The sequence below is a fragment of the Bradyrhizobium sp. USDA 3240 genome (assembly GCF_054063295.1).
Map to the genome: position 1 here is coordinate 1 of NZ_JBSSGD010000001.1, position 44,207 is coordinate 44,207.

A 44,207-nucleotide genomic window follows, 5' to 3' on the forward strand; every position below is an offset into this window, starting at 1 on the left:
GGTTCGAATCCTGCCGGGATCGCCAAAGAAAACGGGCGAAAATTCCTTTTAAATCAAAAGCATTTGCCCCCTTTATCCCCCCGCGCCGCATTCACATTTTGTGTAGAACAGATGCGGATCAATGCGGCTGTTTGAGGCCGGATGTTGCATCGAATCCCCGAAAAAATCCCCGAACTGATTTCGCACAGCGGAACTAAATCGCGTCTGGTGTGCCACAAACCGCTTGCGGTCTGTACACCATTCGTGTACAAACAATTCAGCGTTGGGATTGGCCCGACGCGAAAGGAAAATGGAGTCCTACAATGGGTTTGTTCAACCGCGATCCCCTCGCTCAGATGCAGTCCCTGCGCGATCAGGCCGAGCGCCTCGGCGTGCAGTTTCTTGAAGGTCACGCCGTCAAGGGAACGATCACCAAGCAGATGGTGCTGATCGTCGCCAAGACGCTGAACTTCCATCCCGACCAGCTGATCGAGATGATCCCGGATCGCCGTCGCGCTGGCCGTCACGCCAAGGCGATGGAGGGCCTGCGCAAGGCCAACCTGATCGGAGGTCGCGGACCGACCTTCGCAGATTTCGAGCAATACGATCGGGAACACTAAGACGACAGCGGCTCCGGGAAACCGGAGCCGCAATTTCCTTCCCCGACAGGAGCACTTGCGCCATGAGCGTTTACGATCTGATGCGGCAGCGCTGCGGCCTCTCGCAGACCGAGGCCGCCGAATTCCAAAGCGTGCGCCTCGATACCGTGAAATCCTGGTGCAGCGGCCGGCGCCCGGCGCCTGCGCGCGCCGTCGCCGAGCTGCGCGATCTCTATCGCCGCATCCTCGAGGCCGGCGCCAGCTACGCCGAGCAGCTCGAGCGCCGCGGCGCGCATGTCGGCGAGGATGGCTCGCAGCGTTACCTGGTCGGCGAGCCGCTCGACGACCAGGACGCGATCGCCCAGGGCTGGCCGAACAAGGCCGCATGCCTCGCCGCGCTCGGCGTTGCGATCGCCGCCCTGCCCGTCGACGCCGTGGCCGAGCTCGTCCCGCGTGACAAAGCCACGGGAACGCCCCGCGCCGGCAAGGCCAAGGCTGTCGGGCGATCAGATCCGAGATGATCTTCGCGGCCTGAACCTGCAGGTTGGCATGGCTCAGGAGCCGAAAATCAGTCATAGCGGCTTTAGGATGATCCGACGTCGCACCCGCCCGCGCTCGGACATGCCAAAGGGCGCGAAACTAGGGCTTGCGGATGTCCTCGAACTGTTCAAGCTGATGCGATGAACCAACCGAAATGCATCTGCTGCGACGACACAGGCTGGGTCTGTGAAACCCACCAAGACCAGCCTTGGTCCGGCCCACATGCCTGCACCTGCGGTGGCGCCGGCGCGCCCTGCCCGGCCTGCAATAGTCCCGACGATCGGCATGTCGTACCCCGCATGCCGCCAGGATTTCGGCCGGATCAGACCCGACGCGGGTAGAATGGCCGTTAGGGAGCCACGACCCTAAACCAGTCCCGCATGGTCTGCTTGATGCGCTCCTGCTCTTCGGCAGGGACCGCGCTCATGTGGCAGATCGTATTGCGCAGATGCACAAGCAGCCTCGCTTCCTGGATCAGTCCCTTATCGCGAACAAGATCGTCAAAGCCTTCCTTCCACTTCTCATCGATGATCTTGAGGAGCTGCGGCAGCGTCATAAGCGCGGACTTGTCGCGCGAGCCGAGCGACATCCAGCTTTTGACCTCTTCCTTCGCCTCCATGTCCCGAACTTCCTTTTGCACATCACCGGGCACTAGGTCGAACCAGTTTGCGACCGTGCCTTCTTTGGAAAGCACGTCGACGATCATTTCCCGCAGATATGCCTCAAAAACGAAGAAGAGCTTGTACGGCAGGGAGGCATCGACGGCTTTGCGCACGCTATCCGGCGCGAGGAGTGCCAAATCTATCTCATCCGAGAGTACCAGCGTCTCTTTCGGCACGACGCTGTCGATCCTGGCGACGGTCTTTTCGGCCGTCTGCCCGAGCATCATGAACAGCGACGCGGTGGAATCGATGCTCATTGGAACGTCTTTCGGATCGCGTTGAAGATATTGAGGTAGGTTTCCTCGCTCGCATTCGACGGCAAGACAACCTGGATGTTGTAGACGAATTCGGTGCGCAGGCCTTTGATGGTCTTGCGGTTGCCGTTCTGCTCATCGCTGGCTTCGCCTTCCTGGTCTTTTGGCGGAGGGTCTTTCTTCTCCTCTTTTTTTGGCGGCGCAGTCTTAAAGTCCCCGAGCTTTGCGATGACGGCAAACGTGCTGGCGATACGGGCGGTCATGTCCTCATCGGTGCCCGCCACCTGCGATATCAAGTTGCGCAGCTTCTCTCCGGTGTGCGTATAGGCTTCCTCATCGGCATCGAAGAGCGGGCCGTAGGCCTTGCGCACGCCTTCAGCAATGGCCGCCTGCCTCACCTTCTCAGATCCCTTGAGAAGGCTATAGCTGGACGTTGGCGTGTTGCCACTGTCTATGAATCCCAGATTGCGCAAGAAGGGAATGAGCGGCCGATCGTTCGTGGTCTTCAGGCCGATCGTGTTTTGCAAAAAGGCGTGCGTAAACGAATCTGGCACTTTGGCCGATGCAATCTTCTCAAAAAGCGCGGGAACGTTCTTATTGCTGCTCAAGTACGGCAACTGGACGGGCATGCTGCGGGCTCCTCGGGCGAATCAACGGCAGGGGAGATTAGCACCCCGCGCGCAAGTCAATCGCTTAGAGGTTGCGGTATCCCGCCTGTTCACAGCCCAGCGGTGCGAAACATCAATGTTGCGAAGAGTTGCTTTTGATAGTCTCGATCCGATCGGTCATGCGATCGAGCCGACCGCCGATGTCGCTCTTCAGCTCGCCGAAACCCGCCTCGAGCCGCCGGATGACATTCTCAAAGCTCGTCTTGCGGACGAACTCGTCGCGCGCCCATATCTCGACCTGGTAGAGTTTTGCGGCGAGCGTGCGGGCTTCCTCGGCCGCTTGCTGCGCCTCGCGCCTGGCGTCGGCGATCGCGATCTCGCCCGCGCGCTTGACTTCGGCTGCCGCGGCGGCCGCGCCCGCCGCAGCCGTTGCTGCGGCCGTCGCTGCAGCCTCCGACTTGGTGATCCGGTCGGAATACCGCGTCCAGAAACCAATGATCGTCAGCAGCAAGCCGATCGCCGCCGCGATCGCGCCCCATGTCACCGCGTCGCTCATTGCGCCTTCTTTCGCTTGAACAGGCTAAAACCGTGCGCCGGCTTTTCCGCCGGCGGTGCGCTTTCGCAGGACACGCCGTCGACGCGGCCGATGCCCTCGCGGACGTCCTGGTATTGGCAGACGGCGCGACGCAGGCAGGCATTGACCTTTGCCAGCGCCGCGCGGTCGGTTTTCCAGAGCCGCTCGATCTCGCCGGCGTCGAGCTCGCGGTCCGGCGTATCAACCGGCGCGCGCTCGCAGGCGGCGACGTCCGCCGGCAGCGCGGGAATGTTCGGCGCGTCCGGAGGCGGAGGCTGCAGCTTGTCGACGCTACCGGACGCCACGCACCCGGCGAGACATGTCGCGAGTAAAACACTTGTTAGGATTAGCCGGCGTTGCATCGATTGCCCCCTGGTTAAACTGGATCTGCGCCTCGGCCGCCGCGGCGCGCTTGGCGTCGCGTTGCTGAAGGGCATTGGCGAAAACGAGCTGGCGATCCTTCTCCTCGAGGCGCGCCTGCAATTGCGCATTGTGCGCGGCGACCTGCGCCGCCTCGCACTTGGCATCCGCCGAGCTAAAGCCGGCGTTGTAGAGATGCGCGCAGCCGGCGATCGCAGCGCCGCCGGCGACGACAGCCAGGCCGCCGGCGAACAGCGCGCCGGCGGCAAAGGGCGAGAGGCTGACGCCGGCGAGGCCCGCCAGGCGCATGACGATTGCGACGATCCAGCTCATGCGTGCTTCCCCTCGCGATAGTCAGCCAGGCGGCGCCGCTCGAGCTGGTCGGCAACAAACCAGACTAGGACGCCGACGCCGGCGACGACGACCAGGGCGGCGACGCCGATCGCGATCGCCTGGATCGCGCCAGGCGTCAGGCCGAGGGCGCCGACTGCCTCCTTTGCGGCCGAGACCTGCGTTGCGCGGTCTGTGAGCCAGGCGAGCACGCCGGCGCCGCCGAGGCCGGTCGAGCTGCCGAAGATCTTGCCGGCCCATCCCTTGGCCCGGTCGGTCAGTGCGATTGTCTGCGAGCCCTCGTCGCGAAGATCCTCGACGGTCGCGCTCGCCCGCGTCTCCGCGACCGGACGCGGCGCCTGCGGCTTGCCGAGCTCGGCGATCAGCTGGTCGTCGATCGCCGGCGTCAGCGGCAGGCCGCGCGCGTTGCGATAGGCCAGGATCATTCCCTCGGTCCGCCCCTGCGGCGATTGCTCGCCGTCGACCTGGCCGACGTCGTAATAGCCGAGCTCGCGCAGCCGCCCCTGCACATACGCGACGGCCTCCGGATCAACCGGCGCCGGCGTCGTCGCGAGCTTCGCATGCTCGTGCGGATGCGACGTCGCGAGGCCATGCTCGAATAGTGCCGCCTCGTCGTCGCGGCGGATGCGCAAGCCCTTGCTGTCAGGCCAGAGCCGTTTCATCGAGCGGATCAGGCCAGGGATCTTGGCGAGCTCGCCGCTGCCGATCGCGGCCTTGATCTGGCGCATCTCCGACCAACGCGGTCCCGGCTTGTTGAAGCCGCCGGCGTCGCGGTTGAAGGCGATCGAGAGGATGACGCCTTTGCAGTCCGGCGAGAGCTCGTCGAAGCCCGGCAGCAGCAGCCGGCAGATCGCTAGATAACGCGGAATGTCGTGGCTCGAGAAAACCTCGAGCGCGACGTCCCAAGGGATGTCGACGACGCCGCGCAGCTGGCGCGCCAACTTCTCGGCCGCCGGCCCTGTGACGCCGCAGCACTTCGCCAGCGCCTTCAACATCGCGTCCGGGATCTTGCCGGACCAATCGGCCAGGAACTGCTGCCGCGTCGCCTGGCCGACGTCATAGCCACAGCCGATCGTCACGCCGGACTGTTCGCCAGGCCAGGCCGCGCCGCTCAGATGCCTTGAATACCAGGCCGGGCTGGTGACCTCGGCGCTGACGATCAGGTCAAAGGTCGCGCGGGAGATTCCATGCAAATCGATAGCGCTCGCAGAAATGACTGCGCTGGTCATCGTGATAGGTCCTTTGTCTATGAGAGAGGGGTCAGTCGACGGATGGGTAGGTGTGGCAAAATGGCTCGCCCCCCTATTCGGAGGGGTTTACTTCAGGTTGCGGCAGCGTTACGCCGCTCGCGCGATGTCTTGAAACTCATCGCCGACGACATGGGCCAGCAGCAGAAAGTTACCGGCTGCTGCGCCCTGTCGCATGATCGCCAGTTGTTCAGCTGGTATTTTTATGCCTAATAGGCACGCCAATTCGGGCTTGAAACCCCGGAACGGCGGATACCGTAGTAGAGGCGAACCGGCTCCATGCCGGGGGGGCCCAGCAAATAAGCCGTTGGCAACACTAAGGTAGCTCCTTGGTGCATGACGGCGAATAACTGGGGTCAGCACCTCTACTGCTGAGTTTCAACCCACCCCGGCACCAGCCGTGGGCAGCGTAGAGGGCTGCTTCAATAATGTTCCCATCTGTAACCAGCGCCACGAGTCCGACCGAAAAATGCCCGGCCTGCTCGTTCTCGATGCTCCATCCGATTGGGCTGCACTATGTAGGCCCCGCCATTACGTCGGATTTTTTGGTGTTGCAGAACGCTGCCCTGCAGCCCTACTGCTGCGAGGCCTGCGGCTTGGTTTTCGAGGCGCGCGGCGTTCGTGAGTTCAGCGGCGACTTCTATGAGAAGACGTTTCGCCCTAAGCCCATGATGCGCGTCTACGGAAATACCGGATCTGTACCGCGCCCTGAGAAGGCAACTAATCTCATCGCCGAGATGCTTCCGAATCTCCCGGACAAAGGCGAAATGCTGGAGGTAGGTTCGGGCAAAGGCGCTTTCCTGGGCGGCTTCGCTAAACGTCATCCCGACTGGTCTCTGACCGGCATCGAACCCAGCATCCTGTTCAATTCAATTGCAGAAGCCGCCCCCGGCGCGACACTGCATCATGGTGGATACGAGAGCTTTGATTGCCCCCGAGACTCGAAAGACCTGATTGTCTCGCTTGGCGTGATCGAGCACGTAGATAATCCGCTCGGAATGCTGGAATGGATCAGCGCTGCCCTTAAGCCAGGCGGCCTGGCCTTTCTCGAGGCTCCGAATTTCAACAACCATCCGGGCGATCTGCTCTGCGCCGACCACCTGTCAAAGCTCACCCCCGAAGTTATGACGGAGTTCGCCGCGAACGTCGGCCTTCAAGTCATTGAGTGGAGGGACTTGGGTGTGCCGATGTACTTCGCGTTGCGAAAGGCAGGTAGCAGGAAGTCGCTTGTTTCCCAGTTCATGACGACCGGGCTTACCGCCACGAAGAACGCGACCATCACGTCGAAGATGGTTGACGCGGTAGCGCAGGCGCGGGATGCCGCACAGAGATCCGGAGAGAAGTTCGGCACTTTCGGCCTGGCCATTCCCGGCCTGTTCGCGCCCCTCTATCTGAAGATGCCCGCAACCGACATTACTGCGTACATCGACGACAACGCGGAGATGCACGGAACGAAGGTGCATGATCGGCCGATCGTTGGACCGAGCGATATCGCAAAGCTTGGCATCAAGCACGTCGCGCTGTCGATGAGCCCGCGCTACACGCAGCCAGTTGTGGAGCGCATGAACGCGATGGGCGTCAAGACTTACGTTTAAGGTCTCGAGCTGCGTGCGGCGATATTGCATCGCCGCACCTCGCCGAAACCCTTGCGCTGCTTGAGTTCGGCAACCGTGATTTCTCCCCATTCGCAGCGATAGATATTGCCATCAGCGACGTAAAGGGTGTCCATCGTCACTTCGCTAAGATCAGAAAGGACGGTTTCGCCTTCAAAGATCTCACCCATGTTTCAAGCCTCTCTGTTAGGTCGAGCGCAACGTCACATCGTTACCAGTGCCCAAGTCTTGCGACGGCCCGACATTATTGTACGCCCGGCCGTTCACATGATTCAAAGTCGAACCGGTGGCAAGTGTATATCCGTAACCCGCGTTGCCGATCGCCGCCGTTCCGTCGAAATCTAGCCGAACAGAATTCGGACCAACATAGTAGCCAGCGCCACCGCTTCCCTCCGAACGGCATCCGGTCCAGTTTACCAATTGGGTGGCTTGACTTGCTCCAATATAGTAACCAGCGCCAATGGAAGCGCGGGACAAACAACCAGAATAGAGCCCGGACGTCGCGCCGTCAGCGATGTAGCCGAAATAGCAGGCGAACGATTGGCATCCGATATATATGTTTCCAATCGGAACGCTTCCGGAATTCGCGATTGTTTGAAGGAAGCCGGCACCGCTTGTCCCGAGGCTGTTAGCGATGCCAACAGCCGAACAATTGTTGAATTCGTTTTCGATGCAATTTTCAGCAACCGTGAACCCTTGCGCAAGCGAGTTGATCACGGACGAATTGAAGACCTTGACACGTCGAATAAGATTTGACGTCCCGGTCCCGTTGCCGGGGTTGATGTTGACGCCGTAATCGGAAATCTTCGATCCATCGACGAACAGCTTTTCAAGCTTGTGATCGTAATGGCTTCCGTACAGGTAGAACGGGCGATTCAAAATCGCGAGCGCTTTGACCTCGCTAAACACGTTGTTCTGACAGAAATTCGCCGATCCACCGGGCGCGTTCCATCCATCCATAATCGCGCCGACGTAGAAATAGCCGGTCATTTGGACGCGCTCCAAAACGGAGTGCATCGAATTCGACATGACTGCTGCGGCTTGATAGATGTTGCCTTGGCAAATATCCCAATCGGCGAACGTGCCGCTGCCATTGAAGAAAATCGGATTGGTGCCGCTGCCCAACGTCACGACGTTTCCGGCGACCGTCACGACGCCTTCCATATAATTGCTGCGATTGGCGCGCGAAGTGAACCGCGCAAACGAAGCCGGGAACGGCAACACCGAAGGCAACGTGAAGGATTTCGGACCGCTGCTGTTGATCGTGTTCGATGTATTGGACGTGGCATAGATCGACGTATTGTCGAGCTGACCGCCGCTCCAAGTGCCTCTACTGCCGATGCGGATCAGCGGGCCGCTTGCATCCCAGTTCGCTTGATCTGCGGTGCGTCGAATGATTGCACCGGGATGCGCCTCAACGCTCATGTAATCCGGCAGGTTGATTTGTGCCGACCCCATGTTGTACGTGCCTGGCGGAACATACGCCCTGCTGCCGCTATTCCAGATTGCAGTCAGCGCGGCGAGCATTCGCGTTGAAGCGTTCGTTGCGCCAGTGTTGTCAATCAAACCGTCTTGAGACAACACGTTGTAGCGCCCCGATGCGATGTTCGCACCGAGATTAATTCGCGCGTCCGCTTTGTTCGGGAGATCGGAAAGATTGTTGGTCGAGGAAAGATCGCCTGCGCCCGGCTGACCGACGCGGTTGAAATTCCAGTCTCCGAACGTGCCGACGCCGTTCGCCTTGTCGACCGTCATCGTGATGGTCTGCGCAACGGGATCGTAGAGACAAACGCCCTCCATCCAGCTGGTCGGCGAGGCATTCGACGACGCGCGCAAACGGACGCCGTTCTGATACGAGAACCCCGTGACCGCCGAGAACACTTTCGTTCCCGTGCCGATCGCCAGGGCGGTCGCGCTCGTCGCCTCCGTTGCACTCTGACCGATGAGCAGCCATTTGCCGGCCGCCAGGTCCGTTGCGAAGTTACCCGACAGATGCGGGACGATGCACTGATAGATATTTTTGTTGATCTGGTGCACGACGATCGACGCCGGCGGACCGACAACGTAATTTTGGCCTGTCGCCCATGCCGCAGTATGCAGCCACGGCAGCGGCCCCGTCGCGCCTGTATCGCCCTTGCTGGCGAGCAGCACCCAATAGGTCGGATCAGGCGGCGCGTGACCGGAGCCAGGCGCCGCGTTGATCCAGACGTAGCTGGAGCCGTTCGCGGTCGCGACGTCCATCAGGCTATAGACGCGCGCGTTGTCGTAAGGCGCCGGATCTCCGAGCGGCTTCGACACGCCGACAAACGTCCACACGCCGCCGCTCTTGTACCATTCCTTGCCGGTCGCGGGCTGCCGCGCATATTGCCCCTCGTCGCCCTTGGACGGATCGGGACCGGCCTGGTCGGCGCGCACGAAGATGTAGAACCCATCGGCCTCGAGCGCGCCGGTCAGGCGGATGACCTCGGCCGAGTTTTGCGCGCCATTGAAGCGCAGCGGACTGGTCTGCAGGATCTGGTACTTGGTCCCGGCCGGCACCGCTGCAAACGGCCATTTGGCGATGACGAGATGCGTGTCATCGGTCACGCCGAGAATGTCGACGCCGGCGAAGCCGTCGACGATCAGCTTGTCGAATTGCTGAACGTTCGACGCCCAGAGCGGGCCGCCGGCGCTGGCAACGGAAACGGCGCCGGCGCCGATGGCTACGGTGCCGGTCGCATAGATCAGGTTCGGCATGGATCGGTCTCTCCGAAATCAGCTTGGTGCGAGCGCATCGATCTGCGCCAACAGGTCGAGGATCTGCGGCGGCGCGGCGTCGGCGTCAGGCCGGGCTGGCCAATTGCGCGCCATCGTCGGCGCGTCAGGCAGACTGGAAAGGTCGCGCAGCGCCTGGCGAAACGCAGCCCATGCATCGCGGTTCGCGACCGGCCGATCCGGCACCATGTATTGATCCGTCGAGGCCAGCTCGGCGGAAACCGCGAGCACGACGGCGAGCGAAAGCCGCTCGATCAGAAGCGCGCGCTTTTCGGCAGCGGGTCGCGCAACGATCGCGTCCTCAGGCTTCTGAAACGGCCCGATCAGGGCGACGTCGACCATATGCTCGAGCGGATCAATGTCGCGATCGTCTGCGGTCCGCAGGATGCCGTGATCGGGGAAATTGCTCTTGCCGTCGATCGGCTCGGCATTTCCCCACGACCGGATGTAGCCCGTCGCGTTGCAAAAGTGGATGATCGTCATCGCTTTGCCGCCATCACAAACATCGAACCGGACGCGACGCCCCAAAAGCCTGGATTGGTCATCGTCACGCTGACGGGGATCGCCATCACGCCGCCGGTAGCGGTGATCTGGACCGAACCCGAAAGCGTCGGAGTGAAGGAAACGTTCTGGCCAGAGAACGCATACTGCGAGACCACAGTGCCGTTCAGCGAAGCGGTGAACGTGCAATTGGTCGCGATACTGCCCGACTCATAGACCACAAGCGGACAATTCAAGTAGAGCGTCATCGTCTTGCCGGCCAACCCGGTCGTGTCGAGCGACAGCGTAGTCCCCACGATGACCGTCGTTGAACCGCCCACGGCGATGGCGCTGACGCCTTGCACGATCGGCGTAATGATCGCGTTGTCGCCAATGCTGAGGCTCTTGACGCTGAGCGCGCCGATGACGCCGCTGTCGGACGTGATCGAGCCAGTCGCAATCTTGACGGCCGTCACCTGGCCGGCGCCGATCATGCGGGTGAAGATGCTGCCGTCCAGATAGACATTCGCGGCGACGCCGACCGCGGGCAAACCGTTGATGGTGCCGACGGTAAACACCGGGATCGCCGCGCCGCCGTTATAGCCGGGGAGCTGGACCTGGAATTTGTCGGACTGCACGATGAAGGCGGACCAGTTCGCGCCGCCGTCGAGGCGGATGCTGCCGGTCACAACGCCGTTGACATTGATGCTGACGCCCCAGCTTGCGCCGACGATGCCGTCGAGCGTCGCAATCGCCGTCGCCTGCTCCGTCACGGAGGCATTGAGGTCGCCGAATTGCGCAGCGACCGTGACCTTGTAGTCGGCGAAGGCCGTCTGGGTGTCATAGGCAACGGTCCGGACGTCGTCGATCGACGCGTTGATGCCGTCCGCCGTCACCTGGACCAGGTTCTCGACCTGCTGCAGCTGGTCCCATGCCTGCTGGTTGCCCGCCTGCTTGGCGAGCGTGATCCGCGCCGCGACCTGGCGCATCTGGTCGGACATCGCGGTCTCGAGATCCGCGATATCCTGGGCGTGCTGCTGCTGCAGGGTCGTAACGGCGTATTTGATGCCCTCCTGCAACGACTTCAGGGCGACCGCGCCGTCCGAAATGACGATCGTCGGCGCCTCGAGGTCGACCGTCGAATAGGGACCGCGCAATGCCGAGTTGACGGCCTGGACGCGCAGCCGGAGCGCGGCGTTCTGCACGACCTGGTCGAACTGGTTCGCCGCGCCCTCATAGACCTGCGCCCAGGACGCGCCGGCGTCATAGGAGACATCGGCGATGTAGTAGAGCGCGCCGGCGGCCGGAAACCAGCTCGCCGACAGGATCGGTTCGGCCGTGCCCTGCCCAAAGCTGGCATTGAGGCCGGCAATCAGCGGCACCTTGTCGTTGCTCGGAAACTGCGGGCTCGGCAGCACCGGCGGGTTGCCGAGGTCCGTGGCATGGACGCGCTGGTCGTCGACGACCAGGCCCAGCGTGCACTGCTCGCCATTCGGCGCGCCGTTGAGCACAACGCAAAGCCGCGACTGGTTATCGCCGCTGCCGATCTCGAAGGACGGATCTTCTCCGCCGTCCTCGCGGGCCAGGACGGCCGCGAGCGTCGTCGCCTGCGCGGTTTGCGCCGCGGCCAGGCTGCCGGCGTCAAGCACGGCCTGCGACGCGTCCGCGCCCTCGGTGCACAGGGTCGGGCCGAACGATTTGCCGTTGGCCTGCCGCAAGCGAATATAGGTCGGGCCACCGTCCCAGCCAGGCGCGGGATTGAGCGTCAGCGTGCGGCCGGCGACAGCCACAACGGCGCCGCCATAGCCATAAGCCATTGGCAGCGCGGATTGCACCCGCACCACCGAGCCATAGGTGATTGCCCTGCCCTCGTATTCGACGTCGAGCTGCACCGTCTCGCGCCGGTAGATCGATTGCAGGTAGTAGAAGGCACATTCGCGGAACGCCTGGTCGCGGTTCACGATGCCGTCGACGCGCTTGGTCTCGGCGCTGGTCGCAGTGAACCCAATGGCGTTCGGCGGATACTGGACCTGCGCCGGCAGCCAGGTTTCCTCGTCGAGATATTCGACGACGACGGCGTCGGGATCTTCCTCGCCCAGCATCTGGAACGAGACCTGCATTGAATCCCGCACGATCTCGCGATCGCTGAGCATCATGGTCGGGACGTCGCGCCATTCGTCGCGCACGATCGAGATCGTGTCGCCAAGCCAGAAGTGCCGCGCCCTGGACGGCGTCAGGATCTTGTCGAGCGCATCCGGCACCGCGACCGCTGTCGCAAAGCGATAATCGAACGTGTCGCCGCGGTTGGCGCAGCCGATCGCGTGGTTCATGACCGCGTTGAAGTCGACCTTTGAGATCGGCAGGCCGGAGCCATATTGTGCGCTGGTCGCGGCGTCGAGAAATGCCCATGCCGGATTGCGCGTCGCCTGCAGCACGAAATTCGAGCCGTTCCACACCAGCACCTTGCGGGTGCCGAGCACGCCGAACTTGTAAGCGCCCTGCGTCGACTGCGAGGCCAGGAGGCGGACCGCGACGGTCGAGACGTCGGGAAACGAATTGTTGCCCTGCAGGAACGAGCGCAGACCGGCCCATATAGCCTGGTTGGAGCCGAGCTCCGTGCTGAAGGCCGCATCATCACGGCGAAAGCGCACGGCATAGCGGCCCGGCGGAACGTCGACCTTGCGACTGTCGCGGATCGGGCTGGTGGTGCCGTACAGGAACATGCCGGAGAACAGCGTCTGGAACGCGCCGATCTGCGCGCCGGCATCGTTGATCGGGCAATATTCCGCGGTCAGCGGAATGCGGGCGTAGCCGATCTTTGCGCCATTAGCGCCCTGGTTGAACGTGGCGCAGCCGGCCGGCAGGACGAAGTCGATCGCGATCGACTGCGCCAGGGTGCCAGGCGGATTGGCCGCGAACGGGCCGAGCCAGGCGCCCGATGTCGCAGCGCTCGGCGCCACGAAGAAGCCGCCGGCCGTGCCGCTGCCATCGGGCAGCTGCTGGCCGGACACCTCGGAGGACTGGTCGACGTTGGTCGGGAACAGCGTGACGGTCGCGCCCGGCTCATAGAACGCGATCTGCGCGCCCGGAAAGGTCGCCGAGATCCCGTTGGTTGAGTCCCAAAGGACCGTGTCGTCGACATAGATCGCCTCATATTCCATGCTGCCCATGGTCGGCGACAGCAGCACGTTGAGGTATTGGTCATTGCCGACGAATTCGCCCCAAGGCGTCGCCGCAAAATCCGGATAGTCCTTCACGCGGCCGTACCAGACCGGCAGCGGCTGACCGAGCTTGGCGACGTTGCCCTGCGCTGCGACCGAATAGATCTGATCCTGCGTCGCCGATGGCGTATTGGTCGCGCCGGCCTTTGGCGCAACCAGGGCGTTGACAAGCAGCGAGCCGCCGACGCCGATCGCCGCCGTCGTGGCGTAGGCGCCAAACGTTCCAGCTCCGAACAGCGCCGGGCCGGCCCAGATGGCGAACGCCGAGACCGCGACCAGCGCGACCAGGCCGATGACCTGCTTGACGGCGTTGCCGCCGCCATTTCCGCCGAGTGGATAGGACATGAAACGAACTGCGTCGGTTGATCCGATGCGACGCGACCGCCAATCCTTGCGCAGCACGGCCTCGCCATTGATCTCGAGGACGGTCGGAAGGCCTTTCTTGAACTGCCACCCGAATTCGCAATCGCGCACAGCCCAGCCGGTACGCCGCAGGAAAGCCGTGACGGTCTCCCGCGGGCGCGGCTCGGCGCGGCCGACCTCGAGGCCAGGCATCACCAGATGCAGCACCGGCTGGCGCGCGGCGGTACTGCGCCGCGCACGGCGTGCGCGCGGCCGCGGTGCGCCGACTTCCGGCGCCCGCAATCGCTTGACAGATCTGTGCATGTTACCTTGGCTCGAAGAAGGAGAGCTTTTTCCAGCCCATCTGGCGCAGCGCCAGGACGGTCTCAAAGGCGACGCCGGTCTTGCCGTCGCAGTGAATGACGCGCGCCTCGGGTTGCATCCAGACGCCGATATGCGCGGGAAAGCGCAGGCGCGCCATCAGCACCAGGGCGCCGTCCGCGGCCGTCACCAGGCCACCGGGCCCTTGCGGCGCCTCGCGCCAGAGCGCGCGCTCCGGATGCCCGGCGATCGCCTCGAGCACCCAGCGCTCGGAAAAGCCAACCGGCACTGCAACGCGCGGCAGCTCGCGGCTGAACAGCTCGCGTTGCACATGGCAGGCGAAATCCCAGCAGTTGCGGGACTGCCAGGCCCATGGCTCGCCGATCAGCGGCGACAGGAATGACGAACGATCAATGGACAAGAGCCCGTTGCCTTTCAAACGGCTGGGCGGATAACCCGACGGTAGGTCAGCTCATTGAGAAAGAGCGGACGTCGGTCAGCTTGACCGCCAAGGGCGCCTTTTTGGACCATTGAGGAAAGGGGGGCCCCCTAAACCTCCGTATCGTTCCGTTCACCCCTCTAGATGCCGGACGATAACCTACGTTCAGTTGAGCTGTTGATCGTGACCGTCTTAGGCTCCATGCGTTTGGAAAGACGCACAGGCTCATCAAGTGCGACAGTGAAAAAGGATGATCGACGAACAGCTGCGATAAGGCCAAGAGGAGACTACAATGCTCAACTGCTCCGAAAGCATTAAATCTGGCAGTGCCGCGCGATGCGCAGTTTGTGATGGCAAGTTCGGTCTCGTCCGGCACTACTCGTGGCGAACGCCTCTTTGTTCCAAGAAGTGCGCCGATCGCTTCAGAGCTCGCAGGGAAAGTGACCGCAATTGGGTGGGTCGGCTCCGGGTCACCTTCAACCAGCTGCTAGAGCACCGGGCGAGGACTTTGTGATGGTCGAGGTCTCACAACGAGGCAAGGCATATTTAGAGACAGCATGGACTTTGCTCCGCGCAGCCCAAACCATGACCGACTCCACGAGTGCGGGTCAGATTAGGGCCCTTGCCGACGACTACGAGCGGCGAGCTGAGAAAGCTGCTTCGCATGTTGATGCGGCCAAAGCATTCTCTCGATCGGCTGCTAGCGATGAACGTCGAATGGCGTGCATGACCGGGTGGGCATCTTCAAACACGTCCCCCGAATTCTGTACCATTGAAGCGCTGAACCTGCGCCCCGGCTCCAAGGAGCTGGAGGCATTCAACGTCGAGCGTGTGCGCGGCTACCTCGAATGCAATCTCGGCTGCAAGAAGAAGGAAGTGATCCACGCGCTAGGCCTGAATCCGCGCACGGTGGCCAAGGCCATCAAGATCATCCGGGCAAATGCTCATCGCAGCGATGGGGCTCTCCAGCCGTGATCAGGATCATCGCCGTGCTCTGCAATCTCTCCTCTCCGGCAAATTGCCACGAGCAGACCTTTACCACCTCAGACGTCTCGATGCAGTCCTGCCTGATGGGTGCGCCGGAACTCGCTGCGTGGATGAAGGAGCACCCGGCCGAACGCCTTGCGGGATGGCGCTGCGTGATCGGCAAACAGGATGGCAGGGGAGCTTAGGGTGGAAAGCCGCTTCCCCGGTTGCGTTGGAACCGTTCCAAAGGGTGCAATTACTGATTGGGACCGTTCGATAGACACCAAGGCCTGCCGATCGAGTGAGCCCTTGTTTAAGGTGCATGAGCCCGGAAGTGGCCCAAGGCTGACATTCGACGATACCTTGTGCAAGGTGGCTTTGTGAAGGTAAGGCGGACTTCGGCAGCTTAAGCCAGTAAGGATGGAAACTGCACATAATCGTAATTCCTGGTCAGCCTCGGAAACCGCTTGTTCTGCAGGTTTTTGACCATGACCGTCCCGGTCAGCGATGCGCCGACCATCTGCACGCTGCGCAGCTCAAATTCGATCGGCCCATAGGCCGGCTCGGTCAGGTCGCTGCCGAGGTACTCGCGATAAAGCACCTGGATATATTCGCGCGTCCCCTGCGCCGCGCGGATCTTCGGCACCAGCTCGCGGTTGACGTTGTCGATCTTGATCGTGGTCGACGGCGGCTGACCTTCCTTCTGCTCGGGATAGCCGGCCTGGAACGGACACGCGATGAATGTCACGGTCTCGCCGGCGTTGCGCGGCGCGCCCGCCTCGAGCCCAAAGGCCATATCGTCGCCGACATTGGCGACAACCCGCGCCGGCTGGTCAAACGACGACTGCCAGAGCTCGAGCGTGTAATAGATCCGTGCGCTAGGCGGACAAGAGGCATAGGCCTCGAGCAGCGCTTCATTGTGCGTCGGCATGGCTAGACGTCGTAAACCCGCAGCGTCATGCGGACGTCGACCTGCCCCGGATTCGGCCAGCTGGCGATCAGGGACGTGCCAGGCTTGATAAACTGACAGACCTTGTTCGCCAGCGACGTTCCGAGCCAGACGTCGACGGTAAAGCGCGCCGTTCCGAGGTTGAGCGTGGTCTTAACCCACTCGACGAACGTGTCATAGTCGGCCGCGTAGAAGCGCATCGTCTGTGTCACCGTACCGACATTGTCGCCAGGCCGCGGACGCTGCCGCGTGTTGCCCTGCTCCATGTCGGTCGCGATCGGATCGCGCATGCGCTGCAGACCGAAACCCTCTTTGAGGATGACGGCGTTTGCGATCGGGAATGCTGGCAATGCCATTGTTTATTGCCCCGTGAACGGTTTGACGCCGTACTGGTCGCCCAGCACGCGCCGGCCAGTGCCGGTCGACAGCGAGTCCCCCACCGCGCCGTCGACCATCTTGCGCAGCGTCACCGTGATGTCGCCGTTCGGCGCGTGCTCAATCGCCGGCGTCCCATCCGTGTAATTGTTGATCGTGACCTGCGGCGATCGGCCTCCGCCGCCGCCGAGCGCGGCCATCTGGCCCGGCGTAAAGACGCCCTCGCCGCGCTGCGCGATGATCGGGATCTCATTTCCGGCGATGCCACCCGTGTGAAAACGCGGCGCGTCGTCGAAATAGGCGCGATGGATGTAACGCATAGACGTCGGCTCCGAGCCGATGATGCCGCCCGTGTGGTAGAGACCGCCGATACCGCCGACGCCGGCGGCGCCCGTCGACGACGCACCGCCGCCGCCGGCCGAGCCGCCAAGCGAGAATAGGCCGAGGCCGCCCGCCGCCGACTGCAGCGACCGCATCAGCGGCTCGACGATCGTAATCTTGATAATCATCTGCTCGATCGCCTTGACGATCGCATTCGACATGTCGGTAAAGCCTTGGCCGGCCGACTTGGCGCCCGTCGTGATATCGGTCAGGCCGTTGACCAGGTCGCCCTCGATCGATGACGAGATCCCCTTAAAGGCATTGTTGGTGCGGATCGCCGCCGCATACGTGCTGTCCAGCGCGGCCGGCACATCGTTTCCATAGATCCCCTTGAGCTGCGAGGCGATCGCGACGTCGTCGGACGACAGGAATGCCGTCTTGCTGTTGAAATCGATTTGCGAGCTTACCTTGGCGCGCGCCAGGGCGTCGGCGGCAGCAGCCGCGCGATCGCGCAGCGCGGCGAACTGCGCGGCCTGCGCCGCCGTTTCCTTGCCGTTATTGGCCTGCACTGCAGACGTCTCGGCGGCCGTCGCGCGGAACGACGCGAGCGCGGCATCGCCGAGCCCGACCGCCCTGGTATCGGCCTCCTGCGTCTCGGTATGCTTCCGCAGCGAGTTGATGGCGCGATCGACGGGATCTGCAGCCGCATCGCCCCTCGCCGCCACATTGGACGGCCGGCCGAACTGCAGCCCGGCCAGGCCCGCCTGCATCGACTTGAGCGACGCTGCCTGCCCCTGCCAGGCAAACTCGCTTTGCGCGTTGCTGGTGTCCGTGATCGAGGAGCCCGTCCCGGCGTACCACTTGATATCCTCTGGCCTGATGCGCTCGACCGACGAGCTCAAGATGCGGCCGGCCGATTCCCAGAAGTCGAGCGAGAAAACCGACGCATTCTTGAAGTCAGCCAGCGCGCGCTCGGTCTCCGGCGTGATCCCGATCCTGATGCCGACCGTCTGATTTGTGCCAGGGCCGCCAACAGCGCCGGACAGGGCGTCGAGCTGCTCGTTTGCCGCCTTCTCGATCGCGTCCCGGTCGATCGACTTGATGAATTTTGCCGCTCGCTCGATCAGGTCATCCAGGAACGGCAGCAGATCCGCGAACGCTGCTTTCATGTAGAGCGACCATTGGACCGAGCTCTTGCGCCATTCCGCATCGAAATCGGAGGCGCGCTTGACCGTCTCGTCGTCAATGACGGCGCCGGCGGCCTGCGCCTGGTTGCCGAGATCCGCCATCGCGCCGGCGCCCTGCTGCAACAGCGGCACCCATTCCTTGGTAAAGCCGAGCATCTGCGCGATCGCGGTCGCATCCTGCGGACTGCGCGCGCGGCTGACCAGGTCGGCCGCGATTTGCAGCAGCTGGTTCTGGCTAATCAGCTGCCCGTTTGCGTTGCGCAGGCTGATGCCGTTGGCGTCGAACTCTTTCGACAGCGAATTAGCGTTGCGCTGCGCGTCGTTGAGCAGCTGCGCCGACTTTTCCAGCCCCGCATTGATCTGGCTTTCGGTCAGTCCGGCGATCTGGCCGCCGAACTGGATACCCTGCAAATCCTTCAGCGAAAGCCCGACGCGATCGGCGAGCGAGGACAGGTCGGCCAGCGACTTGTTGAAGCTAACGATATAGTCCAGCGCCTTGTTGACCGTGGCCGCCGCCGCGATGGCGCCAGCGCCGAGCGCGACCAGGCCGACGTTAAAGCCGGTCGCCGCGTCCGTGCCGCGCTGCGCGGCGCCGGCGGCGCTGTCCATCGCCCGCTCGTAATCGGATGCGCCCTGCGTGTTCGCATCGATGACGAGCTCGGTCACGACCTGGTCGGCCATCACTCCTCCGTCTGCAGTTTCGAGTAATCGACCAGATAGAGATCATCGAGCATTTCGAGGATCTCGAGCTCCCACGGAGCCAGGTCGGTTTGAGTCCGACGCAGGAATGCGTCGATGTCCTGCCATTCGATCGGCGACAGCGCAAAACCGTTGCCGCCCTTGCGCCGGCGCAGCCGGTCATAGATGCGCCAGAGATAACTCAGCGCCCGCGGGATCGGCGGGACGGTCAGGATCGCTTCCCGCTCGGCCCTGCGCTTTGGATCTCGCGTCCGGAGGACGAGGCCCTCGAGGACCTGCCGATAGGTCTCGCCGGCGTCGCCGGCCCTCGAGGACAGCAGAAAGCTGCGCTCGGCGAATGCCCTCAAGTCTGACTTGAGGGCCTCGTAAAAGCCCGCTCGCTCGTCAGGTAGTCGGTCACCTGGACAAAGAAGCTGCCGAGCTCCGGCCGCAGGAACAGGTCGACGGCACTCTCGATCGAGAACGGGATCGGATCTGGCGAAACCGTCTTGAAGGTCGGATTTGGCGACCATCCGACGATGCGGCGGCAAACCTTTGTCACGTTTTGCCGGCGCCGATCGGCGACCGTCTCATCCTCGGTTTTCCATTTGCGGCCGTTAACCTGCGCGAACTCGATCGCCTTCTCCTTCTCGATCGCGTCGCGGGTCGATTCATTGTTGAGCGCGATCGTCTGCGGATGCGCCGGACCGGCGAGCTCGATCACCCAGCCGATCGGCGTATCCGTGCCAGGCTTGCGGATCTGCAGCTTGAACGTGTCGACGGGCAAATGCGCGGAGAGATCGAGGATTGCAGTTGATTCAGTCATGTCGGGTTGCCTTTTGTCGGAAAGGTTGGCCGCAGGGTCCGACAACCCTGCGGCCGGTTCTCGCGAGAACATTCCATCGGCCTATGGTCGGCGCCGATCACTCAAACGCTACGCTGCGGTAGTCTGGAACGAGATCATGCTGTTATTGCCGGTCGCCGAGGTATCGATGCCGACCAGCGCCGGCGGGACCGTGATCGTCTGCGTGCGACCGCCGCCCTGCTTGGAAAGCGCCGACGGATCGACGCCGCCGAGCGTGAAATTCGGCACCGTGATCGACATGAAGTCTTTCGGCTCGCTCATGTTGTCGACGGCCAGGATGTTGAGGGAATACTGCGTTTCGCTAACGAAATCGGCCAGCAGCTGCAGATCCTTGCGCAGCATGGTCAGGTTGATCGAAACCCGCAGCGGCCCCGTGAACACGTCCGGCGCATACTTGATGTTGCCGGAGCCGAACGCATCCGGCGCGCTCGGCTGGATATCCAGCGACAGATCGAACGAGGTCAGCTCGACCAGGTCGACGCCGGCGAGCCGGATCGTCGCGTCGACGACGGCGAACGGCGTCCCGGCCGTCTCCGCCGGGTTGGTGAAGTATGCGGCCTCCAATGGCCGGATCTTGCCGGTCCCGATGCCGCCGGGATCGAACGTGATGATCCCGTTCGGTGCCATCGAGAATTTGCCCGTGCCCCAGACGAAATCGTCGAGGACGGTCGCCTTGCCGATGTCGCTCTCGAATTCCTCGATCCCGAAATAGCGCCGGACCAGCGCGGCCGGGTTGACCAGGCGCTTGCCTGGCCGCGTGATCGTGCAATTCGTATCCGGCGCAGCGTTGACGATCAGCGTCTCCGGCACCGTGATCTTGTTCGCGGAGAGCGCGGAGATCCGCAGATTGCGGGCATTGTTGCCGGCGTCCGGCAGATTGGTTGCGCGGATGATATCGCCGACCTTAAAGCCCATGTCGATCGGCGAGCCGCTGGCGAAAACGATGCCGTCCGCGGCCGTCGTCAATGACGTGAAATCGGCCTGCGTCTTGCTGAGCGGCGTCGCATCCCACGTGCCGCGCATGATCGCCTCGAGGATCGCGTCATGCGAGCCGAGCCACATTTCAGCGTTGTAGCTCGACGAGGTTTTCTGCGTGCCGTGACGGCCGCGGATCGACATGCCGTCGTTACGGATCGTCTGCGATTCCGTGGCGGCCTTCGAGAGCTTGGCACCTGGACCGCCGGAGATCGGCAGCACAGTGGCGCCGGCGCCGCCCGCGGCGATCTGGCCGAGGCCAGCCTGCGCCTTGTAGGCGACGCGGCCGGCGGAATTGCTTTGATAGACCATGCGATCAGTCTCCCGTTTGGATCAACCGATGAAAAAGAACTGGAAAGGAATCACGACGACCAGGCCGAACCAGTTGCCGTCGTCGGAGGCGCTGTCGCCGCCCTGGACGGTCGGCCCCTCGCCGTTCTCGCCCCAGCAGCGCACGCAGGCGCCGGGCTCGGCGTTGTAGAACGTCGCATCCTTGAAGAGGTCACCGGCCTGGCCGGCGAGCGCGAGATGCGCGGCGAACCCGTAGCCCTTAGGCACGAATACATGCACGAAGATGTTGCCCGTGATTAGCCAGGTCTGGTTGCCTGGCGTGCCGACGCCGCGCTTGCGCCGCAGGGTCTCGACGACCTCGAAATAGCACCAGGGCGTGCCCTGCGGCGGCCAGGGTGTTTGCGGCGGATCTTCATTCTGGAACGAGCTCGGCGCCGCCGTCAAGCCGTCTACATAGCGCGCCCGCATCGCGGCGACGGCGCCGGCATAATCAGCCATGGAATAACCTCTAGCGTGCCCGGATCTCGAGGGCCGGCTGCCGGACGAGCCAGTCCTGGCGCGCCTTGTCCGAGATGTGGCGCCGGCCGGCCTTGATCTGCTGCGAGAAGGCGGCATAGGCCGCGACGTCACCGAACCGGACCGGCATGAACGTAAATTTCACAGAGGCGCGATTGCCGAACCGCGCGGCGACGATCAGCGCGGTCTCTTGGTAGATCTTCGGCGCGACCTTCATTTTCATCCGGCCGATCTCGATCTTGCGCGCGTAAGGGACCGGGTTGGAAATGTTGATCTGGTCGCCGCGCCGGAACGCCGAAACGTCGCTGACGACGCGACCGTTTAGAAAAACCGTGTGATTGTCCCGATACAGACCGGGATGCGGATCGCCGACCGAGCCGACCGGCGACCGCTGCCGCAGCGTCTCGAGCGCGAAGTCGACGACGTCCTGCATCGCTTGATAGCGAAAGATGATCCGCATCAGCCGTCGACCGAGACGATCTCATCATGCGAGCCGTTGACGACCTCCTCGACCTCGGTCGGAATGAGATCGTTCAAGGCATGGTCCGCCTCTTCCTGCCTGATGCGGTCGAGCATCTTTTTCCGGGCCTTGCGCAAGGCGAGCTCTTTCGCCTCCTGGAACGCTTTTCGCGCGTTCAAGCCGACCAGGTCGCCAGTGATGACGAATTTGGCTTCCTCGCCGACAGAGATGCTATTGCGAGCGGCGTCGACGCGCCGCTCATAGTCCGCCCCATCGAACACCTTGCCCATCAGCCGCGGACCTGCAGCTCGAAGGCGATGACCTGCCCCTGAATCCGCCTGGTCGCGTCGTCGACGCCCTTGATGCTGACCTCGGAACCGGCGATCACCAGGAAATCGCGATCCGTCAGCGGCAGCATGGTCGACAAGGCCACCTTGCCGGCTGGCACGGCCGCCGTGGGATCATTCAACAGGATGACGTGTCGATCGCCCTGGCGGATCTCGCCGACCAGCTCGGCCGGCTGACAACCCTTGACCTTCGCCAGGACGGCCGCCTCTTTCGCGACCGCGCGCGCCGGCCCGAGGCCGGCGTAACGCCGGACCACGACGGTCTCGCCGCTCTCCTCGAGCGCGCGGATATGCTGGTCGAGGGACTCGTCCGGCGTCACTCGCCGTCAACCTTGCTGGTGATGACCTGGCCGACCTCGGAGCCGCTCGAGCCGGCGTCGCCATTTGGGCCGCCGTTGTCCCCCGCGATCATGCTGCCGAGCAGCTGCTCGAGCTGCGCCGAGTTGTTCTCGAGCTCGCCGGCGTGCCCCTGCAGCGCTCTATGCTGCTCGTCGATCTTATCCAGCACGCGATCGTAGCGCTGGCCGGTGACGCCGATATCCGCCTCGAGCTTCTTCGCCCGCGCCAGGCGCGAGCGCATGCCGGCGAGCTCGATCGGCCGTTTGATGTCGATCATGTCGATTCCCTCCAGGATCTCCGGATGCCGCTCGAGGAGCTCGAGCCGCAATTTCAGTTGCGCGATCGCGACCAGCGCCGTGACGCGGTCCATCGCGCGCTCATTTCGCGCGGACGCGCAGCTTGACGACGCGCTCGAGCTGCTGCCCCTTCGCGGTCTCGATCCGGTTTGCGATGCTATAGACGCGGCCGAGCTCGCCGCCGGTCAGCGTCACCAGGGCGACGGTCGCCGAGCTGCTCGAGGCGCTGGCGACGATGCCCTGCGGCAGCACGTAGCTCGAGGCCTTGATACCGTCCGCCGGCGCTACGGTCTCGCCGGCGGCCAGGCGCGCCCGCTCGGCCGGCGAAAGCAGCACGTCGGCCCAATCGAAGCCGCGCTCGACGACCTCCTCCGGCGCCTTGGCCGGCCAGAACAGCAGCGTCCGCGCGTTGCGTGGCGCCTTGAGCACACGATCGGCCATCACCAGACCTCCGACAGCATGAGCAGCGTGACCGCATCAGGGATCAGCGTTTTGACGTCCGGCGACAACTGCCAGGCCTTGTCGCTGACGCCGATGACGAGATCGCGCACCAGCGCGGGATTTGTCTCGCCGATGCTGTAGAGATGCCGGATCTGCAGCATGATGCAGGTTTTGACGACGGCCGGCAGATCCTCGACGTCCTCGTAACCAGCGTCGAATTCGATGACGATCGGCTCCGGCGCATGCGAGAACGCGAGCGGCCAGGACATGCCGAATTTCGGGAAGATGCGGACGCTATCGCCCGCGGTTTGCACGACATAGCTCGCGGGATCGAGTGTCTGCTGCGTCTCGGTTGCCCAATCGACATACTTGATCGAATGGATCGCATCATGGACGACCGGCGCGATCGGGATCTCGATCACAGGCCGCCAGCACGGCAGCACCCATTGAAACGTCCGCGGCATAAATGCGCGCTGGACCAGCGCCTCACAATGCCCCGTTGCCGCGCCGATCAGGCCGGAAATCAAAGCGTCGTTTTTCGTGCTCGAGACGCGCAGCTGCGCCTTGGCCTCGTCGAGTGTGACGGGATAGCCCGCCGGACGCTGAGAGATGCGGAGCATGTCGGGAAGCCCTGCCGGAAAGGGAAAGAGGCGCCTCGGCCTGGTGCGGCCGAGGCGCCAGCTGAATCAGCCGACGACCTCGGCGACGGCCGCCGCATCGTTGTCGGTTGCGAAGCCGTACCGCGGATCGAAACCGAGCACGGAACAGCCGACCAGGCAGGCAGCGACGGCCGGCGTTACCGACACCTGGAAAAAACCAAAGCCGTTATTGATGTCGAGATCTTCCTGCTTGAGGTTAATCAGGACCTGCTTGTTATCGTCGGCTCCGGCTTTCGTGCGCTGCGTGATCGCCTTGCCGGCGATGTCCTTTGCACCGGCGCCGGCGGCCGAGGTCGCCTGCTGGATCTTGGCGTCGACGGTCGCAGCGGCGCCGAGCGCGCCGAGCGAGATGACGGCCATATAGTTGTGGAACTTGCCGGCATCGATCCAGCTCGTGGTCAGGGCAGCAGCGGACGATTGCGGGTTAATCGAGTCGACGACGCTGACGCGCTGCGACGGTTTGAGATTGGTGTGCATTTGCACTCCTCATGGTTGGGAAACGAAACGCGGCTGTTACTCGCGCCGGCCCGATCAGGCCGGCGCGCCGACATTGCCTGACGAGCTCGCGGAGCTCGATCAGCGCGCCTCGAGCGCGACGAAATGCGACTTGGTGTTATTGCCCTTGGCCGGCTGGAATCGTGTCAGCCGCCTGGCCCGCTTCCTTCGAGACGGTCACCAGCGACGGCGCGTTCATGAAGCCGAGCGGCTTGCCCTTGCCGTCGCCGGTCATGACCGCCTCAAACGCTTTCCAACGGATCGCGTTTGCTGCCTGGTTGAAGATGCGGTTCTGCAGCCGCGGCGCATCGTCGAGGACCTCCTGCGAGGCCAGCACGAAGGCGTAGAGCTCATGCAGCTGGATGATCTCGCCGGTCATCGCCGCCTTGGTCGCGATCAGCTGCGTGCCCTCGGAGCGCCAGGCCGCTTGGACGCCGGACGCGCCCCACGGCGTGGTCTCGTCCTTTGCGATCGCGATCGAGTTGCCCTGCGTCGGCTCCGGATTGCAGAAACCGAGCAGATTCTGGTCGTCGAAAACGAGCGCCCAGATCTGCTCGCGATACTCGGTCGGCACCAGGAAGCCCTCGCCGCTGCCGCCCTGGTTCTGCTGGAAATTGGTCGGCGCCGCGCCGAGACGCGGATCGAGGCCGCCGCCGGTCATCGCATTGCGCACCGAAATCGCGAATTCCGCGACGCTGCGGAAACCGCCGGTCCGCTCCGGATTGATATCGTTCACGACGGTCGCCAGAGCCGGGCCGCCGAGCGCGGTCGAGGAACCGAACAGCGCCGTCCGGCGCAGCTTCTTTTCCTCGGCGGCGATCTGCTTGTCGAGCTCGGCGACCTCGGCCTCCAGCGCGTCGACCTTGGTCTCGAGCTCGCCGACCTGCGTGGTCTCGGCCTCGGTCAGAGTAGCTTTGCCCTGCAGCGCATTGAGCTGCTCGAGCGCGGTTTTGCCGTCCTTTGCCTTGTTGGCGCGGGCCTGGCGCAGCTGCTTGATGTCCACTCGCATGGATCAGTGACTCCTGGTTGGTTGTGTGATTTGCCTGGACGGAGAAAGAGCCCGCGTTCCCGCTGTCCAGGCGACGGCGCGGGTCGAGCAACTCGGGAAATGAAACGGGAGGCGGCCGGATAGTTGGCCGGCAATGGGTGAGCGGCCGCCTTAGGGCGAGCTGACCGGACACGCGTGTCCGCTCTTCATCAATGAGCTGACGTCGCGAACTTTACGTCAAATCGTCGGCCTTGGGCCAACAGGCGACATGAACCGAAGATGAGGTCTCCGCCAACTGAGGCGGCCTTACTTTTTCGGAAAAAGCTGGTCCCTGACATACCGGGACGTGGGCGTGAGTCGAATGCCGCGCGGCTTACGCCAGATAGCTCTGTCGATCTCGTTCTTGTCGCCAATGGTCAGGCGACCGGATGCTTTTCTGGTGACAAAGATCGCGTCGCTCATCTTTCTGCCTGAGCGGCGGTTCTTCGATTTTACTTCCTTCCAGAGCCGGACGCGCCCGAGCTTGAGGTTGGGGAGCTCCTCTTTGATCTCCCTTCGCAGGCAGTCCTTCTCAGTCTCGCGTGACCGCTTGCGACCGCCAGGAAACATCCAAAGCCGGTCACTCCTGCGGCGCACCAAGAGAACCTTACCGCGTTTCACGGCTACGAGTTTTGAGGACTTCGCCATTTCCGTTTCGCCGACCAGAATCGGTGCGCAATCATACCAGAATATCGGTTAAGTCTCAGTTTCCGCGGGCTTAAAGCAAATGGGGTACAACTCGTAAACGACGAGTGCCCCAAGTCCGATCATGGCGACCAGAACAGCTATGCGAGAAGCTACCCGGCTAATCGAATGCCAACGCCGATCGCCGGCGCGAGCTCGGCCGCGGCGAGCGCTGCTGCACCATGCCGCTGATGATCTGGTCGAGCGTTGCGATCCGGTCGGCCATACCACGCGCAACCGCCTCGCGCGCGCCGACCATACGGCCCTGACCGAACTCTTCGCGGACCTTGGTCTGCGTCACGCGCCGGCCGCTCGCGACCGCCTTGATGAAATCAGCGCCCGCCTCGTTCGCGCGGCCCTGCAGATAGGCTTTGGCCTCGTCCGACAATGGCGCGAACGGATGCGCCTCGTTTTTCAGCGGCGACTGTTCCGAGCGGACAATCGTCATCTTGAGGCCGATCTGGTCGAGCCAGCCGGAAATATCCTGATGCATAATCATCGCGCCGATCGAGCCGACGTCGGCGGACGGCGTCATCACCAGCTCGCCGGCTTGCGAGGCGATCCAATACGCAGCCGAGGCTGCGAGGGTATTCGCGACCGCGACGACGGGTTTCTTTGCCGCGGCAGCGGCGACAGCATTTGCGGCCTCGACGGTCGCCGAGACCGTTCCGCCGGGACTGTCGACGTCGAGGACGATGCCAGCGACGTCCTGGTCATCGGCCGCGCGCGTGACCTGCGCGGCAATGCCGGACAGGCTCGAGCCGAACCAGCTGCCGCGCGGCGTCAGTCCGCCGGCTACCGAGACCAGCGCGATCTTGCTCGCCGAGCTCGAGGCCTGCGCCGCCGCGGCTGCGACGAGAGCCTGGCGCTGCTCGGCGCGCGCCAGGCAATCGGCGAGCGCCGACACCTCGAGCGCGACCAGGGCGTCGATCGACGTGATCTGCGTCAACACCTGGCGCAGATCCGGCGCCGCAGTTTCGATCTTAATCATTGTTGCCGTCCTCGTTTGGAGAGCTCGAGCCACCGCCGGCGCCGCCCTTATCGTCGCCGCCCTGCGCGCCGCCGGCGGAGTCCTTTGTCAGCGGGTTTTTGTACTCGTTGCCGCCGGGATCAGTCCGCGGCGACATGTTCTCAAACCGCAGGATGTCATTGGCGGACAGCCATTCGCCCTGGCGGCCGATCAGATAGGCCCGATAACGATTCAGCAGGTCGCCGCGCAGCAGGCCGAAAAAATTGAACTCGAAAAACAGATCGCCGTTTTCGTTGTCGAGCAGCAGATCCCGCTCGACGCCCTGCTCGAGCTCGATCGCGAGCGGCGCGACGCAGCCGACGACAAAATCGAGCGACTGCTGCTCGACGTTGTTGTTTGTCGCGCGCTTGAGGCGCGATGCGCGATGCAGCGGATAGCTCCAAAGGCCGAAAACCGCAGTGTCGGCGGCGTCCTCGGTCTCGAGCAGCTGCGCCTCCGAATTCGTCACCTTGATCGGGTTATATTTGACGCCATGCGTCAGCAGCCGATCCTTGTGCCGGTTCGTCCCGGTACCGGCAGCGCGCCAGTTTTCGAGAAACTGGTTTCGATCTTCCTTGTCCTTGAACACGCCGGGATGCTCGAGCGTGCCGCCGGACTGGCCGTTGTTCTTGAACCAGAGGTCACCGTAGTCATGGACGGCGATCGCACGGGCAAAGACGTGCCTCGCGCTATGGAAAATGGGCTCGCCGAGCAAGCCGTCCTCGCGCAACGGATTCGATCGGATATGCCAGAGCTCGTCGTCGCGATAGGTCGTCTGTTTGAGCTGCGCGCCCTGGACGATCGTCGCCGCCGGATTGAACGTGTAATACAAGCGCCCGTCGATGCCGCGCTCGACCATCGCCAGGCGTCGCGGATGCAGCCATTCGAGGCCGCCGACCGCGTAATACTCCGATGCGCGAGGATCGCCTGGCGGCAAGATCGCGCAATAGGAATTCCGGTAGTACGACACGTTCCAGGCGAGCTCCCCGACCAGCTCCGCCGGCGTCTGGCGGGCGTTCGGGTTGGCCGCAAACAACCTGGTGACAGGATGATCCGGCAACGCCTCGCGCGCGCCGTTCGCGCCGCGCCGATAGACCGACGCCGGCAGCGATTTCATGGCCGACGAAAGGCCGTGACGCACGGCCTGGACGGCGCCGAGCTGGCTGACGTTGCTATCCGTGACGTCGACGCCGGCGAGCGACATGCGACCGCCAAAATCCGCCCAATACTGCGGATCGGCCATGTCGCGCGGCGCGCCAGGATCGAACGCATTGGCGACCGCGCGGAACGCCGAGCCCAGCCCGCTCCTCAAAATTCCCATCAGACCACCGTCAGGATATCAGCGCCGGTCACGAGCCTGCCGGCCGAGGGATTCCAGCTCATGAGGATCGCGGCCTGAAACAGCGCGACCAGCGGATCGATTTTTGCGCGGCCGGAGACGGCTTTCGTCACCATCACGGAGTTGCCGCGCTGCTCAACCTTTGCGTTTCCCAGAACGAAGGCCATCAGCAGCATGCCGCCGTGCCAGAACGTGCCGTCTGACAATTTGCGCTCGAGTCCGTACATGGCCGGCGCCAGCGCCGGTCCCTGCAGCAGCCGACGGATCATGTCGTCGGTCACCCCGACCCCGACCAGCGCCTCGATAATCGCCGCGGCGTTGTTCGGATCGATGCCGATCGCGTTTTTCTCCGGCAACAGGCCCGACGCGATGATCTGCGCGACAATCATCGCGAGCTCGAGGACGTCTTGCGGGACCGGGCAAATCGAGATCTCGTCGGCGTCGGAAAAATCCTGCAGCTGCGCCGCGATGTCTTTGCGGATCTCGAGCACTTTCGGGTTGGCCCATGCCCGATACCAGGACAGCCATTCACGCGTCTTGCGATCGCGGCCGATGACGGCCAACCCGAGCAGGTCATCCAGGCCGCCGCCGTCGATCCCGATCGTCACGACCTCGGAGCGCTCGAGTAGCGTATCGAGCGTCAGGGTCTCGTCGACGGCGCCCTCCCAATAGTCGGCACCGCGCCATCCCTCGTTATTGATGCCGACGCCGATCTCGATATTGAGATGCTGCGAGGCCCAGACCTTGATCGCGTCCTCGCCCTTTTCGCGCTCGCTTTCCCAATCGGCGCGTAGTGACGGCAGATGGATCGAGCGGCCGAGGTTCGGCATCACCATCGGCCAGTTGGCCGGATCTTTCCATCGCTCCTCGACGCCGGCGGACCGCTCTTCGCGCGTCAGCGACGCGATGTCCGGCGGAAATTCGTACAGGATCGGCAACATCGGCCGGATGATCCGGCCGCGATACTTGCCGTCCCGCACGTTGCGCGCAAACTTCAGCTCGGATTTGAACACGCCGGCCGGAATGTCGTCACTTTGCGTCGTCGTCATCACCAAAACGCCCTCCGGCGTCTTGTCGAGGCCGCCGCGGATCTGGCGCAGCACCTTTGCCGCCGACGCGCTTCTGCCGAGGACATGCAGCTCGTCGAGCAACACGAAAAACAAGCCCATCGCGCCGGTCAGGATCTTGAGATCGAAGGTTTTGACCTGCGCCTCGGACTTGGTGACCAGGTCCTCGATCGTTTTGATATGGTCGCGAGGCCGAAACCGCCGGCGCAGATCCGGCGACTCCTCGATCATGCCGACCGCCTGCTCATAAGCGCGATCTGAGATCGCCTGAGTCGGACCGACAAACAGCGCGGTCCCGCGCGGCCTAAAATTCATCAGCATCGCGACGATCAGAAGCGCCGCGGCGTTGGTCGTTTTCGAGGAGCCTTTCGGGACCAATGCCAGGATATCGCGGATGTAGCGAACCTGATTTTGCGGGTCCCAGCTGCCGAACGTCGCGCGGACGATATCGCGGAACCACTGCCCCGACGCGGTCCGCATTTTCGGCGCGCCAGGCACGTCCGGCAGCTGCAACTCGTCATAGAACGCCTGCGCGATGTCGGCCTCGGCGGCAAACAGCGGCAGATCCGGCACAAGCGACCGGCCCTCGCGCATGCGATCGGTCCAATCGACGCAGGACAAGTCCCACATCTCCGGCGCGACCAGCGGCGCGGCGTTTTCGCCCGAGAGGATCATCAGTGCGAGGTGACGGCCTGTTGACGCCGCGCCATGAGCTCGCCGAGCGGCGTGCCGGCGTCAGGCTGCTGCGCGGCGGCGATCGCTGCGGCTTTCTTGCCGACCTTCTCGGCCGGCGCCGGCTTTTCAGCCACCGAGGCTTTCGCCGGCTGCTGCGTCTGGCCGTACATCATCAGGTCGTTGCGCTCGAGATACTTCTGGAATTCCCGGATCGCCGAGACGTTTCCGGCGTTGACGCCGTCCATCAGTTTGACGCCGACCTGCGCGACCAGCCGGTCGCGTGCAACGTCCCGAAACTTGAGCTCTGAAAAATAATGCTTCCGCAGCGTCGGTTGCGTGATGAAGAGCGCCGACGCAATCCGCGCGTTGCTCCAACCGAGCGCGACTAACAGGCTGACGCGATTCCGGTTTTGCTGATTGGCGACATGCTCCGGCCGACCACGGCCGCCCCAATTGGCCGGCACAGGATCGCCGAACAGGTCGAAAACTTCGGCCATGATGAAAAAAACCCGTCAGTGTGAGATGGGCCGGTCTGTGGAGAGGCATCCGCGAAGGAATTGCCCACCCCCTACCCCTCAATCCCAGACGCCGCGCGTGTGCAGGCTCGCCTGCTCCTCGCGCTGCTTGTCTCGATCATGACAAGCCTTGCAGAGCGTCTGCAGGTTGCCCTCATCCCAGAACAGGCGCTCATCGCCACGATGCGGCAGGACATGGTCGCAGACCAGCAGCGAGGTATCGGCATCGACCCTGCCGCAGCCCTTGCGCTGGCATGTGTAGAGATCCCGCACGAAGATGCACAGCCGCAGTGCTCGCCAGCGGGCTAACTTGTACCAGGCTTTCCAAGGCGGCTGCGGCATCACCAAAAGGAAAGGCCGACCACCTTGCGATGATCGGCCTCAAGTCTAGGGAGGAAACGCCCAAGCAGGGCAGCGATAGCGCGAGGCGCTACCGCACATCCTATGCAAATGAAAACGCCGACCGCAGCAACTGCGATCGGCGTTTTGATCTGGTCAGAGCCGAGGCGCGCTGCGCGCGTCCGCCTGGAATCAGGCTCCGCACTTTTAGCCGAGCTGCCGCGCATGCACCGCACCGCGAATTAGTCGATCAGCTCGATCTGCGCCTCGGTCAAACCGCTTACCTTGACGCCGTGCTTTCCGTCACCGACGTAGGCACTGAGTCGCCCATTTGAGTCAATTCGCTCGATCAGTCCACGTAGGCCGGAGAACACGCCATCGGCGACGCGTATCTGCCTACCAACCCGCAGTTTGGTTTCGTCCTCGGCCTGCGCAACGCTAATGAACCCGTATTTCAGGAACAGCTGCGCAAGTGCCCAGCGCCGCCGCGACGGCAGCAGGTTCTCGATCTTGACGATATCGCGCAGCAGCTGCATCTCGGTTGCGTTGAGCCAGGACCGCAGCTCTCCGAAGTTGAGGAGATTGTCGACGTCGGGAATGCTGCGGATCTCGCCGAGCCGCACAAGCTCGAAATCAGGCAAAAAGATCAGGCCCGGTAGAAACGCCTTTTCGATCCGGCGCCCAAGATGCGGACGGCGCGCCTGCTGGCCGTTGCCGCGCTGGACGAAATGAACAACGATCGGCGACCATCCGCTGATGCAGCGCTCGGCGAAAGCCTTGATGACCCTCGCGTCACGACCAGGCATGACCTGCAGAACGTGCCAGCTGTCGGGCACCGCCGGCACCGCCAGCCGATCGCTGGCCTCGACATATCCGACGATCTGCCCCTTGCGGTATTGCATGTTCATTCGCTCTCCCCTGCGACTTGCCACGTCCCATCGCGCCGCGGCGGCCACGGCGCCGGCACGCGAAAGCCCTGCTTTGACTTCCTCAAACGGAAATTCGGATTCGAGGACGAGATGCCGTGAACGTTCGGATCAAACGGCTCGAGGAATATCCGCTCGGCCTGCGGCTCGGCGCCGGTCCAGAGCGCCAGCCGATCGCGCCAGGCGGCAAACTGCGGCGTCCCAAGGTCGACGACCTGCCAGGCCTCGCGGTCGGCGCCGGCAAACGCGGCCATCGCCGACAGGTCAGCCTGCGGCCCGAGCTGCGTCCAGACGCCCTCGCCGAGATCCTGATCGCGGATGATGCGGAGCTCGCGCCGCTCGGCAATCTGCATCGCCACTGCCAAGCCCTTGAGCTCGTCGCCTTGCACGAACCGCCGTTGCGGAGGCGCCGCCTTGGCCGGCGCAGCGCCGGGCGCCGGGAATTCCCGAAACCCGCGCGTCCGCACCCAGAGATGAAAATTCAGCGGCCGACGCTGTTTGAGCTCGCGCAGTTTCGCCATGTAGAGCGGGACGGCATGGCCGCACCAGGCGCGATCCTCCTGCGTCAGGAGGCGGAACTCCTCGAGCGCCAGGTCGCGCCGCATGATCTCATGCCCGACGTAGCTCTCGAATACCGCTGCGAACTCGACAGGTTCACTTTCTTCGATCGTCTCGCGATCATCCGGAAATCCCCCGGAGGGGGACTTAGGGGGATTCTCCGGTTCAGGTTCAGAAGAGTCTAGGCCCTGGCTGTATTGCGAGGGCTGGCCTAGTGCTGGCCGAGGGCTAACGTCGTCGGCGCCGGAATTTAGCCCTTGCTGCCAGCTAGGGCTAATCGGCCTTGAATTTACTTGATTTTCGTCGACGTTGCGCCCGGCGGCCCGCGCCTCGATCGCGTCGATATCCGCGTCGACCAGCAGCCGGATCAGATCCGTGGTGCGCTTGCCACGACCATCCCCATTGCGGCGGCCGTTCTCATCGAGCCATTGCGGCGTCCGGCCAATCGCGCCGATCTCCTCGAGCCAGGCCAGCCGCCGTCGAACCGTGTCCTGCGATAGATCGCAATCGCCCGCCAGCGACGGAATGCCGACCCAGCAGAGGCCATCGCCGTCGACATACTCGCCGAGCGCGCGCAGCACGCTCTTTGCGTAAGGATTGCCCAGCTCGAGATTGCGCGCCCATGCAGTCGCCTCGTCCGAGGCAATGCGTCGCGCCCGCCTTTTCGCGGTCATCTTAACTTCCTAACCAAGAGAATTCGGGAAAACGCTGACGCAACAGAACACTGACAATTCACGGTCGCGGCTGCAGCAGACGGAAAACGATGTCATGCGCCGATAGCCGTGAGATCGCGTCGCGCTCGATCGCGACGCCGAGCCGCTCGAGCCACTCGCGACGGAAACCGCGGCGCTTGAGCCGCGGCGGATTGACTGAGCCGGCGGCGATCGCGTCCCGATCCGGGATCTCGTATTCCTCGAGCTCGCCGAGCTCCGCGCCCTTGACGACCAGCTGGCAGATGACCTCCGCCAGAGTCATCGCCTCCGGCCCTTCGCCAGCCAGGCAGCACACGATCGCGTTAGGCCGCCGCAACTGCAACCGCCTCACGCCGCGCATCGCAGGGCGGCGTCGCCGTGCAGTGGATGCGTTCCTCGTCGCGCCAGAACTCGTCCCAATAGCCCGCAGGACCGCCCTCGCGCCGGCCGACCTTGACCATGTCGCAGCGGATGCATTGCTGTTCGGTCTTGAGCGGAAATCGGACCTTCTCGCCCCACTTGTGCCGTGTCGAGCCCATCAAGCGGCCCTCCGGACGCGGGCCTCGAGATCCTCGCAGACAGAGCCACCGGCATCGAAACGCCGCTGGAGCGCAATCGCTCGCCGGGCGATCCGGTCGCGCTGCAACCAACCGAGCGAATAGCCGAACATGAACAGCGCAAACGCGCCAACCGCGATCGCAGAGATGTCGAGCTGCGTCATCGCCGTGCCTGCATCAGCTGATGGAAGCGATCGAGAAACAGCGTCTTGGCCGTATAGGGCGGATGGCAATCGAGCGGTATGTCGAGCGGCCCGTCAACGTCGACCGACCAGATCTCGTCGGTCGGCCGCATGACCTGCGCCCGCTCGGTCAAAAGCAGCGCCATGTCCGTGCGCTTGACTGCGGCCGGCGTAACAGGATCGAGGCCAAACGCTTCATAGACAACGCGCTGCAGCCGCTCCTCGGCCGCGCGGTAATCCGGCATGAACCGTTTTACCGGCCGCACCATGTCGAGCAGATAGGCCTCGCTGCCGTCATGCAGCAGACCTGCCAGCGCATCGGCCTCGCCGCAGTGCTGCGAAACGTAAATCGAATGCTCGGCAACGCTGTAGAAGCGAAGGCAATGCCCGCCAAAGCGACAGACCATCGCGAGCGCGTGCGCGATGTCCTCGATAGCAACATCCTCAGGCCTCGGGTCGAGCGGCCAGAATCTGCGCCCGCTGTAGGTTTGCAACCAATCACCTTGTCTCATTGTCGCAATGCCCCCTTGATGCTTGCCTCGTGCTGCTGCAGCCAGCGCAGCGTGTTCGCAGCGGCCTCGAGGCCGTCGCGTTGGTAGATCGCAGCGGACGAGCCCAGCTTGGCCCGCGCGCCGCTGCGACGATCCTTGAGCTCGGTCTCGACGGCAGTGAGCTGCCTGGTCATCGAAATTGTGCAGGCCGGAAGCGGCGACGCCGCAGCGATGCGAACCGCGTTCTGCGATAGCCAGCGCAGCGTTTTCGCGCCGGCCTCGAGGCCGTCGCACTGGCGCTGCGACGCCGACCGATCGAGCCTCGCGCGCGCGCCGGCGCTACGATCCTTGATCTCGGCCTCGATCGCGGCGATCTGCCGGAACAGAGCGACTTTGTCGGTCACGCGCGCGCCTCGATATTGAGCTGCGCCGGCGCTGCTACCAGTTGCGCGAGGAAATCGCGGCCGGCATCGGTCACCATGACCCTGGTCGACGTGCAATGCGCGAACCCTGCGCCGACCAGATGCCGGACCATGTCGCCGTCGATCCGCTCGCCGGCGTCGATCGCGAACAACGCGGCCTGCATATCGAGCTCGTCCTCGGTCAGCGGCAACCGCGTTTGCAGACGATCGTTCACGACCTCGGCCGGCGCGCGGTCGATACGCGCGAGATCCATTTCGGTTTGCGCGACGACGAGATCCGGCGCCGGTTTCGGCGTCCGACGCAGAAATTCCGGGATATCGAGCCCGTCGTCGAGAATGTCGCGTCCAGGTCGGTTCGCCGGCGGCTCGGCTGTATCGGCGCGGCCGGCAACGGCGACGCTCGAAACGACTTTCCCGATCGGTGACGAGGCAACATCGGCCGAAAGGGCTGGACGATCGCCGGCGTGAGCTCCGGCGTCCGCTAACTGTGAGGCCGCAGCGCTATGGCTACCCGTTGCGGCCTCGTCCGATGACTGACCATCGGCAGTCCGATCGCGCGGCGGTTCTACACCCGCCGGCGCCCCGTCAGGCGCCGAGCTCTCGCCCGCGATCGCTTGGGAATTGAATTGCTCAAGCGCGGCACGGTCGGCCGCGATGACCTCGTCGCGCGTCACCCAGGCAGGACCATCGGCGCAAAAGGCCGCGACGCGCGCCGCAGTCCCGTCGAGCGCAGCTGTCGCCGCCTGGTTGCCCCATGCATCCCAGCCAGGCGGCAGCGGATGCTCAGCATCGACGCGCGCAAACAGCTCGAGCGCCGGCACTCCGCCGCTCATGGCCGCGATCATGCGCCGGTAATGCTCCGGCTTGCGCGAATGACCGAGCGGCCGCGAGCGCTCGCGATGGTTGGAGCCGAACTTTTCGCCGCTCCCCGGTTTCGGAAGGCCCTTCCCCCGCTTGAACAGCAGCAGCAGCTCGTCCTGGTCGCGCACCAGGACGGCGCCGCCGGCCTCGGTCGGATGCTCCTCGTCGTTTTTCGTCCAGACGAACGCGGTCGAGTAGGACTCAAAGCCCCATGACAGCGCCACCGCCGAGGCGAGCGGCATCTGCGCACGGACCTTGATGACCTCGCCGGTCCGCAGATCCGTCGCCTCGATCTCGGCCTCATGCCAGGCGAGCAGATGCGCGCGCGGAATCCAGAGAAACAGCCAAGCGTCCGGCAGGACCATGTCCTTCACCGGCAAATCGCAGATCTCCGACCACGGCATCGTCGGATAATGGTTCTCGTATGACCGGCTGGTGACGCCCTGGTTTCGATGCCACGGCGGATCGGCGTAAATGATCGGATACTTGCGGCCGGTCGGCTGCAACGCCGAGGCATCAGAGAGCGCCTGCGCCACGTTGCGGCGATGCTCGCGGCCCTTTTCCTCGGCCGCGACCTTGGTCAGATCCATCGAAACGCGGCCCTTCGCCGACCGCATCTCGGTTTCGTGCTGGACGAGCGCGCCCTCGAATTCGTCGGGCTTCATCTCGGCGATCCGCTGCGCGCGCGCCGACAGCTTCCTGTCAATGCCGGCCTCCGCCAATGTCGCCGGCCGGTCTACCTGTTCCCGCTCGGACTGGTAGGGCTGGCCGCCCCTGGCGAGCCCGACCGTTTTCTTTTGCTCGCGGACAAGCTCGCCGAGACGGCGCTCAGCGCGAAAGCGGATCTTCGCCGCATGGACCTGCAGCTCCACATCCTTGGCGACCAGCCCGGCAAGCCGGATCGCTTCCCATTCGTCCCGGATCTCGAGGACCTCGTCGACGGCGACAGCCTCAGCCAAGGCGCGGCGCGCAGCTTCATAGCGGACGAGCTCGGTCACGAGGCGCCCTCCTCGTCGTCGACGACAATGGCGACGCCGTCGCCGCAGGGCACGACAGTAGCGACGTCGCCCTCGAGCTGGTCGAGATGCAGCTGGATCGCGTCATCGGCGACGGCCGTCACCTTCTCGCCGTTCGCCGCGCAATAGGCGGCGAGCCGCGCCGCGATATGCGGCCGGACCGAGATCAGGACGCCGTCGCGGCCGAAACCAGCGACCGCGACCCAGCCGCGCCGCGTCACGGCCGACAGCTCGCCCCGCTCGACCAGGCTATCCATCAGGCGGTTGGCGTTGTTCGGATTACAGCCCATCACGTCGGCCAGCGCGCGGCGCGTAGGCATCGCACCATGGCGACCGACAAATTCAGTGATCGCTTTCAACGCGTCGACCATGCGGGCGGTCAGCCCCATGCCATCGGATGCGGGAACGTCGGTCAAAACGGAACCTCCTGCGGAAACGGGATGTCGTGAACGCGCATGAGCTCGAGGACGATCTGCTCGAGCGAAGGGATCGCCGCGCGCGGCCGGCGGTTCTTCATGTTCTGCTTGTGGGTGCACCAGGAGAGATTGTCGTCGCGGTTATCGAGCGTTTGCCCGTTGCCGTGGTCGACGTGATGCGTCCGCATGAACCGCTCGGAGCGCGGATCGCGGACGATCTTGATCTCGCGATGTTGACGCAGGGTCGCCCGGTCCGGCCCGACGTTGCGCTTTGCGTAGAGCTGCCAGGGCGTGCGCGAGCCCCAAGACACGTTCCAGGTATTTCTCGACAGCCAGTCGTAATCGCAGGCGTCGACCAGCGACCAGATGTTATCGCGCGCAGAGAGGATGATCCGCCGCCAGGGCGTCAGCCCGGAGTCGAGCAGCCGCTCGATCGAGATGGATTCACTCGGCCGGACGCTGGCGAAAGAGCCGTGCATCACAGCATCCCCAGTGCCTGCATGTAGGTATCGAGGATCGTCTCATGCGCCTCGCGCTCGATCGGGTCCTGTTGGCGCATCTTGATGATCGCGCGCAGGGCCTTGACGTCGAAGCCGTTGCCCTTGGCCTCGGCGTAGACGTCGCTGATGTCGTCGGCGATCGTCTTTTTTTCCTCGATCAGACGCTCGACGCGCTCGATGATCGATTTCAGCTGGTCCTTGGCGATCTTCGTCGCGCGGGTTTCTGCGGCCGGTTTCTTGGTCATCGGCGCGTCCAACGAAAGCCGGCGCCGGCATCGCCGCGACGCTCGAGGAAAGGCTGCATCGCGGCGCCGACCGCAGCGAAGGCGGCGACGAGCAGAACGCAGCCCATCATGACGAGAAAGCGCAGATCGTTGACGTCGATGCCGGCGAGTGTGTCTTGCCCCATGGTCTGCCCCGTTAATCCGCCATGCCGCGCTGCATGGACTCGATCTGCCGGCCGAGCTCGGCCTGCGCCTTGACCAGTTTCGAGAGCTCGAGCTGCTTTTTGAATCCGACCCACCAAGCCGGCCGCGCCTCGCCCATGATCGCGTCGAGGATCTTGTCGCCGACGTCGGACTGCAGCAGCTTGGCTTGAAAGGCGCTGCCGAGATCCCGGTCGCCGGCGAGGCAGCGCTCGCAATGACGGATCTCGGCCCCGGTTCGGATCGCGAGCTCGGCAGCGGTCTGATGCGGGAAAAGCCGGCGGAAAACCTGCATCGCCGGCGCGATCGTCCGGCCAGCTGGCCGTTTTTGTCCGGCCAGTTGGCCGGTCCGCTTTTTTGCGTTCCCGACCGGAACTTGTGTAGCCTCTCGCCCCATGTTGCCCCTGTGCGAAAAACCGTTAGCGACGTTTGCGACGAGGCGACCGGATGCCCCAGAGCTCCGGCGGCGCCTTGAAACCGCGCTCGGCGAGCTCGGCGTCGAAAATCAGAAATGTCGGAGAAGGCAGTCGACCGCGGGCGATCGCGTTGGAGATCGCCGGCGGTTTGCATTCAGCAATTTCCGCAGCCTTGAAGGTGCCACCGACCGCGTCGACGACCTCGGCTGCAGTGCCCAGCTTTTTGAACCGCGAATCATTCATGACGCTCGGACCATACTTCACGGATTGTGAAGGTCAAAACTGTTCACATTGGGTAAATGGTAAATGTTGACAGCATCGGCGACATTGCCGCTCGTAATGGCGGCAGCATCAGCAGACCAAAATCCCGAGAGTAACGAGGCAGTTGCGCACCGCCTCAAGCGGACGCGCGAGGCCATGAAATTAAACCAGGCGGCCTGGTGCCGCCTGGTCGGGATCGATGCGCCGCAGTGGAACAATTACGAGACAGGCGGCCGACGCATCACGATCGACGCCGCGCTGAAGGTCTGCAAGGCGACAGGCGTCGGCCTCAATTGGATCTATCGCGGCATGGCATCCGATCTGCCGGTTAACCTCGCGACGGCGATTCAGGCGCTGGAGCGAGCCGCACGCAAGCGCTCATAGCCGCAGCCCGCAGCCCCGCCGCGTATTTGGCAATGGTCGGCACGACGATCGCCGCACCGGCATAGCAACCACCAAAGACGAGCTCGAGCGCGGTCGGCATCGACAGCTCCAGCGCCGGCGGCACGATCAGCAGATTATGCGCGAGCGCCGCCAGGGCGCCGACCAGGACGCCATAGCGGCGGCCGAACACGATCGCGCAACCGGCCGCCAGCGGCACCATGAAAGGGATCTCGACCGCCTGGACGCCAACCAGCGCGACCAGTGCCGTGACGATCGGCATCGTCAGCAAAAACAGCGCCACGGTCCAGAACAGCGCCGGCCCGGCCTGGTACGGCGGATCGAGCGCCATGACCTGCCGCTCCCAGAGCGGCCGAGGTCCGGGCTGCGTCATGTAGCTTTCGAGCAGGACGGCGAGCTCGTCGACGACCTGGCGCGCGTCGTCGGTAGAATCAGGCAGCTGGATCGCGAGCTGCAAAGCAAGGTGACGGTTTGCCTCCGACGACCGCGGACGGCTCGACATAAGTGTTTTCATTGTTGTTTTTCCAAAAGCATTCACAGACTGTAACTATCTGCGTTGCGTCTATTCACGTTTTGTGATTGTTCTTGCCCTCCGGTCACGCTCGCCGGAAACGCGAATGTTTCTATTTGGACAATCAACTAGATGCCTATTCCGCAAACTTACTGGTGTGAATTGAGCGACAAGGTCGCTCCCGCCCCTATGCAACCAGAAGATTCAGGCGGCGCGGTTCCGCAACCTGTTGCAATTCAGCCCCGCGCACGCATCGCGCGAAGCAGCGCCATTTCGGGACAGCCCGTCACACTCCGCCTGCTCGCTCTCGGCCATCATTTCGTCCGCCGCCCGCGCGGCGGCTGGCGGCTCGGCGCCCGCACCCTGCGCGACGACACCGCAGCCCGTCTGGTCGCCCGCGGCCTGGCCGAGATAGTCGACGATCGTCTGCAACGCAAAGCAAAGGCCGCACCATGACGGCGCTACCGCAGGCGCTCGACGCGCATTTCTCCGCCTTCGCATTGATCGACGTCCCCCAGCTCGCGCGTCTGATGCCGATGGACCGGACCACGATCGCGCGGCATATTGCCGACGAAAAACTGACCTGCCGCATCAAAGGCAAAGGCCGTATCAAGCCCCGCCGCGTCTTCACCCGCTCGGACGTCGAGGCTTTCCTGCAGGCGCTCGAGGAGACCGCAGCATGTCCGTCTATCGGCCGAAGAAAAGCCCTTACTATCACTTCGACTTCTCGATCGACCGTTATCGCTTTTCCGGCTCGACCAAACTTCGCGATGAACGTGACGCGCAGGCCTTCGAGGACGCGCAACGCGAGGAAGCTCAAGCCCTCGTCGACCGACTAAATAGCGAAGGCCGCGGCCCGCTGCGGCTCAAACCTGCTTGCGAGCGCTGGTGGAACGAGCACGGCCAGCACCTCGCTGACCAGAAAATCAAATCCGTTCTGGATCGCATCGTCGAGATCCTCGGCGCCAAGACCTATCTGCATGCGATCACCGATGACGACGTCGCGCAGCTGATTGAGACGCGCCGGCAGGACCGCCGCCGAGATTCGACGGTCCTCATCAAGGGCAAGCCCAAAATACTCTATCGGCTCATCACGCCGACAACGGTCAACCGCACGCTGGATCTGCTGCGGCGCGTAATGCGTCGGGCAAAAGAGAACTGGAACGCCGCAATCATCCGCGAGCCGGTCTGGAAAAAGCACCGCCTGAAACAGAAGAAGCGTCCGGTCCGCGAAATACTGCCGAGCGAGGAGCGTCGCATCGACCAAGTCGAAAGCCTCGACTATGCCGAGCTCCGTCAATTCGCCATCATCACCGGCTTGCGCCGGAAAAACCTGTTCCTGACAAAGCCGCAGGTCAGTTTCGAGCTGGCGACCATGACGATCATAACCAAGGGCGGCGTACCGCGGATCATTCCGCTGTCGCGCGAGGCCTACGCGATCCTTTGGCGCCGGCGCGGCCATCACCCGGTCTATTTCTTCACCGCGGTCTGTACGAAGAAATGGCGCAACCCGCACAATCCGAAGGACGTCCGCGAGATCGGCAAGCGATACCCGATCACCCCGGAAGGCTTTTCCTCGCATAAGGATCGGGCCTGGTCGAAAGCCGGCGTCGACGCGCGCATTCACGACCTGCGCCACACGACTGGCATGCGGACACTGCGGGCGACCGGCAATCTGCGCATTGTGCAGGACTTGCTCGGCCATTCCACCATTGCCATCACGTCCGAATTCTACACCGGAGCCACTGTCGAGGACGTCCGCGAAGCCATGGAGCGCACGGCCGAGGCGCAGCGGCACCAGCGCGAGCTGCTCGAGCAGCTCGAGCAGCACGCGCCAAAGGCGATCGAGGGCAAGGGCGGCGACGAATGAGCCTGGTGCTGCGGCCGTCGAACTTGATCTCATGTATCCATTGCGGTCCGGCCGGCACCATCTTTCCCGGTACCGGCCGCGCAAACTCGAAGCCAGTCGCCGCCTTTATTTCGCGGTGATCGTCAGGTGTCCCTTGTAACGACTGAACTCAAAGGTCCGGAGCCTGCCTGCCGTCGCCGGTCCATCAGCTTGGCAGCGCGCAGCGACCGTAGCGTTATAAGCGGTCCCGGAGGGAGCCGTATCATTTCCGAGCTGCATGCTTACCGGTTCGCAGTGAATATGCTCGCTGTTGAAGTAGAAACTGTCTTTGTTGATCGAGAGGATGTCGGTGCATTTGCCCTCGTCCATCCAACTCGGCAGCGTGTAAATCGCGGCGCCCTTGTCGCGGAATGACGAACACCAGTCGCCGACGAAGTCTATGGGCATGGTTCCACCTGAGGCGGCCGCAAGCGATGGGGCCTGTGCGCCGTCGGGAGCTGGTATCTGAGCATCCGGTCGTATGCTCGATTCACTTCGCGGCTTGGAAGTCTGATCTATCCCGGCTTTTTCACACACGATCTGCGAGGCACGACCGATAACCGAGTAAGGAGGCGCAACCTGCCATCCGCTTCCGCCGCTATGCGTCACATCGGCAAAATGGCCGCGGCAGTCGAACCAGAAAATCTTGGCATCCAGCACCCATGCATAGTCACCACCCACGCAATGATGTCCGTCCACGTCGATCTGGCACATCGTCGCGGCTGCAATCCCCTTTTCTGGCCTGCCGATCGTGTCGAGCTTGATTGCAAACGCAGCGCCATTATCCGCGGCTACTCGCTCCCATTGTTGCTGCGGTGGCCCAGTGGGTGCCTGGCGCGAGGACGGAGCCAGTAGCCGCTCTTGCGTTGTCCCGGGGCCGGCGCCGACCACGGTCGTCATCAACACCAAAATGAGCCACTCGATTCTGTGCCGCCGCTGGCAAGCCGCGCTCGCGAGAAGTAGCGCGATCATGGACCAAACGAACAAGCTGAAAAACATGACTTGCCTACGAAATTTGTGGCTTACTATGCATGGGAAGGCACAATTAAAGGACACAACGGAGCAAAGTTTCTCCTATTTCGGGAGAATTCGCCAGCGTGATATTTCGTTGGAGGCCCCAGCTCGCTGGGCTTCCCGAACCGCCAAAGGCCTCGCCGCGTTCGGGGGCGCGACGTGGATCGCGTATCAAGCCATTTGAGGAGTGTTAGGCATTTGGCGTGAGGCCGCCACGGAGTCATGTATGCAGCCGCCGCTGAAACGAGTCGTATCTATCCCTATTACATACTCGCCCGTTGGGCGATGCATCTATTGCGGATCCCTAGGCGATCCGGACCTTCATGACGAGCACATCATTCCCGATGCAATCGGCGGAAGGTATCTGCTCCCGAAATCAACCTGCAATCAATGCGCGAAGGAAACACATGCATTCGAGGGCCGCGTGATCAATCGCCTATATGGTGATGCGCGCGCCTACCTGAACATGAGACGTGGGCACCGAAGGAAGTGGCCCAAAACTTTCACCATCTTAGTCAAGTCGGCAGACAATCCGACAGTCGGAACAAGGCTTGAACTGCACGAGAGTCTTGACGACTTCACACGGAAGGAAATTCCGATCGGCGATCACCCAAGCCCGATGATCAGCCCGAACCTATACCCTGCTGGCTTTTTCTTTCGGCAGCCCATGGACGACGGTCATTTCCGCTTGGAATCACTGAACATCGCTGCGCCGCCAGATTTCATTGAAAGAGTTAAGAGGGTCGCCGGCAAAGGCAACAAAGTCATTCTCGGCGGAGCAAAATCGCTGTCCGGTGACGATTTTGGAAGGTTCATCGCAAAGATCGCTCATTCCTACGCTGTCGCCACCCTCGGCATTGGTTCGTTTGAGCCGTTCTTGACGAACGCAATTCGAAACGTTCGCCCAATGTATCTTTCCCATTATGTGGGAAGCGCTTTAGACCAAGTTCCGGTACTACCAACCGACCATCAACATGTTCTGACAGCTGGTTACGCTCAGCCCATCGGTACGGGCGAGAAAATCGCCTGCGCAAGGGTGAGACTGTTCGCCGTTGATGGCTTCCCTGCCTATGACGTTGCTGTCGGCGCTGTTACCGAAGTAGCGCCGGGCGCGCCGCAGGCCGAGTGATTGCAGACTGCATCGTTCCCCCACGCAAAACGGCAAGGAGCCCCACCCGTGAGCGAGCCGATCCCCGCCCCGCAGTCGGATAGCTCTGAGGCCGAAATAACGCGCGCGCGGCTTGCGCTGGCCGCCTTAAGCCCCCAGCAGATCGACCTTGCTGCAGCCGCCGCGGCAGAAACGGCGAACGGCGGCGAGTTTTTCGACCCCCGGTTCTATTCCGAGCAGCAGCGCGCCTACTGGCGACGGGTCGCCGTCGCCGCGATCAATGCCGCGATTGGCGCGCCACCCCACAGCGGCCTATCCCCGGAAAGATCCCCGAACTCGGTCGAGGCCGACCGCTAAGACCTTGAAGTTGCGGCGCGATCCCATCTGCGCCCCACTTGTTTC

General features: G+C 63.4%; 58 protein-coding genes. 9 read left to right on the forward strand and 49 right to left on the reverse strand.

Annotation, left to right across the window (positions count from 1 at the left end):
• Positions 1-302: 302 nt before the first annotated feature.
• Positions 303-599, forward strand: coding sequence for a hypothetical protein (locus tag ACVIGA_RS00005; protein WP_456664844.1), 297 nt, complete (start codon positions 303-305; stop codon positions 597-599).
• A gap of 62 nt (positions 600-661) precedes the next feature.
• Positions 662-1,099: a helix-turn-helix domain-containing protein gene (locus ACVIGA_RS00010; RefSeq protein WP_456664845.1), complete on the forward strand. Its 438-nt coding sequence runs from the start codon at positions 662-664 to the stop codon at positions 1,097-1,099.
• 368 nt (positions 1,100-1,467) lie between these two features.
• Here ACVIGA_RS00010 and ACVIGA_RS00015 read toward each other — a convergent pair whose 3' ends face one another.
• From ACVIGA_RS00015 to ACVIGA_RS00040, 6 genes are all read right to left on the reverse strand, one after another.
• Positions 1,468-2,037, reverse strand: coding sequence for a Swt1 family HEPN domain-containing protein (locus tag ACVIGA_RS00015; RefSeq protein WP_456664846.1), 570 nt, complete (start codon positions 2,035-2,037; stop codon positions 1,468-1,470).
• Entirely contained in the window at positions 2,034-2,663 is a 630-nt protein-coding gene (locus ACVIGA_RS00020; protein ID WP_456664847.1) for a DUF5343 domain-containing protein, read from the reverse strand. Before ACVIGA_RS00020 ends, ACVIGA_RS00015 begins: the two co-directional genes overlap by 4 nt.
• 112 nt (positions 2,664-2,775) lie before the next feature.
• Positions 2,776-3,198: a hypothetical protein gene (locus tag ACVIGA_RS00025; RefSeq protein ID WP_456664848.1), complete on the reverse strand. Its 423-nt coding sequence runs from the start codon at positions 3,196-3,198 to the stop codon at positions 2,776-2,778.
• On the reverse strand, positions 3,195-3,521 hold the full coding sequence (locus ACVIGA_RS00030) for a hypothetical protein (protein ID WP_456664849.1): 327 nt from the start codon (positions 3,519-3,521) through the stop codon (positions 3,195-3,197). Before ACVIGA_RS00030 ends, ACVIGA_RS00025 begins: the two co-directional genes overlap by 4 nt.
• On the reverse strand, positions 3,508-3,909 hold the full coding sequence (locus ACVIGA_RS00035; protein WP_456664850.1) for a hypothetical protein: 402 nt from the start codon (positions 3,907-3,909) through the stop codon (positions 3,508-3,510). The genes ACVIGA_RS00030 and ACVIGA_RS00035 overlap by 14 nt, the downstream gene beginning before the upstream one ends.
• Entirely contained in the window at positions 3,906-5,156 is a 1,251-nt protein-coding gene (locus ACVIGA_RS00040; protein ID WP_456664851.1) for a peptidoglycan-binding protein, read from the reverse strand. Before ACVIGA_RS00040 ends, ACVIGA_RS00035 begins: the two co-directional genes overlap by 4 nt.
• 566 nt (positions 5,157-5,722) lie before the next feature.
• On the opposite strand from ACVIGA_RS00040, the gene ACVIGA_RS00045 reads away from it, so the two are divergent.
• Complete coding sequence (locus tag ACVIGA_RS00045) at positions 5,723-6,769, forward strand: class I SAM-dependent methyltransferase (protein WP_456664852.1); 1,047 nt, start codon at positions 5,723-5,725, stop codon at positions 6,767-6,769.
• Here ACVIGA_RS00045 and ACVIGA_RS00050 read toward each other — a convergent pair.
• Genes ACVIGA_RS00050 through ACVIGA_RS00070 form a run of 5 tightly spaced genes read right to left on the reverse strand, consistent with a single transcriptional unit; the run spans position 6,766 to position 14,326 of the window.
• The gene (locus ACVIGA_RS00050) at positions 6,766-6,957 is read right to left on the reverse strand and encodes a hypothetical protein (RefSeq protein WP_456664853.1); all 192 of its coding nucleotides are present in this window, start codon (positions 6,955-6,957) and stop codon (positions 6,766-6,768) included. The genes ACVIGA_RS00045 and ACVIGA_RS00050 overlap by 4 nt on opposite strands.
• A gap of 16 nt (positions 6,958-6,973) precedes the next feature.
• Positions 6,974-9,523 (reverse strand): hypothetical protein, encoded by a 2,550-nt coding sequence (locus ACVIGA_RS00055; RefSeq protein ID WP_456664854.1) that lies wholly within the window; start codon positions 9,521-9,523, stop codon positions 6,974-6,976.
• A gap of 18 nt (positions 9,524-9,541) precedes the next feature.
• Positions 9,542-10,024, reverse strand: a complete 483-nt coding sequence (locus ACVIGA_RS00060; RefSeq protein WP_456664855.1) for a phage tail assembly chaperone — start codon at positions 10,022-10,024, stop codon at positions 9,542-9,544.
• Positions 10,021-13,908 carry a host specificity factor TipJ family phage tail protein gene (locus ACVIGA_RS00065; RefSeq protein WP_456664856.1) on the reverse strand — a complete coding sequence of 1,296 codons (3,888 nt, stop codon included), beginning with the start codon at positions 13,906-13,908 and terminating at the stop codon, positions 10,021-10,023. The genes ACVIGA_RS00060 and ACVIGA_RS00065 overlap by 4 nt, the downstream gene beginning before the upstream one ends.
• Before the next feature lies 1 nt (position 13,909).
• Positions 13,910-14,326, reverse strand: a complete 417-nt coding sequence (locus ACVIGA_RS00070; RefSeq protein WP_207839949.1) for a hypothetical protein — start codon at positions 14,324-14,326, stop codon at positions 13,910-13,912.
• Positions 14,327-14,929: 603 nt separating this feature from the next.
• On the opposite strand from ACVIGA_RS00070, the gene ACVIGA_RS00075 reads away from it, so the two are divergent.
• Together ACVIGA_RS00075 and ACVIGA_RS00080 are read left to right on the forward strand one after the other, a co-directional pair.
• Positions 14,930-15,319, forward strand: coding sequence for a hypothetical protein (locus ACVIGA_RS00075; RefSeq protein WP_176531151.1), 390 nt, complete (start codon positions 14,930-14,932; stop codon positions 15,317-15,319).
• Positions 15,316-15,516 carry a hypothetical protein gene (locus ACVIGA_RS00080; RefSeq protein WP_173642961.1) on the forward strand — a complete coding sequence of 67 codons (201 nt, stop codon included), beginning with the start codon at positions 15,316-15,318 and terminating at the stop codon, positions 15,514-15,516. The genes ACVIGA_RS00075 and ACVIGA_RS00080 overlap by 4 nt, the downstream gene beginning before the upstream one ends.
• 200 nt (positions 15,517-15,716) lie before the next feature.
• Here the strand turns inward: ACVIGA_RS00080 and ACVIGA_RS00085 are convergent, their stop codons facing one another.
• The 35 genes from ACVIGA_RS00085 to ACVIGA_RS00255 all read right to left on the reverse strand — a co-directional run bounded on the left by ACVIGA_RS00085 (position 15,717) and on the right by ACVIGA_RS00255 (position 38,864).
• Positions 15,717-16,241, reverse strand: coding sequence for a DUF1833 family protein (locus ACVIGA_RS00085; protein ID WP_176531150.1), 525 nt, complete (start codon positions 16,239-16,241; stop codon positions 15,717-15,719).
• Positions 16,242-16,243: 2 nt separating this feature from the next.
• The gene (locus ACVIGA_RS00090) at positions 16,244-16,615 is read right to left on the reverse strand and encodes a hypothetical protein (protein ID WP_207839951.1); all 372 of its coding nucleotides are present in this window, start codon (positions 16,613-16,615) and stop codon (positions 16,244-16,246) included.
• Between the two features lie 3 nt (positions 16,616-16,618).
• Entirely contained in the window at positions 16,619-18,823 is a 2,205-nt protein-coding gene (locus tag ACVIGA_RS00095; protein WP_207839953.1) for a hypothetical protein, read from the reverse strand.
• Positions 18,823-19,188, reverse strand: a complete 366-nt coding sequence (locus ACVIGA_RS00100; RefSeq protein ID WP_224496761.1) for a phage tail assembly chaperone — start codon at positions 19,186-19,188, stop codon at positions 18,823-18,825. Before ACVIGA_RS00100 ends, ACVIGA_RS00095 begins: the two co-directional genes overlap by 1 nt.
• Positions 19,185-19,646, reverse strand: a complete 462-nt coding sequence (locus tag ACVIGA_RS00105; RefSeq protein WP_207839955.1) for a hypothetical protein — start codon at positions 19,644-19,646, stop codon at positions 19,185-19,187. Before ACVIGA_RS00105 ends, ACVIGA_RS00100 begins: the two co-directional genes overlap by 4 nt.
• Positions 19,647-19,754: 108 nt before the next feature.
• Positions 19,755-20,972, reverse strand: a complete 1,218-nt coding sequence (locus ACVIGA_RS00110; protein ID WP_207839957.1) for a phage tail tube protein — start codon at positions 20,970-20,972, stop codon at positions 19,755-19,757.
• A gap of 21 nt (positions 20,973-20,993) precedes the next feature.
• Complete coding sequence (locus ACVIGA_RS00115; protein ID WP_173642956.1) at positions 20,994-21,449, reverse strand: hypothetical protein; 456 nt, start codon at positions 21,447-21,449, stop codon at positions 20,994-20,996.
• Positions 21,450-21,459: 10 nt separating this feature from the next.
• Positions 21,460-21,927 (reverse strand): hypothetical protein, encoded by a 468-nt coding sequence (locus ACVIGA_RS00120; protein ID WP_456664857.1) that lies wholly within the window; start codon positions 21,925-21,927, stop codon positions 21,460-21,462.
• Positions 21,927-22,217 carry a hypothetical protein gene (locus ACVIGA_RS00125; protein ID WP_456664858.1) on the reverse strand — a complete coding sequence of 97 codons (291 nt, stop codon included), beginning with the start codon at positions 22,215-22,217 and terminating at the stop codon, positions 21,927-21,929. Before ACVIGA_RS00125 ends, ACVIGA_RS00120 begins: the two co-directional genes overlap by 1 nt.
• On the reverse strand, positions 22,217-22,594 hold the full coding sequence (locus ACVIGA_RS00130; protein WP_456664859.1) for a hypothetical protein: 378 nt from the start codon (positions 22,592-22,594) through the stop codon (positions 22,217-22,219). Before ACVIGA_RS00130 ends, ACVIGA_RS00125 begins: the two co-directional genes overlap by 1 nt.
• A complete protein-coding gene (locus tag ACVIGA_RS00135; RefSeq protein WP_456664860.1) occupies positions 22,591-22,983 on the reverse strand; it encodes a hypothetical protein in 393 nt (130 codons plus the stop codon). The genes ACVIGA_RS00130 and ACVIGA_RS00135 overlap by 4 nt, the downstream gene beginning before the upstream one ends.
• Positions 22,984-22,990: 7 nt before the next feature.
• Positions 22,991-23,350 (reverse strand): phage fiber-tail adaptor protein, encoded by a 360-nt coding sequence (locus ACVIGA_RS00140; RefSeq protein ID WP_456664861.1) that lies wholly within the window; start codon positions 23,348-23,350, stop codon positions 22,991-22,993.
• On the reverse strand, positions 23,350-23,970 hold the full coding sequence (locus ACVIGA_RS00145) for a head-tail connector protein (protein WP_456664862.1): 621 nt from the start codon (positions 23,968-23,970) through the stop codon (positions 23,350-23,352). The genes ACVIGA_RS00140 and ACVIGA_RS00145 overlap by 1 nt, the downstream gene beginning before the upstream one ends.
• Before the next feature lie 66 nt (positions 23,971-24,036).
• Positions 24,037-24,486, reverse strand: coding sequence for a hypothetical protein (locus ACVIGA_RS00150; RefSeq protein WP_456664863.1), 450 nt, complete (start codon positions 24,484-24,486; stop codon positions 24,037-24,039).
• Positions 24,487-24,622: 136 nt separating this feature from the next.
• Positions 24,623-25,513 (reverse strand): phage major capsid protein, encoded by an 891-nt coding sequence (locus ACVIGA_RS00155; RefSeq protein WP_456664864.1) that lies wholly within the window; start codon positions 25,511-25,513, stop codon positions 24,623-24,625.
• A gap of 285 nt (positions 25,514-25,798) precedes the next feature.
• Entirely contained in the window at positions 25,799-26,179 is a 381-nt protein-coding gene (locus ACVIGA_RS00160) for an NUDIX hydrolase (protein ID WP_173642947.1), read from the reverse strand.
• Between the two features lie 157 nt (positions 26,180-26,336).
• Entirely contained in the window at positions 26,337-27,206 is an 870-nt protein-coding gene (locus tag ACVIGA_RS00165; protein ID WP_456664865.1) for a S49 family peptidase, read from the reverse strand.
• On the reverse strand, positions 27,199-28,545 hold the full coding sequence (locus ACVIGA_RS00170) for a phage portal protein (RefSeq protein ID WP_456664866.1): 1,347 nt from the start codon (positions 28,543-28,545) through the stop codon (positions 27,199-27,201). Before ACVIGA_RS00170 ends, ACVIGA_RS00165 begins: the two co-directional genes overlap by 8 nt.
• Positions 28,545-30,305 carry a terminase TerL endonuclease subunit gene (locus ACVIGA_RS00175; RefSeq protein WP_456664867.1) on the reverse strand — a complete coding sequence of 587 codons (1,761 nt, stop codon included), beginning with the start codon at positions 30,303-30,305 and terminating at the stop codon, positions 28,545-28,547. Before ACVIGA_RS00175 ends, ACVIGA_RS00170 begins: the two co-directional genes overlap by 1 nt.
• Complete coding sequence (locus ACVIGA_RS00180; protein ID WP_456664868.1) at positions 30,305-30,802, reverse strand: hypothetical protein; 498 nt, start codon at positions 30,800-30,802, stop codon at positions 30,305-30,307. The genes ACVIGA_RS00175 and ACVIGA_RS00180 overlap by 1 nt, the downstream gene beginning before the upstream one ends.
• A 78-nt stretch (positions 30,803-30,880) precedes the next feature.
• A complete protein-coding gene (locus tag ACVIGA_RS00185; protein ID WP_456664884.1) occupies positions 30,881-31,162 on the reverse strand; it encodes an HNH endonuclease in 282 nt (93 codons plus the stop codon).
• 239 nt (positions 31,163-31,401) lie between these two features.
• Entirely contained in the window at positions 31,402-32,067 is a 666-nt protein-coding gene (nusG, locus tag ACVIGA_RS00190; protein WP_456664869.1) for a transcription termination/antitermination protein NusG, read from the reverse strand.
• Entirely contained in the window at positions 32,064-33,317 is a 1,254-nt protein-coding gene (locus ACVIGA_RS00195; RefSeq protein ID WP_456664870.1) for a helix-turn-helix domain-containing protein, read from the reverse strand. The genes nusG and ACVIGA_RS00195 overlap by 4 nt, the downstream gene beginning before the upstream one ends.
• Positions 33,318-33,375: 58 nt before the next feature.
• Positions 33,376-33,618: a hypothetical protein gene (locus ACVIGA_RS00200; RefSeq protein WP_456664871.1), complete on the reverse strand. Its 243-nt coding sequence runs from the start codon at positions 33,616-33,618 to the stop codon at positions 33,376-33,378.
• A 40-nt stretch (positions 33,619-33,658) separates the two neighbouring features.
• Positions 33,659-33,874 carry a hypothetical protein gene (locus ACVIGA_RS00205; RefSeq protein ID WP_173642939.1) on the reverse strand — a complete coding sequence of 72 codons (216 nt, stop codon included), beginning with the start codon at positions 33,872-33,874 and terminating at the stop codon, positions 33,659-33,661.
• A complete protein-coding gene (locus tag ACVIGA_RS00210; protein WP_456664872.1) occupies positions 33,874-34,056 on the reverse strand; it encodes a hypothetical protein in 183 nt (60 codons plus the stop codon). The genes ACVIGA_RS00205 and ACVIGA_RS00210 overlap by 1 nt, the downstream gene beginning before the upstream one ends.
• Positions 34,053-34,586, reverse strand: coding sequence for a phosphohydrolase (locus tag ACVIGA_RS00215; RefSeq protein ID WP_176396297.1), 534 nt, complete (start codon positions 34,584-34,586; stop codon positions 34,053-34,055). Before ACVIGA_RS00215 ends, ACVIGA_RS00210 begins: the two co-directional genes overlap by 4 nt.
• Positions 34,583-34,969 carry a hypothetical protein gene (locus ACVIGA_RS00220; protein ID WP_456664873.1) on the reverse strand — a complete coding sequence of 129 codons (387 nt, stop codon included), beginning with the start codon at positions 34,967-34,969 and terminating at the stop codon, positions 34,583-34,585. Before ACVIGA_RS00220 ends, ACVIGA_RS00215 begins: the two co-directional genes overlap by 4 nt.
• Positions 34,966-36,846 (reverse strand): hypothetical protein, encoded by a 1,881-nt coding sequence (locus ACVIGA_RS00225; RefSeq protein ID WP_456664874.1) that lies wholly within the window; start codon positions 36,844-36,846, stop codon positions 34,966-34,968. The genes ACVIGA_RS00220 and ACVIGA_RS00225 overlap by 4 nt, the downstream gene beginning before the upstream one ends.
• Positions 36,843-37,280: an ABC transporter permease gene (locus ACVIGA_RS00230; RefSeq protein WP_456664875.1), complete on the reverse strand. Its 438-nt coding sequence runs from the start codon at positions 37,278-37,280 to the stop codon at positions 36,843-36,845. Before ACVIGA_RS00230 ends, ACVIGA_RS00225 begins: the two co-directional genes overlap by 4 nt.
• The gene (locus ACVIGA_RS00235; RefSeq protein ID WP_173642935.1) at positions 37,277-37,759 is read right to left on the reverse strand and encodes an HNH endonuclease; all 483 of its coding nucleotides are present in this window, start codon (positions 37,757-37,759) and stop codon (positions 37,277-37,279) included. Before ACVIGA_RS00235 ends, ACVIGA_RS00230 begins: the two co-directional genes overlap by 4 nt.
• The gene (locus tag ACVIGA_RS00240; RefSeq protein ID WP_456664876.1) at positions 37,759-38,025 is read right to left on the reverse strand and encodes a DUF2312 domain-containing protein; all 267 of its coding nucleotides are present in this window, start codon (positions 38,023-38,025) and stop codon (positions 37,759-37,761) included. Before ACVIGA_RS00240 ends, ACVIGA_RS00235 begins: the two co-directional genes overlap by 1 nt.
• Positions 38,022-38,189, reverse strand: a complete 168-nt coding sequence (locus ACVIGA_RS00245) for a hypothetical protein (RefSeq protein ID WP_207839977.1) — start codon at positions 38,187-38,189, stop codon at positions 38,022-38,024. Before ACVIGA_RS00245 ends, ACVIGA_RS00240 begins: the two co-directional genes overlap by 4 nt.
• Positions 38,190-38,200: 11 nt before the next feature.
• Positions 38,201-38,500: a hypothetical protein gene (locus ACVIGA_RS00250; protein ID WP_029083913.1), complete on the reverse strand. Its 300-nt coding sequence runs from the start codon at positions 38,498-38,500 to the stop codon at positions 38,201-38,203.
• Between the two features lie 124 nt (positions 38,501-38,624).
• Positions 38,625-38,864, reverse strand: a complete 240-nt coding sequence (locus ACVIGA_RS00255) for a hypothetical protein (protein ID WP_176531122.1) — start codon at positions 38,862-38,864, stop codon at positions 38,625-38,627.
• 96 nt (positions 38,865-38,960) lie between these two features.
• Between ACVIGA_RS00255 and ACVIGA_RS00260 the strand changes: the two genes are divergently transcribed.
• On the forward strand, positions 38,961-39,266 hold the full coding sequence (locus tag ACVIGA_RS00260; RefSeq protein WP_456664877.1) for a helix-turn-helix domain-containing protein: 306 nt from the start codon (positions 38,961-38,963) through the stop codon (positions 39,264-39,266).
• Here the strand turns inward: ACVIGA_RS00260 and ACVIGA_RS00265 are convergent.
• Together ACVIGA_RS00265 and ACVIGA_RS00270 are read right to left on the reverse strand one after the other, a co-directional pair.
• A complete protein-coding gene (locus ACVIGA_RS00265) occupies positions 39,211-39,798 on the reverse strand; it encodes a hypothetical protein (protein ID WP_456664878.1) in 588 nt (195 codons plus the stop codon). The two genes, ACVIGA_RS00260 and ACVIGA_RS00265, sit on opposite strands and share 56 nt — an antisense overlap.
• Before the next feature lie 201 nt (positions 39,799-39,999).
• Positions 40,000-40,227, reverse strand: coding sequence for a hypothetical protein (locus tag ACVIGA_RS00270; RefSeq protein WP_456664879.1), 228 nt, complete (start codon positions 40,225-40,227; stop codon positions 40,000-40,002).
• A 247-nt stretch (positions 40,228-40,474) separates the two neighbouring features.
• On the opposite strand from ACVIGA_RS00270, the gene ACVIGA_RS00275 reads away from it, so the two are divergent.
• On the forward strand, positions 40,475-41,665 hold the full coding sequence (locus tag ACVIGA_RS00275; protein ID WP_456664880.1) for a tyrosine-type recombinase/integrase: 1,191 nt from the start codon (positions 40,475-40,477) through the stop codon (positions 41,663-41,665).
• Positions 41,666-41,770: 105 nt separating this feature from the next.
• On the opposite strand, the gene ACVIGA_RS00280 is transcribed toward ACVIGA_RS00275, so the two are convergent.
• On the reverse strand, positions 41,771-42,682 hold the full coding sequence (locus tag ACVIGA_RS00280; RefSeq protein ID WP_456664881.1) for a hypothetical protein: 912 nt from the start codon (positions 42,680-42,682) through the stop codon (positions 41,771-41,773).
• 241 nt (positions 42,683-42,923) lie between these two features.
• Between ACVIGA_RS00280 and ACVIGA_RS00285 the strand changes: the two genes are divergently transcribed.
• Together ACVIGA_RS00285 and ACVIGA_RS00290 are read left to right on the forward strand one after the other, a co-directional pair.
• On the forward strand, positions 42,924-43,826 hold the full coding sequence (locus ACVIGA_RS00285; protein WP_456664882.1) for an HNH endonuclease: 903 nt from the start codon (positions 42,924-42,926) through the stop codon (positions 43,824-43,826).
• 48 nt (positions 43,827-43,874) lie between these two features.
• Positions 43,875-44,162 carry a hypothetical protein gene (locus ACVIGA_RS00290; RefSeq protein WP_456664883.1) on the forward strand — a complete coding sequence of 96 codons (288 nt, stop codon included), beginning with the start codon at positions 43,875-43,877 and terminating at the stop codon, positions 44,160-44,162.
• The last annotated feature ends 45 nt before the right edge of the window (positions 44,163-44,207 follow it).

What these genes read in the sequence shown, in the direction of transcription:
- ACVIGA_RS00005 (WP_456664844.1), top strand. Translation starts at nt 303, where the DNA reads ATGGGTTTGTTCAACCGCGATCCCCTCGCTCAGATGCAGTCCCTGCGC.
- ACVIGA_RS00010 (WP_456664845.1), top strand. Translation starts at nt 662, where the DNA reads ATGAGCGTTTACGATCTGATGCGGCAGCGCTGCGGCCTCTCGCAGACC.
- ACVIGA_RS00015 (WP_456664846.1), bottom strand. Translation starts at nt 2,037, where the DNA reads ATGAGCATCGATTCCACCGCGTCGCTGTTCATGATGCTCGGGCAGACG.
- ACVIGA_RS00020 (WP_456664847.1), bottom strand. Translation starts at nt 2,663, where the DNA reads ATGCCCGTCCAGTTGCCGTACTTGAGCAGCAATAAGAACGTTCCCGCG.
- ACVIGA_RS00025 (WP_456664848.1), bottom strand. Translation starts at nt 3,198, where the DNA reads ATGAGCGACGCGGTGACATGGGGCGCGATCGCGGCGGCGATCGGCTTG.
- ACVIGA_RS00035 (WP_456664850.1), bottom strand. Translation starts at nt 3,909, where the DNA reads ATGAGCTGGATCGTCGCAATCGTCATGCGCCTGGCGGGCCTCGCCGGC.
- ACVIGA_RS00040 (WP_456664851.1), bottom strand. Translation starts at nt 5,156, where the DNA reads ATGACCAGCGCAGTCATTTCTGCGAGCGCTATCGATTTGCATGGAATC.
- ACVIGA_RS00050 (WP_456664853.1), bottom strand. Translation starts at nt 6,957, where the DNA reads ATGGGTGAGATCTTTGAAGGCGAAACCGTCCTTTCTGATCTTAGCGAA.
- ACVIGA_RS00055 (WP_456664854.1), bottom strand. Translation starts at nt 9,523, where the DNA reads ATGCCGAACCTGATCTATGCGACCGGCACCGTAGCCATCGGCGCCGGC.
- ACVIGA_RS00060 (WP_456664855.1), bottom strand. Translation starts at nt 10,024, where the DNA reads ATGACGATCATCCACTTTTGCAACGCGACGGGCTACATCCGGTCGTGG.
- ACVIGA_RS00065 (WP_456664856.1), bottom strand. Translation starts at nt 13,908, where the DNA reads ATGCACAGATCTGTCAAGCGATTGCGGGCGCCGGAAGTCGGCGCACCG.
- ACVIGA_RS00075 (WP_176531151.1), top strand. Translation starts at nt 14,930, where the DNA reads ATGACCGACTCCACGAGTGCGGGTCAGATTAGGGCCCTTGCCGACGAC.
- ACVIGA_RS00085 (WP_176531150.1), bottom strand. Translation starts at nt 16,241, where the DNA reads ATGCCGACGCACAATGAAGCGCTGCTCGAGGCCTATGCCTCTTGTCCG.
- ACVIGA_RS00090 (WP_207839951.1), bottom strand. Translation starts at nt 16,615, where the DNA reads ATGGCATTGCCAGCATTCCCGATCGCAAACGCCGTCATCCTCAAAGAG.
- ACVIGA_RS00095 (WP_207839953.1), bottom strand. Translation starts at nt 18,823, where the DNA reads ATGGCCGACCAGGTCGTGACCGAGCTCGTCATCGATGCGAACACGCAG.
- ACVIGA_RS00105 (WP_207839955.1), bottom strand. Translation starts at nt 19,646, where the DNA reads ATGACTGAATCAACTGCAATCCTCGATCTCTCCGCGCATTTGCCCGTC.
- ACVIGA_RS00110 (WP_207839957.1), bottom strand. Translation starts at nt 20,972, where the DNA reads ATGGTCTATCAAAGCAATTCCGCCGGCCGCGTCGCCTACAAGGCGCAG.
- ACVIGA_RS00115 (WP_173642956.1), bottom strand. Translation starts at nt 21,449, where the DNA reads ATGGCTGATTATGCCGGCGCCGTCGCCGCGATGCGGGCGCGCTATGTA.
- ACVIGA_RS00120 (WP_456664857.1), bottom strand. Translation starts at nt 21,927, where the DNA reads ATGCGGATCATCTTTCGCTATCAAGCGATGCAGGACGTCGTCGACTTC.
- ACVIGA_RS00125 (WP_456664858.1), bottom strand. Translation starts at nt 22,217, where the DNA reads ATGGGCAAGGTGTTCGATGGGGCGGACTATGAGCGGCGCGTCGACGCC.
- ACVIGA_RS00135 (WP_456664860.1), bottom strand. Translation starts at nt 22,983, where the DNA reads ATGGACCGCGTCACGGCGCTGGTCGCGATCGCGCAACTGAAATTGCGG.
- ACVIGA_RS00140 (WP_456664861.1), bottom strand. Translation starts at nt 23,350, where the DNA reads ATGGCCGATCGTGTGCTCAAGGCGCCACGCAACGCGCGGACGCTGCTG.
- ACVIGA_RS00145 (WP_456664862.1), bottom strand. Translation starts at nt 23,970, where the DNA reads ATGCTCCGCATCTCTCAGCGTCCGGCGGGCTATCCCGTCACACTCGAC.
- ACVIGA_RS00150 (WP_456664863.1), bottom strand. Translation starts at nt 24,486, where the DNA reads ATGCACACCAATCTCAAACCGTCGCAGCGCGTCAGCGTCGTCGACTCG.
- ACVIGA_RS00155 (WP_456664864.1), bottom strand. Translation starts at nt 25,513, where the DNA reads ATGCGAGTGGACATCAAGCAGCTGCGCCAGGCCCGCGCCAACAAGGCA.
- ACVIGA_RS00160 (WP_173642947.1), bottom strand. Translation starts at nt 26,179, where the DNA reads ATGGCGAAGTCCTCAAAACTCGTAGCCGTGAAACGCGGTAAGGTTCTC.
- ACVIGA_RS00165 (WP_456664865.1), bottom strand. Translation starts at nt 27,206, where the DNA reads ATGATTAAGATCGAAACTGCGGCGCCGGATCTGCGCCAGGTGTTGACG.
- ACVIGA_RS00170 (WP_456664866.1), bottom strand. Translation starts at nt 28,545, where the DNA reads ATGGGAATTTTGAGGAGCGGGCTGGGCTCGGCGTTCCGCGCGGTCGCC.
- ACVIGA_RS00175 (WP_456664867.1), bottom strand. Translation starts at nt 30,305, where the DNA reads ATGATCCTCTCGGGCGAAAACGCCGCGCCGCTGGTCGCGCCGGAGATG.
- ACVIGA_RS00180 (WP_456664868.1), bottom strand. Translation starts at nt 30,802, where the DNA reads ATGGCCGAAGTTTTCGACCTGTTCGGCGATCCTGTGCCGGCCAATTGG.
- ACVIGA_RS00185 (WP_456664884.1), bottom strand. Translation starts at nt 31,162, where the DNA reads ATGCCGCAGCCGCCTTGGAAAGCCTGGTACAAGTTAGCCCGCTGGCGA.
- nusG (WP_456664869.1), bottom strand. Translation starts at nt 32,067, where the DNA reads ATGAACATGCAATACCGCAAGGGGCAGATCGTCGGATATGTCGAGGCC.
- ACVIGA_RS00195 (WP_456664870.1), bottom strand. Translation starts at nt 33,317, where the DNA reads ATGACCGCGAAAAGGCGGGCGCGACGCATTGCCTCGGACGAGGCGACT.
- ACVIGA_RS00200 (WP_456664871.1), bottom strand. Translation starts at nt 33,618, where the DNA reads ATGACTCTGGCGGAGGTCATCTGCCAGCTGGTCGTCAAGGGCGCGGAG.
- ACVIGA_RS00205 (WP_173642939.1), bottom strand. Translation starts at nt 33,874, where the DNA reads ATGGGCTCGACACGGCACAAGTGGGGCGAGAAGGTCCGATTTCCGCTC.
- ACVIGA_RS00210 (WP_456664872.1), bottom strand. Translation starts at nt 34,056, where the DNA reads ATGACGCAGCTCGACATCTCTGCGATCGCGGTTGGCGCGTTTGCGCTG.
- ACVIGA_RS00215 (WP_176396297.1), bottom strand. Translation starts at nt 34,586, where the DNA reads ATGAGACAAGGTGATTGGTTGCAAACCTACAGCGGGCGCAGATTCTGG.
- ACVIGA_RS00235 (WP_173642935.1), bottom strand. Translation starts at nt 37,759, where the DNA reads ATGCACGGCTCTTTCGCCAGCGTCCGGCCGAGTGAATCCATCTCGATC.
- ACVIGA_RS00240 (WP_456664876.1), bottom strand. Translation starts at nt 38,025, where the DNA reads ATGACCAAGAAACCGGCCGCAGAAACCCGCGCGACGAAGATCGCCAAG.
- ACVIGA_RS00245 (WP_207839977.1), bottom strand. Translation starts at nt 38,189, where the DNA reads ATGGGGCAAGACACACTCGCCGGCATCGACGTCAACGATCTGCGCTTT.
- ACVIGA_RS00250 (WP_029083913.1), bottom strand. Translation starts at nt 38,500, where the DNA reads ATGCAGGTTTTCCGCCGGCTTTTCCCGCATCAGACCGCTGCCGAGCTC.
- ACVIGA_RS00255 (WP_176531122.1), bottom strand. Translation starts at nt 38,864, where the DNA reads ATGAATGATTCGCGGTTCAAAAAGCTGGGCACTGCAGCCGAGGTCGTC.
- ACVIGA_RS00260 (WP_456664877.1), top strand. Translation starts at nt 38,961, where the DNA reads ATGGCGGCAGCATCAGCAGACCAAAATCCCGAGAGTAACGAGGCAGTT.
- ACVIGA_RS00265 (WP_456664878.1), bottom strand. Translation starts at nt 39,798, where the DNA reads ATGAAAACACTTATGTCGAGCCGTCCGCGGTCGTCGGAGGCAAACCGT.
- ACVIGA_RS00275 (WP_456664880.1), top strand. Translation starts at nt 40,475, where the DNA reads ATGTCCGTCTATCGGCCGAAGAAAAGCCCTTACTATCACTTCGACTTC.
- ACVIGA_RS00280 (WP_456664881.1), bottom strand. Translation starts at nt 42,682, where the DNA reads ATGTTTTTCAGCTTGTTCGTTTGGTCCATGATCGCGCTACTTCTCGCG.
- ACVIGA_RS00285 (WP_456664882.1), top strand. Translation starts at nt 42,924, where the DNA reads ATGCAGCCGCCGCTGAAACGAGTCGTATCTATCCCTATTACATACTCG.